This window comes from Rhodococcus sp. BUPNP1 (genome assembly GCF_002215235.1).
Classification (GTDB): Bacteria; Actinomycetota; Actinomycetes; order Mycobacteriales; family Mycobacteriaceae; genus Rhodococcus.
The window spans coordinates 1-57,671 of record NZ_NERM01000017.1 but is presented as its reverse complement, the minus strand read 5'-3'; the positions used below and the strand labels follow the sequence as shown (position 1 = coordinate 57,671).

At 69.1% G+C, this 57,671-nt stretch carries 51 protein-coding genes (1 of these 51 running past the window's edge); 24 read left to right on the top strand and 27 right to left on the bottom strand.

Features of this window, described 5'->3' with window-relative positions; all coding sequences use genetic code 11:
• Positions 1-742, top strand: partial view of an energy-coupling factor transporter transmembrane protein EcfT gene (locus tag B9C99_RS17620; RefSeq protein WP_088898745.1) — the 3' portion only. The gene continues 8 nt to the left of window position 1, outside the view; 742 of the gene's 750 nt are visible here — the last part of the coding sequence; its start codon lies off the left edge, out of view; the stop codon is at positions 740-742.
• 3 nt (positions 743-745) lie between these two features.
• Here B9C99_RS17620 and B9C99_RS17615 read toward each other — a convergent pair whose 3' ends face one another.
• On the bottom strand, positions 746-1,405 hold the full coding sequence (locus B9C99_RS17615) for a DedA family protein (RefSeq protein ID WP_088898744.1): 660 nt from the start codon (positions 1,403-1,405) through the stop codon (positions 746-748).
• A gap of 135 nt (positions 1,406-1,540) precedes the next feature.
• Between B9C99_RS17615 and B9C99_RS17610 the strand changes: the two genes are divergently transcribed.
• Positions 1,541-2,047, top strand: a complete 507-nt coding sequence (locus tag B9C99_RS17610) for an NADPH-dependent FMN reductase (protein WP_088898743.1) — start codon at positions 1,541-1,543, stop codon at positions 2,045-2,047.
• The gene (locus B9C99_RS17605) at positions 2,044-2,526 is read left to right on the top strand and encodes a flavin reductase family protein (protein WP_016692074.1); all 483 of its coding nucleotides are present in this window, start codon (positions 2,044-2,046) and stop codon (positions 2,524-2,526) included. Before B9C99_RS17610 ends, B9C99_RS17605 begins: the two co-directional genes overlap by 4 nt.
• A gap of 21 nt (positions 2,527-2,547) precedes the next feature.
• Here B9C99_RS17605 and B9C99_RS17600 read toward each other — a convergent pair whose 3' ends face one another.
• Positions 2,548-4,152 carry an MFS transporter gene (locus B9C99_RS17600; protein ID WP_088898742.1) on the bottom strand — a complete coding sequence of 535 codons (1,605 nt, stop codon included), beginning with the start codon at positions 4,150-4,152 and terminating at the stop codon, positions 2,548-2,550.
• A gap of 90 nt (positions 4,153-4,242) precedes the next feature.
• A complete protein-coding gene (locus B9C99_RS17595) occupies positions 4,243-4,440 on the bottom strand; it encodes a DUF4177 domain-containing protein (protein ID WP_006552868.1) in 198 nt (65 codons plus the stop codon).
• A 104-nt stretch (positions 4,441-4,544) separates the two neighbouring features.
• On the opposite strand from B9C99_RS17595, the gene B9C99_RS17590 reads away from it, so the two are divergent.
• Positions 4,545-5,507, top strand: a complete 963-nt coding sequence (locus B9C99_RS17590) for a nitroreductase family protein (protein ID WP_172414993.1) — start codon at positions 4,545-4,547, stop codon at positions 5,505-5,507.
• A gap of 77 nt (positions 5,508-5,584) precedes the next feature.
• On the opposite strand, the gene B9C99_RS17585 is transcribed toward B9C99_RS17590, so the two are convergent.
• Positions 5,585-6,013 carry a PPOX class F420-dependent oxidoreductase gene (locus B9C99_RS17585; RefSeq protein ID WP_088898740.1) on the bottom strand — a complete coding sequence of 143 codons (429 nt, stop codon included), beginning with the start codon at positions 6,011-6,013 and terminating at the stop codon, positions 5,585-5,587.
• Between the two features lie 67 nt (positions 6,014-6,080).
• On the opposite strand from B9C99_RS17585, the gene B9C99_RS17580 reads away from it, so the two are divergent.
• Positions 6,081-6,860: a maleylpyruvate isomerase family mycothiol-dependent enzyme gene (locus B9C99_RS17580; protein ID WP_088898739.1), complete on the top strand. Its 780-nt coding sequence runs from the start codon at positions 6,081-6,083 to the stop codon at positions 6,858-6,860.
• 66 nt (positions 6,861-6,926) lie between these two features.
• On the opposite strand, the gene B9C99_RS17575 is transcribed toward B9C99_RS17580, so the two are convergent.
• Complete coding sequence (locus B9C99_RS17575) at positions 6,927-7,202, bottom strand: hypothetical protein (protein WP_088898738.1); 276 nt, start codon at positions 7,200-7,202, stop codon at positions 6,927-6,929.
• Positions 7,203-7,357: 155 nt separating this feature from the next.
• Positions 7,358-8,230, bottom strand: a complete 873-nt coding sequence (locus B9C99_RS17570) for an AraC family transcriptional regulator (protein WP_088898737.1) — start codon at positions 8,228-8,230, stop codon at positions 7,358-7,360.
• Between the two features lie 36 nt (positions 8,231-8,266).
• Here B9C99_RS17570 and B9C99_RS17565 point away from each other — a divergent pair, with 36 nt between their 5' ends.
• Both B9C99_RS17565 and B9C99_RS17560 read left to right on the top strand, forming a co-directional pair.
• On the top strand, positions 8,267-8,827 hold the full coding sequence (locus B9C99_RS17565; RefSeq protein WP_088898736.1) for a maleylpyruvate isomerase family mycothiol-dependent enzyme: 561 nt from the start codon (positions 8,267-8,269) through the stop codon (positions 8,825-8,827).
• A gap of 20 nt (positions 8,828-8,847) precedes the next feature.
• Positions 8,848-9,756, top strand: coding sequence for a pseudouridine-5'-phosphate glycosidase (locus B9C99_RS17560; protein ID WP_088898735.1), 909 nt, complete (start codon positions 8,848-8,850; stop codon positions 9,754-9,756).
• Between the two features lie 4 nt (positions 9,757-9,760).
• On the opposite strand, the gene B9C99_RS17555 is transcribed toward B9C99_RS17560, so the two are convergent.
• The gene (locus B9C99_RS17555) at positions 9,761-10,426 is read right to left on the bottom strand and encodes an NUDIX domain-containing protein (protein WP_088898734.1); all 666 of its coding nucleotides are present in this window, start codon (positions 10,424-10,426) and stop codon (positions 9,761-9,763) included.
• A gap of 61 nt (positions 10,427-10,487) precedes the next feature.
• On the opposite strand from B9C99_RS17555, the gene B9C99_RS17550 reads away from it, so the two are divergent.
• Complete coding sequence (locus B9C99_RS17550; RefSeq protein ID WP_016692058.1) at positions 10,488-11,468, top strand: ADP-ribosylglycohydrolase family protein; 981 nt, start codon at positions 10,488-10,490, stop codon at positions 11,466-11,468.
• A gap of 116 nt (positions 11,469-11,584) precedes the next feature.
• Positions 11,585-12,715: an iron-containing alcohol dehydrogenase gene (locus B9C99_RS17545; RefSeq protein ID WP_088898777.1), complete on the top strand. Its 1,131-nt coding sequence runs from the start codon at positions 11,585-11,587 to the stop codon at positions 12,713-12,715.
• Positions 12,716-12,722: 7 nt separating this feature from the next.
• Here B9C99_RS17545 and B9C99_RS17540 read toward each other — a convergent pair whose 3' ends face one another.
• From B9C99_RS17540 to B9C99_RS17515, 6 genes are all read right to left on the bottom strand, one after another.
• A complete protein-coding gene (locus B9C99_RS17540) occupies positions 12,723-12,917 on the bottom strand; it encodes a hypothetical protein (protein ID WP_060654362.1) in 195 nt (64 codons plus the stop codon).
• Positions 12,918-13,046: 129 nt separating this feature from the next.
• On the bottom strand, positions 13,047-13,508 hold the full coding sequence (locus B9C99_RS17535) for an SRPBCC family protein (RefSeq protein WP_088898733.1): 462 nt from the start codon (positions 13,506-13,508) through the stop codon (positions 13,047-13,049).
• 23 nt (positions 13,509-13,531) lie between these two features.
• Entirely contained in the window at positions 13,532-14,305 is a 774-nt protein-coding gene (locus tag B9C99_RS17530; RefSeq protein ID WP_172414992.1) for a PIG-L deacetylase family protein, read from the bottom strand.
• 38 nt (positions 14,306-14,343) lie between these two features.
• Positions 14,344-16,386, bottom strand: a complete 2,043-nt coding sequence (locus tag B9C99_RS17525) for an elongation factor G-like protein EF-G2 (RefSeq protein WP_088898731.1) — start codon at positions 16,384-16,386, stop codon at positions 14,344-14,346.
• 150 nt (positions 16,387-16,536) lie between these two features.
• Positions 16,537-18,300: a sulfite reductase subunit alpha gene (locus tag B9C99_RS17520; RefSeq protein ID WP_088898730.1), complete on the bottom strand. Its 1,764-nt coding sequence runs from the start codon at positions 18,298-18,300 to the stop codon at positions 16,537-16,539.
• Positions 18,297-23,792 (bottom strand): glutamate synthase-related protein, encoded by a 5,496-nt coding sequence (locus B9C99_RS17515; protein WP_088898729.1) that lies wholly within the window; start codon positions 23,790-23,792, stop codon positions 18,297-18,299. Before B9C99_RS17515 ends, B9C99_RS17520 begins: the two co-directional genes overlap by 4 nt.
• Before the next feature lie 329 nt (positions 23,793-24,121).
• Between B9C99_RS17515 and B9C99_RS17510 the strand changes: the two genes are divergently transcribed.
• On the top strand, positions 24,122-25,546 hold the full coding sequence (locus tag B9C99_RS17510; protein ID WP_088898728.1) for an aldehyde dehydrogenase family protein: 1,425 nt from the start codon (positions 24,122-24,124) through the stop codon (positions 25,544-25,546).
• A gap of 78 nt (positions 25,547-25,624) precedes the next feature.
• Here the strand turns inward: B9C99_RS17510 and B9C99_RS17505 are convergent, their stop codons facing one another.
• Together B9C99_RS17505 and B9C99_RS17500 are read right to left on the bottom strand one after the other, a co-directional pair.
• Positions 25,625-26,422, bottom strand: coding sequence for an SDR family NAD(P)-dependent oxidoreductase (locus B9C99_RS17505; RefSeq protein ID WP_060654350.1), 798 nt, complete (start codon positions 26,420-26,422; stop codon positions 25,625-25,627).
• A 154-nt stretch (positions 26,423-26,576) separates the two neighbouring features.
• Complete coding sequence (locus B9C99_RS17500) at positions 26,577-26,873, bottom strand: chorismate mutase (protein ID WP_085469565.1); 297 nt, start codon at positions 26,871-26,873, stop codon at positions 26,577-26,579.
• Positions 26,874-27,192: 319 nt separating this feature from the next.
• On the opposite strand from B9C99_RS17500, the gene B9C99_RS17495 reads away from it, so the two are divergent.
• Together B9C99_RS17495 and B9C99_RS17490 are read left to right on the top strand one after the other, a co-directional pair.
• Complete coding sequence (locus B9C99_RS17495) at positions 27,193-28,140, top strand: hypothetical protein (protein WP_088898727.1); 948 nt, start codon at positions 27,193-27,195, stop codon at positions 28,138-28,140.
• A gap of 192 nt (positions 28,141-28,332) precedes the next feature.
• On the top strand, positions 28,333-29,517 hold the full coding sequence (locus tag B9C99_RS17490) for a thiolase family protein (protein ID WP_088898726.1): 1,185 nt from the start codon (positions 28,333-28,335) through the stop codon (positions 29,515-29,517).
• A 77-nt stretch (positions 29,518-29,594) separates the two neighbouring features.
• On the opposite strand, the gene B9C99_RS17485 is transcribed toward B9C99_RS17490, so the two are convergent.
• From B9C99_RS17485 to B9C99_RS17475, 3 genes are read right to left on the bottom strand one after another with little or no spacing between them, the layout of a single operon-like run.
• Entirely contained in the window at positions 29,595-33,821 is a 4,227-nt protein-coding gene (locus B9C99_RS17485) for a TIGR02680 family protein (RefSeq protein ID WP_143543568.1), read from the bottom strand.
• Positions 33,818-34,948: a TIGR02678 family protein gene (locus B9C99_RS17480; protein WP_088898724.1), complete on the bottom strand. Its 1,131-nt coding sequence runs from the start codon at positions 34,946-34,948 to the stop codon at positions 33,818-33,820. Before B9C99_RS17480 ends, B9C99_RS17485 begins: the two co-directional genes overlap by 4 nt.
• Positions 34,945-36,504 (bottom strand): DUF2397 domain-containing protein, encoded by a 1,560-nt coding sequence (locus tag B9C99_RS17475; RefSeq protein WP_088898723.1) that lies wholly within the window; start codon positions 36,502-36,504, stop codon positions 34,945-34,947. The genes B9C99_RS17480 and B9C99_RS17475 overlap by 4 nt, the downstream gene beginning before the upstream one ends.
• A gap of 175 nt (positions 36,505-36,679) precedes the next feature.
• On the opposite strand from B9C99_RS17475, the gene B9C99_RS17470 reads away from it, so the two are divergent.
• Positions 36,680-37,168, top strand: coding sequence for a MarR family winged helix-turn-helix transcriptional regulator (locus tag B9C99_RS17470; protein ID WP_016694262.1), 489 nt, complete (start codon positions 36,680-36,682; stop codon positions 37,166-37,168).
• Positions 37,161-38,951, top strand: coding sequence for a long-chain fatty acid--CoA ligase (locus tag B9C99_RS17465; protein ID WP_088898722.1), 1,791 nt, complete (start codon positions 37,161-37,163; stop codon positions 38,949-38,951). The genes B9C99_RS17470 and B9C99_RS17465 overlap by 8 nt, the downstream gene beginning before the upstream one ends.
• Positions 38,952-39,026: 75 nt before the next feature.
• On the opposite strand, the gene malQ is transcribed toward B9C99_RS17465, so the two are convergent.
• Entirely contained in the window at positions 39,027-41,150 is a 2,124-nt protein-coding gene (gene malQ / locus B9C99_RS17460; RefSeq protein ID WP_088898721.1) for a 4-alpha-glucanotransferase, read from the bottom strand.
• 61 nt (positions 41,151-41,211) lie between these two features.
• On the opposite strand from malQ, the gene B9C99_RS17455 reads away from it, so the two are divergent.
• On the top strand, positions 41,212-41,727 hold the full coding sequence (locus B9C99_RS17455; RefSeq protein WP_088898776.1) for an O-acetyl-ADP-ribose deacetylase: 516 nt from the start codon (positions 41,212-41,214) through the stop codon (positions 41,725-41,727).
• A gap of 20 nt (positions 41,728-41,747) precedes the next feature.
• Here the strand turns inward: B9C99_RS17455 and B9C99_RS17450 are convergent, their stop codons facing one another.
• Positions 41,748-43,181 (bottom strand): hypothetical protein, encoded by a 1,434-nt coding sequence (locus B9C99_RS17450; protein ID WP_016693750.1) that lies wholly within the window; start codon positions 43,179-43,181, stop codon positions 41,748-41,750.
• A 197-nt stretch (positions 43,182-43,378) separates the two neighbouring features.
• Here B9C99_RS17450 and B9C99_RS17445 point away from each other — a divergent pair, with 197 nt between their 5' ends.
• Complete coding sequence (locus B9C99_RS17445; RefSeq protein ID WP_229567795.1) at positions 43,379-43,537, top strand: hypothetical protein; 159 nt, start codon at positions 43,379-43,381, stop codon at positions 43,535-43,537.
• A 49-nt stretch (positions 43,538-43,586) separates the two neighbouring features.
• On the opposite strand, the gene B9C99_RS17440 is transcribed toward B9C99_RS17445, so the two are convergent.
• Positions 43,587-44,645 (bottom strand): alpha/beta hydrolase, encoded by a 1,059-nt coding sequence (locus tag B9C99_RS17440; RefSeq protein WP_253250114.1) that lies wholly within the window; start codon positions 44,643-44,645, stop codon positions 43,587-43,589.
• Between the two features lie 341 nt (positions 44,646-44,986).
• Here B9C99_RS17440 and B9C99_RS17435 point away from each other — a divergent pair, with 341 nt between their 5' ends.
• From B9C99_RS17435 to B9C99_RS17415, 5 genes are all read left to right on the top strand, one after another.
• Positions 44,987-45,301 carry a hypothetical protein gene (locus B9C99_RS17435; protein WP_016693753.1) on the top strand — a complete coding sequence of 105 codons (315 nt, stop codon included), beginning with the start codon at positions 44,987-44,989 and terminating at the stop codon, positions 45,299-45,301.
• Positions 45,302-45,395: 94 nt separating this feature from the next.
• Positions 45,396-46,931, top strand: a complete 1,536-nt coding sequence (locus B9C99_RS17430) for a carboxylesterase/lipase family protein (RefSeq protein WP_088898775.1) — start codon at positions 45,396-45,398, stop codon at positions 46,929-46,931.
• Between the two features lie 106 nt (positions 46,932-47,037).
• On the top strand, positions 47,038-47,694 hold the full coding sequence (locus B9C99_RS17425) for a TetR/AcrR family transcriptional regulator (protein ID WP_088898719.1): 657 nt from the start codon (positions 47,038-47,040) through the stop codon (positions 47,692-47,694).
• 10 nt (positions 47,695-47,704) lie between these two features.
• Positions 47,705-48,649: an ABC transporter ATP-binding protein gene (locus B9C99_RS17420; RefSeq protein WP_088898718.1), complete on the top strand. Its 945-nt coding sequence runs from the start codon at positions 47,705-47,707 to the stop codon at positions 48,647-48,649.
• On the top strand, positions 48,646-50,298 hold the full coding sequence (locus B9C99_RS17415; RefSeq protein WP_088898717.1) for an ABC transporter permease: 1,653 nt from the start codon (positions 48,646-48,648) through the stop codon (positions 50,296-50,298). The genes B9C99_RS17420 and B9C99_RS17415 overlap by 4 nt, the downstream gene beginning before the upstream one ends.
• A 4-nt stretch (positions 50,299-50,302) precedes the next feature.
• On the opposite strand, the gene B9C99_RS17410 is transcribed toward B9C99_RS17415, so the two are convergent.
• The 5 genes from B9C99_RS17410 to B9C99_RS17390 are packed head-to-tail and all read right to left on the bottom strand — an operon-like array spanning position 50,303 to position 53,310.
• A complete protein-coding gene (locus B9C99_RS17410; protein WP_016693758.1) occupies positions 50,303-50,593 on the bottom strand; it encodes a GNAT family N-acetyltransferase in 291 nt (96 codons plus the stop codon).
• Positions 50,590-51,240 (bottom strand): Type 1 glutamine amidotransferase-like domain-containing protein, encoded by a 651-nt coding sequence (locus B9C99_RS17405; RefSeq protein ID WP_088898716.1) that lies wholly within the window; start codon positions 51,238-51,240, stop codon positions 50,590-50,592. The genes B9C99_RS17410 and B9C99_RS17405 overlap by 4 nt, the downstream gene beginning before the upstream one ends.
• A gap of 4 nt (positions 51,241-51,244) precedes the next feature.
• Entirely contained in the window at positions 51,245-52,099 is an 855-nt protein-coding gene (locus B9C99_RS17400) for a maleylpyruvate isomerase family mycothiol-dependent enzyme (protein ID WP_088898715.1), read from the bottom strand.
• Positions 52,096-52,536, bottom strand: a complete 441-nt coding sequence (locus B9C99_RS17395; RefSeq protein ID WP_088898714.1) for an HIT family protein — start codon at positions 52,534-52,536, stop codon at positions 52,096-52,098. The genes B9C99_RS17400 and B9C99_RS17395 overlap by 4 nt, the downstream gene beginning before the upstream one ends.
• Before the next feature lie 9 nt (positions 52,537-52,545).
• Entirely contained in the window at positions 52,546-53,310 is a 765-nt protein-coding gene (locus B9C99_RS17390) for an NAD-dependent deacylase (protein ID WP_088898713.1), read from the bottom strand.
• Between the two features lie 631 nt (positions 53,311-53,941).
• Between B9C99_RS17390 and B9C99_RS17385 the strand changes: the two genes are divergently transcribed.
• The 3 genes from B9C99_RS17385 to B9C99_RS17375 are packed head-to-tail and all read left to right on the top strand — an operon-like array spanning position 53,942 to position 56,823.
• Positions 53,942-55,069, top strand: coding sequence for a Re/Si-specific NAD(P)(+) transhydrogenase subunit alpha (locus tag B9C99_RS17385; protein WP_006552915.1), 1,128 nt, complete (start codon positions 53,942-53,944; stop codon positions 55,067-55,069).
• The gene (locus B9C99_RS17380) at positions 55,070-55,399 is read left to right on the top strand and encodes an NAD(P) transhydrogenase subunit alpha (RefSeq protein ID WP_006552916.1); all 330 of its coding nucleotides are present in this window, start codon (positions 55,070-55,072) and stop codon (positions 55,397-55,399) included. It abuts the gene before it with no gap.
• Positions 55,399-56,823, top strand: a complete 1,425-nt coding sequence (locus B9C99_RS17375) for an NAD(P)(+) transhydrogenase (Re/Si-specific) subunit beta (protein WP_088898712.1) — start codon at positions 55,399-55,401, stop codon at positions 56,821-56,823. The genes B9C99_RS17380 and B9C99_RS17375 overlap by 1 nt, the downstream gene beginning before the upstream one ends.
• Positions 56,824-56,908: 85 nt before the next feature.
• On the opposite strand, the gene B9C99_RS17370 is transcribed toward B9C99_RS17375, so the two are convergent.
• A complete protein-coding gene (locus tag B9C99_RS17370) occupies positions 56,909-57,598 on the bottom strand; it encodes a dihydrolipoamide acetyltransferase family protein (RefSeq protein ID WP_301179095.1) in 690 nt (229 codons plus the stop codon).
• Positions 57,599-57,671 lie beyond the last annotated feature (73 nt).

Sequence of the window (57,671 nt, the reverse complement as noted above, 5' to 3'; positions counted from 1 at the left end):
CACACGTACGCGGCAGCGCCGCCCCATCATCCTGCTGCGGCCCGTGCCGCGGGAGACACCCCTGCACCGGGTGTGGGCCGGTACGAAGGTGCTGTCGGCAGCGGCGCTGTCGGTGGCGGTGAGTTTCGCGCCGAGCTGGACCGGGCTCGGCATCCTGCTCGCCGTGCTGGTCGTGGGCGTGCTCGTCGCGCGGATCCCCCGCGGGGTGGTCCCGACGATCCCGTGGTGGGTGTTCGCGGTCCTCGCCGTCGGCCTGGTCCTCAACGCTGCGGGTGGCGGACTCACCGCCTACGTCCGGACGATCGTGCTCGGCGTGGGTCTGCTGGTCCTCGCGTCGCTGGTCGGGTGGACGACGCGGCTGTCCGATCTCGTCGACGCCCTGCCCGTCCTGTTCGCCCCGCTGCGGTTGTTGCGGCTGCCCGTCGACGAATGGGTGACGGTGTGCGCGCTGGCGCTGCGGATGCTGCCGACCGTGCGTGCCGAGATGCGCGTGCTGTTCGCCGCCCGCAAGGTCCGCGGCCGGCCCGGCTTCCGCAATCCGGCGGGATGGTGGCAGGAGGTGATCGACGCCGTCGGCGCGGTGGTGTCGGTGTCGATGCGGCAGATCCGCGATCTCGGCGACGCACTGTCGGTGCGGGGTCCTCGATCGGCGACCCGCCCACCGCTGCGACTGCGGCTCGGGGACATCGTCACGGTGCTGGTCGTGGCGGGTGCATGCACTGCGATCACCGTGTGGGGCTGACCGTCAGTTGCGGTTGTCCGAAGCGGTGTTCTTCGCGCGCGAGCGGATGCGACGGACGAGCCCGTAGGCGATTACCGCGACGACGACGGCGATCACGACGTACTGCAGCACCGAGGCATACGGTTCCACGGCGCTCCAGTTCTCGCCGAGCTGGTAACCGGCCAGCACGAAGATCGAGTTCCAGATCAGACTGCCCGTGGTGGTGAAGACGAGGAACTGCCAGATCGGCATCTGCGTGACACCGGCAGGGATGGAGATGAGACTCCGGAAGACAGGCACCATCCGGCCGAAGAAGACGGCCTTGCGTCCGTGCCGCTCGAACCACGCGGTCGAACGATCGAGGTCCTCCACGTCGACGAGCGGCAACTTCCGCACGACCTTACGGATCCGGTCCTCACCCACCCAGCGGCCGATCGAATACAGGCCGAGAGCGCCGACCACCGAACCGAGGGTCGTCCAGAACAGCGCACCGAACAGGGTGAAACTGCCCAGGCTCGCGGCGAATCCGGCGAGCGGCAGGATGACCTCGCTGGGCAGCGGAGGGAAGAAGTTCTCGAGTGCGATGGCGATGCCGGCACCGACACCGCCGAGGCGGTCCATCAGGTCGAGCGCCCATCCCGCGAGACCGTCGGTGGGGGCTGACTGTGAATCCGCGACACTCATCCACCCGACCCTACCGAGGGGGCGTCGAGGTTTCCGCTCGTAAGGATCGAAACGGTTCCGGTACGTGTGACCGGGGAGAAGGATGGCGGGGTACTCCGCTCTCCACCGGAGGGCCGATCCGGAAGGTGAACTCCAGTGACGATCGTTGTCGTCGCGGGCAACCCGAAGCCCGCATCTCGAACCCTCGACGCCGGAGCCCGCCTCGCCACGGCGCTTACCGGACGAGAGCCCGATCACGTTGTGGACGTGATCACACTCGGAGCGGGACTGCTCGGCTGGGGCGACGAGAAGGTCGCCGCCGCGGTCGAGACCGTCGCGGCCGCCGTTCTCGTGGTATTCGCGAGCCCCACCTTCAAGGCCACCTACACGGGCGTCCTCAAGTTGTTCCTCGACCAGTTCGCCACCGGTGACGGGTTGCGCGACGTCGTCGCCGTGCCGCTCATGCTCGGTGCCGGGCCCGCTCACGCACTCGCGCCCGACCTGCTGCTCAAGCCCGTCCTGGTGGAACTGGGCGCCACGAGCCCGGCGCCCGGCCTGTATCTTCACGATTCGACCTACACAACCGATACCCGTATTGCGGACTACGCCGAACGCTGGTCGCCGGTGCTGTCCGCCGCACTCCGAAACGAGGCCGCCTCATGACCACTCTCGACGGACCGTCTCTGCGTCAGGCATTCGCGCACGTTCCCTCGGGCGTCGTCGCGATCTGCGCGGAGGTGGACGGGGAGCGGATCGGGATGGCGGCGAGCACCTTCGTTCCGGTGTCGCTCGACCCGCCGCTCGTCTCGTTCTGCGTGCAGAACACCTCGACCACGTGGCCGCGACTGTCGTCGCTCCCGCACCTGGGCATCAGCGTGCTCAGCGAGGAGCACGACGGTGCCGCGCGGGTGCTCGCCGCGAAGAACGGCGACCGCTTCGCCGGAATCGACATCGAGAGCCGCGAGGGCGGTGCCCTGTTCGTGTCCGGCACGAGCGTGCGCATGGACGTGACGGTGGAGCAGGAGGTCCCGGCGGGCGATCACGCCATCGTCGTGCTTCGCATCAACGAACTGCTCACCGACGCCGACGTCGAACCCATCGTGTTCCACCGCAGCTCGTTCCGCCGTCTGCTCGCGTCCTGACCCGCGCACCGCCGAAGTTTTCTAGGGCGGGGGTGTTCCGACCGCTCGTCGCGGCAGCCGTCCGGTCCCGAACAGCGCCGCGATCGCGAGGAGCAATGTCACGGCGAACGCGGCGCGCAGCGCTTCGAGTCGCGCGTCGGCGTTGACCGCGACGAGTGCTTCCGCGGTGGACGGGTCGACACCCGCCTCGTCGAGCCCGGCCTGCAACTGCGTCGTGGACAGGAACGGCACACCGGTGGCCAGCTCGGTGGTCGCCTGCTGCTGAACCGACGACGGGATGTCGGGGTTGTTCTCGATTCCTGCGACGACCGACGTGGTGAGGGTGGCGATCAGGATCGATCCGATCAGCGCGGTGCCCAGCGACGCCCCGAGATTCGTTGCGGTGTTCTGCAAACCGCCGACCTCGGCGCTCTCGGAATCCGGTACCGACGAGACCGTGACCGCGCCGAGCTGGGAAGCCAGCGCCCCCAGCCCGAGACCCATCAACAACATGGGGATCGACACCACGGCCGCATCGGCACCCGGGTCCATACCGGCGACGAGGATCAGGATTCCCAGGATCATCGAACCCAGGCCGATGCGCACGACGCGTCGGGGATCGGCGTGGGGTCGCACTTTCGGGATCACTGTTGCGGCCAGCACCAGCGCGATCGACAACGGCAGGATCCGCACACCGGTCTCGACCGCGCTGAGTTCGAGTACGACCGATAGGAAGAGAGGGACGGAGAAGAAGACTCCGGCCTGCACCGCGAACTGCGCGAAGAACATCGTCAGCCCGCCGACGAGTTGTCGGTTGGCGAACATCCTCGGATCGACGAGCGGATCGCGTCCCTTGTCCATGAGAGCGGTCTGCCACCGCACGAATGCGTAGAGCACAAGCGAGCCCGCCACGAGAAGCCAGATGACCGGGGACAGGCCGAGTACGGCGGGACCGCCGGGCGCGGCCCGGACCCAGCCCCACTCGCTCGAGCGCAGGACGCCGTAGACGACGGATCCCAAACCGACGACGGACAGAGCAGATCCCACGAGATCGAGGTGGACGCGGTGAGGGGGAACGTCCTCGATGCGACGCAGCACCAGCAGGATCAGCGCCACGAGGACGACCTCACCGAAGAAGACGTAGCGCCACGACGCGAATGTCGTGACCGCCCCGCCGAGCAACGGCCCCACGGCCACGGCCGACGCACCGGCCGCTGCCACCAGGCCGTACGCTGCGGCACGTCGTTCGGGAGGGAAGTTGGCCGCGACGAGCGAGACGATCGCCGGCATGATCGGGGCTGCGCCGATACCTTCGAGCAACGACCATCCCAGCAGCAGGACCGCAAGGTTGGGGGCGAGTCCCGTGACGAACGAGCCGATGCCGTAGATCACCAGTCCGATGCCGAACGCACGACGTCGACCAAGGATCGTGCCGACCTTTCCGCCGGTGATCATCAAGGATGCCATCACCAGGGTGTAGAGGGTGATCGCGGTCTGGATGCCGGTGATCGTGGTGCCGACGTCCTGCGCGACGGTCGCCATCGACACGTTCATCACCGAGCTGTCGAGCGTCATCAGGAACTGGCCCGACGCCAGCACTGCGAGTACCAGTGTCGAACCCGAGCGGACCTCCGGCTGCGACGACACCTGTCCGTCCTTCGGCTCAGGTCGCCGGCAACGGCCGACAGGAGCTACTGCCGCTACCGGTGGGTACCGGCATCCGCTGCGACATGACTTCTACTCTTCGCGTTCGAACGTCACGAGCATTCCCTCGACGCCACCGGGACCGATCCGTCCCTTGATGTCGGCGGAGGTGATCGCCTTCAGGCGCCACCCATCTCGGGCATGATCGTTGAGGATCTTCTCGAGCTTGCCGCCGGACATCTTCCCGCCGAGCATGCCCTCGCGGATCTCGATCACCTTGTACGAGTACACCCGTTCAGCTTACGGTCGTCCCGCGAGAATCTCGTCGAAATCCGATGGCTGTACGTGACACTGGAAGGTGACGCTTTCGAAACCCGGAGGCAGCAGTGGAGACGATGCCGGACCGTCGGACTCTCGAGTCAGCAGTTGCGCTCGCGGGTCGCGCGCCGTCGTTGCACAACAGTCAGCCGTGGCGGTGGATCCTGGACGCGGACGGACTCACGTTGTTCAGCGACAACGATCGCATCCTGCCGGCCACCGATCCGTCCGGTCGCCAGATGTTGCTGTCCTGCGGAGCGGTGCTGCACCATCTCCGGACGGCGTTGATCGCCCGATACTGGGCGACCGTGGTCGAACGGATGCCGGACGCGACGAATCGTCGTTGTCTCGCGACGCTGCGCTTCCGCCGAGTTGACGCGGTGACCGACACCGACCTCCGGATGGCAGAGGCGATCGGCCGCCGACGTACCGAGCGGTTACCGATGGGGGCTCCGCAGGAGTGGGCTCGGACCGAGAGCGCTCTGCAGATGTTCGTCGAACCCGCGGGTGTCCGCCTGAGTGCCATCGCCGAACACGAGCGACCGGCACTCGAGGAGTTGTCCCGTCGCATCGTCGGCGAACGCCGCTCCGAGCTTGCCTATCAGACGGAACTTTCTTGGTGGGCCGGACATGCGATGTACCCGGACGGAATACCTCCGGACGCACTCCCACCGGGACGGCGCACGGTGGCGACCGAGCGGGAGTTCCCTCCCGGCAACGCGACCGGCGAGTCGGCAGAGACGGAGGACCGAGCCGCGATACTTCTCCTGTCGACCACGACGGACACGCGGCTCGACTGGCTGCGGAGCGGTGAAGCCCTATCGGCCGTGCTCCTCGCGTGCACCGCCCGTGGACTGGCCACCTGCTCCGTCACGCACCTGACGGAATCCGAATCCTCACGTGCGTTCCTGCGGGAAACGGCCCGCATCGAGGGCGTGCCGCAAGTGATGATCCGGGTCGGTGTATGCACGGGACCGGGTCCGGATGCGGCGACGCCGCGCCGTCCGACTTCCGCGATTCTGTTCCGCAAGCAATCCTGATCCCGAACTTCGGTGTTCCCGACCGCGCTCAGCGACGTCGAAACCACCAGAATCGTTTGAGGACAACAAAGCCCGGATCAGCACGCGGCGCCGTAGAAGCGGGAGACCCGCACACGCAGCAGCAACCTGCGATCGGCGACCATCGCGGTCCGGAAGTCGTCCCAGTCCGGATGCTCGCCCTGCACCGCTCGATACAACTCGACGAGCTGTTCGACGGTGTCGTCGTGGGGATCGGCCGCCACCGGGGACAGTTCGGCCTCGCCCTCCGCGACGGCGTAGGACCACTTGTCGTCGGAGTCGACGAAGAGGCTCACACGCGGGTCGCGGCGCATGTTCCGGGTCTTCGCCCGATCGTCGGTGATGGAGACGGAGAACGTGCGGGTCGCGGGTTCGTACCGGTAGGTGATGTTCGACAGTTGGGGTCGTCCGTCGCGCTTGATCGTCGCGAGCGCGGCGACTCCGGTGGGCGGGAACAGGGCTTCGAGTGCACTCTCGTCGGCCGGCATGGCGACCAGACTACGGCCGACCGTGCAGAATCGGGGCGGGTACGGGAGCCGAGCACGAAGGGCAGGCATGCTGGATTACGCGCGTTACTGCGGAGAGATCGTCGAACAGACGGAACTGCTGGTGGACTCACTGGCCGGGCAGGACATGACCACACCGGTGCCGTCGTGCCCGGGATGGAACGTCGGTCAGCTCGCCCGGCACATCGGCTACGGCCACCGTTGGGCGAGCGAGGCGGTCCGCGGTGAAGGGGCGATGCCGCGCACCGACCGCGCGATGAGGGAGCTGTCGGACTACGTCGACGAGAATCCGGACGAACTGATTCCGTGGTTGCGGGAAGGAGCGCGCGAACTCGACACCGCGCTGCGGGAGGTCGGTCCGAACATGCGGGTGTGGACACCGATCCCGGGCGGCAAGAAGACCCCGGAGTTCTTCGCCAGACGCTTCGCCCACGAGACCGTGGTGCATCGCGCCGACGCCGCGCTCGCACTGGGAGCGGACTTCGAGCCGGCTCACGATCTCGCGGTGGACTGCGTGGACGAATGGCTCGACCTGGCGGTGGTCACCTGGCCCCGACTCGATGTCGAACGGCACCGCGCGTTGCACGGACCCGACCGGACGCTGCACTTCCACGCGACGGACACGTCGGCGGAGTGGGTCGTGGACCTGACCGGCGAGGACTTCGCATGGCGGCATGCCCACGAGAAGAGTGCCGTGGCGGTACGCGGACCGCTGACGGAATTGCTGTTGGTGCTCTATCGTCGGCGCGCTGTGGACGCAGCCGACGTGGAGGTCTTCGGCGACTCCGGGTTCCTGGCGTCCTGGCTCGACGTCAGTCCCTTCGGCTAGCCCGAAGACAGAACGCACAGCGGGTGGCCGCACCGCGACGTTGAGGCGCGGCCACCCGCCTGCGAGTCAGACCGACAGGCGCGAGGCCGAGTACGCGTGGCGGATCGCGTCGAGCGCGCTGGTGCAGGGAATGTGCGCTTCCTGCAGCGAATGGATCACCTCGGCGGTCGGTCCGGACTGCTCGAAGGCGCTGCCGGCGGCGACGGCCCAGGCGACTTCGCCGGGCTCGAACGTCCGGGTGGGCTTCCATCCTCGCTGAGGAGCAAGTTCGCGCAGAGTGCTCCAGTGCGCGACCTCGTCCGCATCCGGACGTCCGATGAAAAGTAGGCGGTCGTGTCCCACGATGAACCCCTTCGTTCTTTCTCGTGCTTCGACAGGTAGGTCGTCGTCACTGTGTGCTTCGTTACATTTACTTGATCGAGAAGCGTCGCAGGTTTAGGACGTTCCACTATGTGGTACATCCGCCCGAATCCGAGGGAACTGTCCGACGAGGGCGGTCATCCACCGCCGTAGCGAGCCGCGAACGCGCCCGGCGTCATGCCCACGACCCTCGCGAAATCCCGAACGAAATGCGGCTGGTCGGCGTAACCGAGGACCGCGGCGACCTCCGACAACGAGCCCGGTTTCTCGCGCAGGCGACCGGCGGCCTCCTGTAGTCGCCGCCGCTGGATCAGCCACTTCGGCGTCAGCCCGATCCGTCGCTGGACGAGGCGTTGCAGCGCGCGCTCACCGAGACCGAACTCCGCCCGCACCTGCTCGACCCGCAGGACGTCGGAGTTCTCCTCGACGAACGCCACCACCCGGTTGACGAGTCGCCCCTCCTCGTCGATCGGCAGATAGGCGCGCAGCAGGTCGTCGAACACCTCCGTCGCGGCGCGGTGCGACTCGCGGGAGTCCGGGCCGTGCGCCATCGCCTCGCGTACCCGCGTGATCAGACGCGCACCGGCATCTCCGAGGACGTCGGTGAGGTCGACGGCCCGGTCGGTGAATGCCGCGAGCGAGGTGCCGGTGATCAGGGCACCGGCCGCCGGACTGAGCATGGCCCCGACTGCCCAGCCCTCCCCGGTGAGGGTGACCGTGGACAGCCCGTGCTCGACGCCGTAGAAGCGCGCGTAGTCGTGCGCGACCACCAGTTGGCAGACCGGATAGCGCAGCACCCGCTGGGGTGCCTCCCGGCCGGCCGGCACCGACCAGACAGGGATCCAGTACCGCTGCATCAGATCCGTGAGGTCGGGCGCGGCGGGATAGCGGTGGATGGTGTGCGAGGCGTCGTGCGGATCCTTCAGGTGGGCGCGTTCGATGTCGTCACGACCGCCGACACGGTCGGTGTCGTCGCGACCGCCGAGGGGGTCGCTGCCGTCGGGTTTCATCAATACCTCGCCCTCGCCGGTCGTCAGTATCGAGTCATGAATACAACAGCACTGCGACACGCAGAGGCCGACAAGCCGCTCACCGACGTGATCTCGTCGCTTCGCGACACCGACTGGGACGCGCAGTCGCCGTGTGAGGGGTGGACGGCACGCGACGTCCTGGCCCACATCATCGACACGCAGCGGGACTTCTTCGCCGGACGGGGCGTCGAGGTGGGCGAGCGGCCCGATACCGACCGCCCGGCCCAGGCGTGGAGGACGCACACGGCACGAATCGCCGAGATCCTCGCCGATGACGCACTCGTCTCGACGACCTACGACGGATACTTCGGACCGACCACGGTGGGTGCGACCTTCGAGCAGTTCTACATCTGGGACATGCTCGTGCACCGCTGGGACATCGCGCGCAGCGCCGGGATCGATGCGACCTTCTCGGACGCCGAACTCGACCGGATGGAGGCCGGCGCCGACAGTTTCGGCGACGCGCTCTACATGGACGGTGTCTGCGCTCCGGCCGTGCCGGCTCCCGAGGACGCGGACCGTACGACCCGGCTCCTCGCGAAGATGGGGCGCCGCACGGCCGCGTCGATCGGTTAGGCCGCGTTATCGTCGGTCGTATGAGCGAAACGATCCGCGTCGCGGACTACGTGCGCGAGGCGATCGCGGCCGGGCGGCCGGTCGTGGCGCTCGAATCGACGATCTTCACGCACGGACTCACCCGGCCACGCAACATCGAGGTCGCGCTCGACGCCGAGCAACGTCTGCGCGATTCCGGGGTGCTGCCCGCGACCATCGGGGTCGTCGACGGGACACCCACGGTGGGTCTGTCGGAACAGCAGATCCGCATGCTCGGCGCGGAGGACGTCCCGGTCGTCAAGCTCGGTGTCCGCGACCTGCCGGTCGCAGCGGCCAAGCAGTTGCACGGCGGGACGACGGTGTCGGCGACGGCGCTGCTCGCGCATCGCGCCGGGATCGACGTGTTCGCCACGGGCGGGCTCGGCGGCGTGCACCGGGGAGCTGCGTCGACCTTCGACGAGAGCGCGGATCTCGTTGCGCTGGCGACACTTCCGATCGTGGTGGTGTGCGGCGGCGTCAAATCCGTCCTCGACATCCCGGCGACGCTCGAACGGCTCGAGACGCTCGGGGTGATCGTGGTCGGCTACCGGACCACCCGCTTTCCCGGCTTCTACGTGCGCGACAGCGGCTGCGATGTCGACGAGGTGGAGTCGGCGCAGCGGGCCGCGGAGGTGGCCCGGGCTCGGGACGGGCTCGGTCTGCGGTCGGCGGTGCTCGTCGGGAATCCGGTGGCGGCCGAGGCGCAGATCGATCCGGAACTGCACGACCGCGTGCTCGCCGAGGCCGAACGCGCGGCCGTGGAGGCCGGGACGCGCGGGAAGGCGATCACCCCGTTCCTGCTCGACCACATGCACCGGGCCACCGAGGGGCGCTCGCTCGAGACGAATGTCGCGGTCTATCGCGGGAACGTCGCGGTCGCCGCGGAGATCGCGCACGCGCTGGCGTTCTGAGGCGTCACTGCAGGAGGAAGGCGGCGGTGGACGACGGCAGGGGAGTGTCGCGCCGGCGGTAGATCTCGGCGGGCCGGCCCGTGCCCTCCCTGCGCAGTTCGCCGGTGGGTTCGAGGCCGTGCAGCAGATGCCTGCGGAATGTGTCCTTGGGATAGCTGCGGGCATAGACGGTTTCGTACAGCAGCCGCAGGTCGAGCACGGTGAACTGCTCGCCGAGGAAGTTGCCGGGGTCGACCTCGGCGGAGTATCGGCGTCGCAGGTCGGCGACGGCCAGGTCGACGATCTCGGCATGGTCGAAGGCGAGGTCGGAGGTCTCGGTGGTCGGCACGAGATGCGCTTCGGCGGGGATCTCGGCGACCGGCACCGCGGCGCTGTGGGCCATCGACAGCACCCACCCGCGGTCGTCGCGCTCGGGATCGTCGAGCATGGCCAGCTGGTAGAAGTCCACGCCCGTGAGTCCGGCCTTGTCGCGCAGGGCGCGTTCGGCGGCCTCGGCGAGTCGCTCGCCGGGGTGCAGGAAGGTGCCCGGGAGGGCGAAGGTGCCGTCGGGACGTTCGACGACCAGCACCTTCAGTACTTCGTCGACGGTGAGGACCGCGACGTCCACGGCTACCGAGGGGCGCGGGTAGTCGGTGAGCGACCTGCCGGTCGAGTCGGTCGGTGTGCCCATGGTGGACATTCAATCATTGATGCGCTAACTTTAGCGCAGACTTGATCGAATAGAGGGGTTCATGGAAACGACCGCAGCACAGAACGACCGGGCCGCCGGAGTCCTGCTCGCCACCGCAGCAGGCGACGCACTCGGGGCCGGATACGAATTCACCTATCCGACGGACGCCACGCCCATCGACATGATCGGCGGCGGTCTCGGGCCGTTCGCGCCCGGTGAGTGGACCGACGACACCTCCATGGCCCTCGCCATCGCCGAGGTCTCGGCGACCGGCGTCGACATCGGTGAGGGCGCCGGACTCGACGCGGTCGCGGCGCAGTTCCTCCGCTGGTACGCCACGAACCCCAAGGACATCGGCAACCAGACGCGTGCCGTCCTGCGCGAGGCGGGCCCCACCGCCGCCACCATGACGGCGCGCGCCCGCAGCCTCCCGGGGCGCACCGGCGGCAACGGATCGCTCATGCGCACCGCACCCGTCGGGCTCGCCTTCCTCGACGACGCCGAGCGGTGTCTGGCCGCGGCACATGCGATCAGCAGCCTCACCCACGCGGACGAGCAGGCATCCGAGGCGTGCCGGCTGTGGTCGTTCGCGATCCGTCACGCAGTCCTCCACGGCACCTTCGACGGGGTGCGGGTCGCCCTGGCCCACCTGTCGCAGCCCGCCGCACAGCGGTGGACGGCGCTGCTCGACGAGGCCGAGACCGCGCCGAGTCCGCGCGTGTTCGACAACAACGGCTGGGTCGTCCATGCCCTGCAGGCCGCGTGGTGGGCGATCACGCACGCCCGCACCGACGGCCCCGGACACCTGCCGGAGGCACTCGAACTCGCCGTGCGCGCCGGCAACGACACCGACACGGTCGCGGCCATCGCGGGCGGGCTGCTCGGCGCCCGGTGGGGTGCCTCCGCGGTGCCCGAGCGGTGGCGTCGCATGCTGCACGGATGGCCGGGCTACCGCGCGGACGACCTCGAGCGCCTCGGACGGCTCACCGCGCGGAAGGGCTCCGGCGAGCGCGAGACGGGACTGCGGGTCGTCGAGAGTTGAGACTCCCCGAGATCCGCCGGATGCCTCCGCTCGCGGCTGTGATGCGGTAGACACGAGGCGTCGGCCGGATACTCGAGGAGGGATCGCACGTGGCTTCCATCGCACTTCCACGCATCATGCGCGTCGGCGGGGGCGCCGTCGACGAGGTCGGGGAGGTCGTCGCCGGACTCGGACTCGCCCGGCCCCTGGTGGTGACCGACAAGTTCCTGGTCGGCACGGGTGCGGTGGACCGGATGGTCGCGCAGCTCGAGGCCGCCGGACTGCACCCCGCGGTCTTCGCCGAGACCGTGCCCGACCCCACCACAGCCTCGCTCGAAGCGGGTGTCGCGGCGGTCGCCGAGCACGACGCCGACTGCGTGATCGGGTTCGGTGGGGGAAGCCCGATGGACACGGCCAAGGCGCTCGGGCTGCTCGCCCGGCACGGCGGCCACATGCGCGACTACAAGGCGCCGCGCGACAACATCGGCCCGGCGCTACCGGTGATCGCTGTGCCCACCACGGCGGGAAGCGGCTCGGAGGCAACCCAGTTCACGGTCATCAGCGACAGTGAGACCGACGAGAAGATGCTGTGCCCGGGTCTGGCCTTCCTGCCGGTCGCCGCGATCGTCGACTACCGGCTCACCCTGACGATGCCCCCGCGCCTGACCGCGGACACCGGCGTGGATGCACTCACCCACGCCATCGAGGCCTATGTCAGCAGGAAGGCGAACCCGTTCTCCGACAGCCTCGCGCTGGTCGCGATCGGCACCATCGGACAGGTGCTGCGACGCGTCTACGCGGACGGGCAGGATGCCGAGGCGCGGGAGCGGATGATGCTGGCCGCCACGCAGGCGGGGATCGCGTTCTCCAACTCCAGCGTCGCGTTGGTGCACGGCATGAGCCGGCCGATCGGCGCGCACTTCCACGTCGCGCACGGACTGTCGAACGCGATGCTTTTCCCCGCGGTCACCGAGTTCTCGGTGGACGCGGCCGAGTCCCGCTATGCCGACTGTGCCCGCGCCCTCGGCGCGGCTTCGGCGGACGCCTCGGATGCGACCGCCGCCGCCGACCTGGTCGTCGCGCTGAAGGAACTGTGCCGCGACGTGGAGGTGCCGACACCGAAGTCGTACGGCATCGACAAGCAGACCTGGGACGAGAGGCTCCCGGTCATGGCCGAGCAGGCGCTGGCGTCGGGATCCCCGAACAACAACCCGAGGATCCCGACGGCCGAGGAGATCCGCGATCTCTACGGGCGGATCTACGCCTGAGGCCGGCTCATTCGGGAGCCTGATCGTCGGGCTCGACCTTCTCCGTCTTCACCCGGTCCGCGACGTTGCCGGGCGCACCCTCCTCCTCGCGTTCCTTCTCGACCTTCTGCTCGAGCTTGTCGACGAGATGTTTGATCTTCTGCCCGGTGAGGTCGTCGTTGTCCTCTGGGCGGCCCGAACCGTGCTTGGGGGCATTGTCCATCGACGTCCGTCCTTCGTTCGTAGGGTGCAGGGGAGCGGTACCCGAGCGCCGGAACGGTCAAACGGGCAACGGTTCTGCTCACACCGATCACCACCGGCAAGCTCGATGAGACCGTTCCCGCCGCCTAGCTCATCCCGCCCGCTCGGCTGCGGCGGCGATGTCGGCGAGGTCCTGTTCGAGGGCCTTGCGGGTCGCGCGTTTCGCGAGCGGCGCGAACAGGGTCATCGCAAGCTGCGCGAAGGCGCCGAGGGGTCCGCTCTCGCCGGAGAACTCCACGGACAGATCCGTGCCGCCCGCCGAGGGGATCAGATCGAAGACGGTCCGGTAGCGGGCGCCGCGGGATTCGGCGACGACGACGGTGCGCCGCTCCGGATCCGCCTCGGCGACCTGCATCTCCTCGGTCGCCGACTGCCCGAACATCACGCGGGTCTCCCGCCACCGTGTGCCCACCTCGTAGCCGGTGCCGTCCAGTCGTTCCACGGCCTTCACCGCACGCAGGGTGGTGGGCGCCTCGTCCAGCGCGGTGAGCACCCGCCACACCGCGGATGGTGGTGCGGCGATGTTGCGCGAGACCTCGATGCTTTGTTCCACTTCTCTCCTCGTGATCGTTCGGGTCAGAGCGGGAGCTCGGTCTCCTGCAGCCCGGGCGGAACACCGCGGCGCCGGAACCATTCGACACCGAAGGCGGCCCGCAGGTGTTCCTCGGGCATGTTCAGCATCGGCCCGAAGTCGCCGATCTGCGACTCGTAGCCGACCATCGCCGCGCGTTTGGCGCCCAGTGCCGTCGACACGTCCACGGCGGTGGTCAGTTCCGATTCCGGCAGGCCGAAGGTCCCGAGGTCCGGTGGGCGCACGTCGTCGGGGGTGTCCGGCAGCGCCGAGAGCAGCCGCATCAGGTGGTCCCGGTTGCTCGACGCCTCGTAGACGGCATCGTGTCCGGTGATCCGTTCGGCGTGGACACCGGCCCGGTGGACCTGGACGTGATCGGGATGGCCGTAGCCGCCGTGCGCGTCGTAGATCGTGACGACATCGGCGCGTTCCTGCTCGATCATGGCGGCCAGCCTGGCCCCCACCTCGCTCGGATCGGCATTGGCGAAGGCATTCGGATCGTGGTTGCCGACCGTGCCGGCCATCCCCGAATCGCCGTATCCGAAGGGCACCACTCGCGTCGCACCCAGCGCCCGGGCCGATTCCTCGAGCTCCTTCGTGCGGCGGGCGGCGAGGGATTCGCCGGGCGCGAGCAGCCCATCGGGATATTCGCCGCGGGCACCGTCGGTGGCGACGACGAGCACGACGCGATGCCCGGCGTCGGCGGCCCGGCGCATCACGCCACCGGTGAGGAACACCTCGTCGTCGGGGTGTGCGTGGAAGCACAGCAGAACGCTCATGGCGTTCATGCTGACACGCTGCCCGTCCGGTGCAGTGGTCAGTCCGACTCGCCGTATCGGGCCGCGAGGTTCTCGGGCATCGGTTCGTGCCGCAGATACTGGCGGGCGAAATCGGCGGTGCCCTGCGTGATGGCCCGCAGTTCGACCGGATAGCGGCCGAGTTCGAGTTCGGGAACCTCCGCGCGCAGCAGAGCCACACCGGGCTCGGGGGATTCGGTGCCGAGCACCCGTCCGCGCCGGGCCGACAGATCGCCGAGGACCGCACCGAGATACTCCTCGGGCACGATCACCCGCACGGCGGCGACCGGTTCGAGTACGCGAACGGTGCTGTGCGCGGCCGCATCCCGCAGGGCCAGCCCGGCGGCCGCCTGGAAGGCCGCGTCGGACGAATCCACCGAGTGGGCCTTGCCGTCGACCAGGGTGACCTGCACGTCGACGAGCGGATATCCCGTCGTCACGCCCTTCTCGGCCTGCGCGTACACGCCCTTCTCCACGGACGGGATGAACTGGCGCGGAACCGCACCGCCCACCACCTTCTCGGCGAAGACGACCCCGCTGCCCACCGGCAGTGGTTCGACCTCGACGTCGACGACCGCGTACTGGCCGTGCCCGCCGGATTGTTTGACGAGCCTGCCGTGGCCTTTCGCGGGGCCGGCGAAGGTCTCCTTCAGCGGCACCCGATGCTCGACCGTGTCGACCTGGACACCGTGCCGGGTGCGCAATCGTTCGAGGACCAGTTCGGCGTGCGCCTCACCCGTGCACCACAGCACGAGCTGGTGGGTCTCGGGATTCTGCTCGACGCGCAGCGCGGGATCCTCCGAGGCGAGGCGCGACAGGGCCTGGGACAGCTTGTCGTCGTCGGTGCGGGTGTGTGCCTCGATCGCGACGGGGAGCAGAGGAGTCGGGGTGGGCCACCGGTCGAGTGGGACCGGATGGTCGGGGTCGTACAGGACGTCGCCGGGTTGTGCCGTCGCGAGCTTCCCGACGGAGGCGATGTCTCCCGCCACGGCCTCGCCGACCGGGCGCTGTTGCTTGCCGAACGGGCTCGTCAGGGCAGGAATGCGTTCGCGGCTGTCGCGGTCGCCGTCGGCCAGCGCGACGATCGTGTCGGGTCGCAGCGTGCCGGAGTAGACGCGCACCAGGCTGATCCGCCCGACATAGGAGTCGCCGGCCACGCGCACGACCTGCGCGGCGAGCGGACCGTCCGGATCGCACGGCGGTGCCCCGCGACCGCGCTGCGTCGGTGCGGGGAATCCGGTGGTGATCAACTCGAGCAGTTCGACGGCGCCGATCCCTGTCTCGTCGGCGGGGACGGCCGGGTGCAGGGTGCACGCCAGGATCTCGCGGGTGAGTCCTTCCTGCAGGGAGGCCGTGTCGAGTTGCTCGCCGGCGATGAACCGTTCCATGAGCGTGTCGTCCTGGCCGGAGATGGCCTCCACGAGGCTCTCGCGCGCTTCGGTGGACACCGGGCACGGACCGGGTTCGCCGTAGCTGCGGCCCGTCAGCAGACCCATCGACCCGATCGGGCGGTCGCCGTCGTAGACGGGATAGAACATGGCCCGCAGGGTGTCCGGTCCCAATCCGAATGCGTCGTGGCAGTCGGTGAGCATGTCGTCGAAGCTGTGCCGGGCGACGTCGAGTTTGTTCACCACGATCGCGCGGGGGATCGCCTCGTCGTCGCATTCGCGCCAGAGCGCGCGGGTCGCGGCGCTGATGGGATCGGTGGCGGAGACGACGAAGATCGCCGCATCGGCAGCGTGCAGACCCGCGCGGACCTCGGCGTCGAAGTCGGGATGTCCCGGTGTGTCGATCAGGTTGATCTTGATGTCGTTCCATTCGAGGGGCACGACGGACAGCTGCACCGACCGGCGGTGGCGCTGCTCGATCTCCTCGTAGTCGGACACCGTGGTGCCCTCGGCCACGCGCCCGGCGCGCCCGACGGCGCCCGCTGCGACAGAGAGGGATTCGGTGAGGGTGGTTTTCCCGGAGCCGCTGCACCCCACCAGGGCAACGTTGCGGATCCGGTCGGGACTGTCGGCGGTCGGTGCCTGCCGGCTGCGTGCTGCGGAGCGATCGGGCATCGAGCTACTCCCTCGTGTGACCTGCAGCACAGTCTAAGGCATTCCGATGGTGCCTCCGGGGAGGTTCGCAACACGCGCTCGAGGCTCGCAACGCCACCGGTGACCGATGGTGTTGCGAGCCTCGACGTGATGATGCGTACCCCGGCCTGCTCAGTACACGTCGCGCACGTACCGCTTCTCGCGCTTGAGGGTGGTGACGTACTCGGCGGCCTGCTCGTCGCTCATGCCGCCGTGCTCGGCGATGATCTCGTGCAGTGCACGGTCGACGTCCTTCGCCATCCGCGACGCGTCGCCGCAGATGTAGAAGTGTCCGCCCTCCTCGAGCCACGCGAACAGCTCCGCGCCGTGTTCCTTCATGCGGGTCTGCACGTAGATCTTCTCGGCCTGATCGCGGGAGAACGCCAGGTCCAGGCGCGTGAGCACACCCGAGTCGGCGAACTCGGTCAGCTCGTCCTCGTAGATGTAGTCGCAGCCGCGCTTCTGGTCGCCGAAGAACAGCCAGTTCTTCCCCGTCGCTCCCCGCGCCTTCCGCTCCTGCAGGAAGCCGCGGAAGGGCGCGATGCCGGTGCCCGGACCGACCATGATCATCGGTGCGGTGTCGTCGGCGGGGACGCGGAAGGCCTTGTTCTTCGACACAAAGATGCCGACCCTGCTCTCACCGACACGATCGGCGAGGAAGGTCGAGCACACCCCGCGACGCTCGCGGCCGTCGGTGCCGTAGCGCACCGCCGCGACCGTCAGGTGCACCGAACCGTCGCACGCGTTCGGGCTCGACGAGATCGAGTACGCCCGGTGCTGCAGCGGGCGCAGCAGCGCCAGGAACTGCTCGGCCGACAGCTCGGGCGCGGGATCGAGCAGGAGCACGTCGAGAATGTCGCGGCCCCACAGCCATTCGTCGAGTGCGGCCTTGTCGCCGTGCCGCAGCACGTAGGTGAGTTCCTCGTTGCCCGTGTGCTTCTCGATCTCCTCGAGGAGATCGACGGACGGAGCGGTGATCTCGTAGTTGTAGGTGAGCAGATGCTCGAGCGTGTCGTCGTGACCCTCGGGGACGGTCGCGCCGTCGAGACCGAGCCGACCGAGGATCGCGTGCACGAGTTCGGTGTCGTTGACGGGCACCACGTTCAGCGCGTCGCCCGCTTCGTATTCGAGACCGGAATCGGCGAGCGCGAACTCGTAGTGCCGGATCTCCTTGGCCGAGTCCGCCCCGGACAACAACACGTTCGACGTCAACACCGCCGGATAGGGATTCTTGCGGGTCCACTGCGACTTCGCCCGGGCCGGTGCCGCCGGTGCCGCGGGGGCGGGAGCGCCGTCGCCCACGATGCCCTCGACGGCCGCGACGAGCGGCAGCGTCTCCGCGATCCACGTCGCGGCGAGCTCCTCGAACTCGACGTCGCAGTCCACCCGCGGCACGATGCGCTGCGCACCGAGCTGCTCGAGCCGCATGTCGATGAGCTTGCCCGCCTGGCAGAACCCGTCGTAACCGGTGTCGCCGAGGGCGAGCACCGCGAAGTTCATGCCGTCGAGACGCGGGGCGCTCTCGGCCGACAGTGCCTCCCAGAACAGCTCGGCGTTGTCGGGCATCTCGCCCTCGCCGTAGGTGGACGTGACGATCAGGACCTGACCCAGACCGGCGAACCGGTCGAGGTCCATGTCGTCGAGAGCACACACGACGGGCGCGAAGCCCTGGGCACGCGCCGCGACCGCGGCGTCCTCGGCGACGGCTTCGGCATTGCCGGTCTGCGAGCCGTAGAGCACGTGCAGAGCGGGTGCCGAGCCGGCGGTCCCGGCATCGTCGGCGGGACCACCGGAGAACAGGCGGGTCTGCATCCCGGCGACGAAGCCGGAGAGCCACGACCGCTGATCGGCGGTGAACGGAGCGTCGAGGGGAATGAACGGGCCGGTGGTGGTCACGCGGAGACTCCCATCGTGGAGGTGAGGACGTTCGGGACGGCGTTGCGTGCGAACAGTTCCTCGTAACCGGGCAGGCGACCTGCGGCGTCGAGATTCTTGCGGCTCTGCAAGAGGATCCAGCCGTAGGTACCGGGCGCATCGACCGAGCGGACGTTGCGCAGGGCCAGGGCCTGCTTGTAGTCGTTGAGGCGCTTGTCGGCGACCAGCGCCGCGAGCTGCTCGTCGGTGTGGTCGGCGATCGCCGCGAGGGCGTAGCGCTCGAGCTTCGCGACGAGGAAGAAGTCCTCGGTGAGCAGCAGATTGCGTGCGGCCTTCTGCACCGCCGGATCCGACACGTCGGTGGCGCCGGGGACCTTCTGCAGCGCCATCTCCTGCGCGGCGGCGAGCACCGTGTAGTTGTTGAGCAGCGCGTACATGGCCTCGGTGTCGGTCGCGTCCGGGGTGACACCACCGGCGACGGGAACACCCGAGCGGTAGTTCTCCTTGAACTTGCGCACCTGGTGCGCGACCAGCGCGGTGGCGACCTCGGCGGCGAGGTCCTTGCGCGACGCTGCGGCGAGGATCTCGCCGAGGTCCTGGTACTGCAGCAGCGCGCGCGGCATGCCGTACGCGAAGCGGTGCTGCTCGACCTGCCAGTTGTCGATCAGGAAGCGGGCCTTCACCGAACCGGTCGCCTCGACGTGCAGGTGCAGCAGCTGCAGTACCGCGGCGTTGTGGATCGCGGCCTGCGGGTCGTCGCCGGTGATCGACCCGAGGACGATCGAGTCGGCGCTGGCCTTGCGGGGGAGCAGGCCCTCGGGGTCGTACTGGTAGACGAACCCGCCCGACATGCCGTTGCCGAAGCCCTTGCCGAACTCGCCGATGTTGAGCACCGCACCGTTGGTCATGTACTCGCAGGCGAACTCGCCGACACCCTCGACGACGGCGGTGGCACCGGAGTTGCGCACCGCGAAGCGGTCGCCGGCCTCGCCCTCGACGAACAGGCGACCGCCGGTCGCACCGAAGAGTGCGAAGTTGCCGATGAGCACGTTGCCACCGCGATCGTCGCTGCCGCCGCCGGGGGAGCGCAGCACGATCTGCCCACCGCACTGGCCCTTGCCGACGCCGTCGTTGGCGGTACCGGTGTGCACGATGTGCATGCCGTCGTTGCAGAACGCCCCGAAGGACAGGCCCGCCGAACCGGAGGTGGTGATGGTGACGGTGCCGTCGCGCAACCAGCGGCGTCCACGCTCGTCGTCGAGCACGGCCGGCAGGGCGCCGAGATCCTCGTGGTTGAGCATGCGCTCGATGTCGATCGCCAGCTGCGCGCCGACGCTCTTGTTGTTGTTCGTCAGCTGCACGCCGTCGCCGAGCGAGACGGTGAGCTCCTTCGCATCGACGAGGGCCTCGCGCAGCCGGGCCACCCACGCGTCGTCGAGCGAGTAGTCCTTCTCCATGTAGACCGGGTTGTCGATGTGCACCTCGGGCAGCACCGCGAGAATCGCCCGCAGATCCAGCCGGCCCACGCTCGACGGGTGGTCGAGCAGGTGCAGCAGGTCGGCGCGGCCACGCGCGTCGCGCAGCGACCGCAGACCCAGGCGGGCGAGCAGCTCCCGGGTCTCGTGCGCGACGTTGAGCAGGTACTGGGCCATCGCCCGCGGATCACCTTTGAACACTTCGGGATTCGTGGTCAGACCTGCCGGGCACTTGACATTGCAGTTCTTCGCCATGACGCAGCCGAGCATCATCAGCGCGGTGGTGCCGAACTCGAAGCTGTCGGCGCCGAGCAGCGCGGAGACGATGACGTCCGACGCGGTCTGGTGCGCACCCGAGCAGCGCAGCACGACCTTGTCGCGCAGACCGTTGGCCGTGAGGGCCTGGTGGACCTCGGCGACACCGATCTCCGCGGACCGGCCCGCGTACTTCAGCGAGGTCACCGAGGCGGCGCCCGTGCCGCCGGTGTTGCCGGCGACGTTGATGACGTCGGCGCCCGCCTTCGCGACACCCACGGCGATCGTGCCGATGCCCTCCGAGGAGACGAGCTTGACGATCACCCGCACCCGCGCCGCCTTGGCGTCGTGGATGAGCTGGGCGAGGTCCTCGATCGAGTAGGTGTCGTGGTGCGGCGGCGGCGAGACCAGCTCGACGCCCGGCGTGGCGCCACGTGCCGCGGCGATCTCCACGGTGACCTTCTTGGCGGGAAGCTGGCCGCCCTCGCCGGGCTTGGCGCCCTGCGCGATCTTGATCTCGATCTCCTCGAGCATCGGATCGGCGAGGTAACCGGCCCACACACCGAAGCGGCCGGACGCGAACTGCTTGATACGCGAGCCGCGGATGGTGCCGTAGCGGGAGATGTGCTCGCCGCCCTCACCGCAGTTCGACATGCCGCCCACCATGTTGGTGCCGTGGGCGACGGCCTCGTGGGCGTTGGAGTTGAGCGCGCCGTGGCTCATCGCACCCGACGCGAGCGCCGGGGTGATCTCGTGGGCCGGCTGCACCCGGTCGAGCCGCACGCTCAGCGGGGCCTGACGGACCTGCTCGAGATAGCGCGCGGCATCACCGATCGCGTGCACGGTCAGGGTGTCGCCGTAGCAGCGGTGCGAGACGATGGCGTCCCCGAAGCGGGCGACGAGCGAGGCCGCGAGCGCATCGGGACGACGGTGGTCGTCGGCGAGCGGACCGGTCAGACGCAGCACGAACTCGCTCTCACCGACCCGAGCTGCGGAGATCCCGCGCACGAGCATCGAGTTGTTGCCGAACCGCGCGAAGCGGCCCATCTCCTTGGTGAAGTCCTCGGCGGTGACGGCGTAGGTGACGTCGGCCGGCAGGGCGAGCACGTCGCGCAACGCCGCGGGACGCTGCGCGCGCTCGTCGGCCATCGTGCGGGCGAACGCGCGGTAGCCCGGGGTGATCTCGAAGGCATCGATCTCGGCGGGTGTCAGGGCGCGGAAGCCGCCGTAGCGGTACGACGCGTCGTCGAGACCGTGCGCGTCGGAGAGGCGGTGCAGCGGCAGCAGACGCAGCGCGTCGGTCAGATCCGGCTCGGCCTCCTTCTCGACGGGCAGCGTGAACGGCTCCTCGGTCATGTCCACGAAGCCGCGCACGGCGGTCGTGCCGAACGAGTGACCGGCGCCCTCGGCGCGCTCCTTGAACAGACCCAGCAGTGGGACGTCCTTCTCGGTCTCGACTGTGAGGGCGCGACGGTGCCAGTCGGCGACGGCCTGCGCGAGGGTGGTGAAACCGACACCGCCGACCGGGGACTTGACGTTCGGGAACCAGCGCGCGAGCACCTCGTCGCTCGTGTCGAGATAGCTCGGCTCGAAGAACTCACCGCCGATGTACGACTCGACGGTGCACAGGCCGACGCGTCCCATCGTCTTCATGAGCGACTTCTCGGCGGCCTTGCGGAACTTCAGGAAGGCCGCGTCGGCGTCGTCGCCGAACTTCTCCTCGGCGCGCATCTGCACCGTGAGCGGATACACCGCAGCGGCACCGAAGCCGAGGGTCGCGGCGATGTGATGCGACGAGAACAACTGTCCGGACTCGACGATGACGGACACGCGCAGACGCAGTCCCTCGTCGATCAGGCGCTGGTTGACCGCGGCGACGGTGAGCACCATCGGCAGTCCGGCGCGGTCGGTGGAGACGTGCCGGTCGGTGAGCACGGCGATGCCACCGGATTCGCGAGCGAAATCGGCAATGGCCTCGGCCGTACCGTCGATCGCGGCGGCGAGCGCGGCCGCGTTCGCCTTCGCGTCGTCGAAGACGGGGGAGTACAGCATCTCGAATCGCCGCACCGGGGTGTCGGACTGCTCGCGGATACGCAGCATGTCGAGGTGCGTGAGGATCGGGGTGGGCACCACGATCTGGGTCGCGGACGAGGCGGGAGCACCGCTACCGGGACGGGCACCGAGCGCGACGCGCAGGGTCATGCCGTCCGCCTCGCGGATCGAGTCCAGCGACGGGTTGGTGACCTGGGCGAAGCGCTGCGAGAAGTACTTGGCCACACCGCCTTCCTGATCCGACAGCGCGTTGATGGCGTTGCCGTAACCCATCGCGGAGATGCGTTCCTGACCCGAGGCGAGCATCGGGTCGAGCATGAACCGGAAGGACTCCTGGTTGATGCTGTAGGACACGTAGCGCTGGTAGCGGCCGAGATCGCCGTTGTAGCGCAGCGGGGAACCGGCCTTCTCGGCGGGAACCTCGGGCAGGGCGTCGAGATCGCGGCGGGCCTCGTCGACGAGCGACGCGTAATCCTGCCGGGCAGCAAGAAGTTCGAGTGCCTCGACGGTTCCGTAGGAGCGGCGCGTGCGGTGATCGAAGTACAGCATGCCGCCGGCCTCGATGCGGCCGCGACGCAGCACGGTCTCGGGCGCGAAATCGAACTGACCGGCCTCGGAGGTGACGGCGAGGTACTCCTCGGTCTCCACGGTGCGCAGCGGGCGCAGGCCGAGGCGGTCGAGGCGCGCGCCGACGACGGTGCCGTTGCCGAAGATCAGCGCGGCGGGACCGTCGTTCTTCTCCTCGTACAGCGAGAAGAACTCGAGCATCGCGCGGACCGGCGGCGACAGCTCGGTGTCGTTCTCCCAGGCCGGCGGCATCATCTGCACGACGGCGGTGACGAGGTCGAGGTCGTTGTGGGCGATGCGCGAGGCCAGGGTCTGGTCGAAGCGGCAGCTGTCGGACTGTCCCGGCGGGCGGATGATGTCGCGGCCCATCGCGCGGGCGAGGGCGCCCTCGAACAGCCGGTTCTTGCGATCGGTGTTCAGTTCGCCGTTGTGCGCCATGAGGCGGAACGGCTGAGCCATCGTCGGATGCGGATCGGTGTTCGTCGAGAACCGGGTGTGGAAGAACAGGGTGTGCACCGCGTGCCGCGGATCGGTGAGATCGCGGAAGTACGGGATGACCTCCTGAGAGTTCAAGCGGTTCTTGAGAACCTGCGTGCGTGCACTGAGCGAGAGGGGGTACAGCCCGCCCAGTTCGGGCTCGGTGTAGGCGCGGGCCTCGACCTCGAGGAGCACGTCGTGCAACAGCCGGTCGAACTCGTCGACGGTCTCGCACGCGTCGGGCCGGGTGAAGATCCACTGACGGATCGGCAGCTGGTATTTCGTTGCGGCAGGACGCAACACGCTGTCGTCGACGGGAACGTCGCGCACCGCGAGCACGGTGACCCCGGCTCCGGCGAGCGCCGACGAGACGAGTTCCTCGGCATCGGCATGCGCCGCGGAATCGGTGGGGAGGAAGAAGTTACCGACACCGAAGTGCCCTTCCTGCAAGGGCTTTCCGGTGATCTCGGAGAAGAAGGCGACCGACAGGTCCACGTTGATGCCGGCTCCGTCGCCGACACCCTCGGCGGACATGCCACCGCGGTGCGGCACGACGCACAGGGCTTCGTGGCCGCGGATGAGCACGTCGTGGGTCTGCACGCCGTCCTTGCGGGTGATGAAACCGACACCACAACTGCTCTTGTCCAGCGTGCTGTCGTACAGGCCGGTGTCACTGGCGTGCGTCACGGACGTCCTCCTCGGTGCATCGAATTCGGCGTCGACCGGCAGTGACGATGCGAAGGAGAGGGAACGCGTGGGAAGGCGCAGCTCCTGAGGTGCATAGACGTGTGCCGGAGACGATGTGTGTGAATGCAGACGTCTTTGTCCGAATGCGCCGTGCGTTGCGACGGTGGAGCGCGCGAGCAGCAATGGCCAGTGTAGCGCACGTGTTAACTCCGATGACGGCGGGATGCATCACAACCCGCCGGGAGTAAACGCTGTATTGCGGGAGGGGTCTTCGCTACGCTCGCGCCCAACGGCGTCGACAGGCCGGCCTACGAGCAGGGGAGAGCGATATGACCGACATTCTCGACCGCACGCAGATCTACATCGACGGACAGTGGGTGGACTCCGACGGCAACGGCCGCATCGAGGTCGTGAACCCGACGACCGAAGAGGTCGTCGCCGTGGTCGCCGAAGGTGTCGCCTCCGATGTCGATCGGGCGGTCGCCGCAGCCAAGGCCGCCTTCCCGGCCTGGTCCGCGCTCAGTGGTGCGTCGCGCGCCGCCTACCTGGAGAAGGTCTCCCCGCTGGCGAACGAGCGCGCCGACGAGCTCACGCGGGTCGTCTCGCAGGACATGGGGATGCCCGCTCACTTCGCGCGTGCCATCCAGGTCGGGATGCCGCTGAAGAACATCGCGAGCTATGCGTCGCTGGCCGGAACGTACGACTTCGACGACCAGGAGATCGGCAACGCCCTCGTCGTACGCGAACCCATCGGGGTCGTCGGGGCGATCACCCCGTGGAACTACCCGCTGCACCAGGTGGTGCTGAAGGTCTTCGCCGCGCTCGCCGCCGGGTGCACCGTGGTGCTCAAGCCCACCGAGGTCGCCCCGCTGGTGACCTACGCGCTCGTCGACATCGTCGACGAGGCCGGCCTGCCGCCGGGCGTGTTCAACCTCGTCAGCGGTTACGGGCCGGTCGTCGGTGAGGCCATCGCCGCGCACCCCGACGTCGACATGGTGTCGTTCACGGGCTCGACGCGTGCCGGCAAGCGTGTCTCGGTCGTCGCTGCGGAAACGGTGAAGAAGGTCGCGCTCGAACTCGGTGGCAAGTCGGCCAACATCATCCTCGACGACGCCGACCTCACCGCCGCCGTCACCGAGGGTGTCGGCAAGTGCTTCCTCAACTCCGGCCAGACCTGCACCGCGCTGACCCGCATGCTCGTCCCCGCCGACCGTCTGGCGGAGGCCACCGCCATCGCCGAGCAGGTCGCGCGGGCCTACACCGTCGGGCTGCCCGACGATCCGTCGTCGAAGCTCGGTCCGCTCGTCAGCGGAACGCAGCAGAAACGTGTGAAGGCGTACATCGACAAGGGTGTCGAGGAGGGTGCCGAACTGGTGCTCGACGGGCGCGAAACCGAGTTCACCACCGGTTACTTCGTGGGCCCGACCGTGTTCACGAACGTCGCGCCGGAGATGACGATCGCCCGCGAGGAGATCTTCGGGCCGGTGCTGTCGATCATCGGATACCAGGACGAGGACGACGCGGTGCGCATCGCCAACGACAGCGAGTACGGCCTGTCCGGCGGGGTGTGGTCGGCCGATCCGGCGCGAGCGGAGGCCGTGGCCCGCCGTATGCGCACCGGCCAGGTCTACATCAACGGTGGTGCCTTCAACACCGACGCACCTTTCGGTGGTTACAAGCAGTCGGGTATCGGACGCGAGGCCGGTGTCTTCGGCCTCGAGGAGTTCCTGGAGATCAAGACGATTCTGCGCTGACGGAGGACGTATGCGGCACCGGTCGGGGTTTCCCGGCCGGTGCCGCATCGTTTCGGGGGTGGCGTTTCGGGAGCTTGCTCAGTAGTAGACCGCGCCGGGCACGCCACCGCCCACGGCGATCGCGTCGCCGGTGATGCCGATGCTGCGCGGGCTCGCGAGGAACGCGACGACGTCGGCGACCTCGCTCGCGTCGATGAGGCGGTTCACGGAGTTCTTCGCGATCTGCTGTTCGAGTTCGGCTACCGGCGTGCCGGTCTCGGCCGACTCCTCGGCCAGTCGTGCCGCCAGCCGCTCGGTGCGGGTCCGACCGGGGTGCACCACGGTGACGTTGATGCCGTGCGGGCCGAGTTCGTCGGCGAGGTTCTTCGTCACGGCCGCGACGCTGACGTTCCGGACCGTCTGGGCGATGGAGTTCGCGCTGCGGGCGCCGAGACCGCTGATGTTGATGATCCGGCCCCAGCCCTGCTCGATCAGGTAGGGGGCGACGGCCCGTGCGGTGCGCAGGCAGCCGAGGACCTTGATCTCGACCTCGTTGCGCACGACGTCGTCGGTGGTCGCGGCGAAGTCCGTCGGCTTGTTGGCGCTCCAGGGCGTGGCGGCGGAGTTGACGAGGATGTCGACCCCGCCGAGTTCGGCGACCGCTCGGGCGACCAGCGCGTCGACCGAGGCCTGGTCGCCGGTGTCGGTGGGCACGGGAACGATTCGTCGCCCGGTCTCCTCCGAGAGGGTCTTCGCCGCGATGTCGAGATCGGCCGCGGTGCGCGCCGCGATCACCACGTCGGCACCTTCGGTGGCCAGTGCCCGCGCGATGGCGTAGCCGATGCCGCGGCTACCGCCGGTGACGATGGCCCTCTTCGCGGTGAGTCCGAGATCCATGCTGCTCCTGTCTGCTCTTCGGGATGTCCCGACGGTATGCCGACAGGGGAGCGGGCGGCCACGTTTGCGACCGGGGTGATGCGAATCGGTGGACGGCCCCGGGTACGGCGACGGCCCCCGCACCGTGTGGTGCGGGGGCCGTCGGTTGTAGGTCTCAGGCCTTGCGGGTGCGGCCGAGGCGCAGCAGCGTCATCGCGAGCGTGCTGCCGTCGGTGCCGAGTTCGGCGAAGCGTCCCAGGACGGCCATTTCCTCGGCCTGTGCTTCGCGGCTCGCGTCGGTGCCCTTCGCGGATGCTCCGGCGCGCTGAACGAGCTCCGAACGCCGCTTGATCACCGCGAGCAGCTGAGCGTCGAGCTCCTTGATCTGCTCGAACAGCTCCCCGAGCTCTGCCTCGGCCGACGAAGCTTCGCCGACGGACGCGATGCCAGGCGAATCAAGCTGGACAGTCATGCAGACTCCTCCGGTCTCGTCTGAATCGTCACAGATTGTGTCGTGCTCACGCCTATAGGTGTTACCGACACGTAGGGAAAAATTCTCGCGAGACTCTCCCATGCGCGTCCTGTCCCTTCAGAAACGGCCGTGACCTGGTTCAACACTCTGATGACCGAGGGGTATGTTAATTGTCACACCGACCGGTGCCAACTCGTGTGCCCGTCGGTGACATCGCGCCCGAAGGGTCCGCATCGGGTCCGCCGCTCGAGGTAGCGTTCCGGCCGACCGGCAGGGTCGAGGACGTCGGGGCTCCTCGGTACGCCGGGAGGGGAGACCGATGCGACGACCAGTTGTCCCGTGGGGTGGGCGCGGCACGGAGGCTGCGACTTCCGACACCGATGCGACGTCCGACACCGAACCGACGTCCGACACCGAACCGCCGAGCGAATGGCAGCACGGCACGCGCAATCTGCACGTGTACGCAGCGGCCGGCGCGGCGGTGCTCGTGGCGATCTTCGCCGCGGCACGCGGAGCAGGCGCGTGGGGCACCGATTCGGTGGGCGCCGACCGCTTCTATTCGATCCTGGCGGTGCTGATGCTGCTGACTGCGGCCTTCGGCGCCACCTTCTGGTGGCCTGCCGGATCCGGGGGTCGGCGGCGGTCGCCGTCACTTCCGAGCCGCACACCGCGGGTCCGGTACGTCGAGACGGCCGGTCGCGGCGGTACCGAGATCGGGGGCCGCCGTCCCGTCTTCGGTCTGCTGCTCGCGATGGTGCTGTGTGGGACGTTCCTCTCGCTCGGCGCCGCCGTGGAGATCGTGGTCGGGAACGAGGGGCTACCCCTCGTGGCGCTGGTGCTGGCGCTCGTCGCCGGGGTGTGCCTGGCCTTCCTCGTGGAGGTGGCACTCGGGCGCATCCGGGCCGGTTCGCTCGTTCTCGGACCGGACGGGATCAGGTTGCGCGGCTGGTTCGTGGAGTCCTACCTGCCGTGGGTCTCGGTGCGGGGTCTCCGTGCGGTCGACCGGGGGTTCCCGGAGATCTGGATCGAGGGGCACGGGTCGGCGGCGTGGGCGCGTCGACGCACGAGTCGGGTGTTCCTCTTGGAGCGCCTGCCGCCCGAACCCCGGATCGAGGTGGACTCACGGCATCTGGCTGTCGATCCCGTGCAGTTGTACCGCTTCCTCGAGTTCTATGTGGAGCATCCTCGCCACCGCCGTGAACTGGGCACACCGGCGGCTGCGGAACGTCTCGCGGAGGGTCCTCCGTTCACGGTCGACGACGAGTGAAAATGGCGTAGTCGGTATTGTAGAATGGCATTTCCATTCCCGTTCCTGAAACGTGTGTTCGGGCCATCGCGATCGCGGCACTCGGTGCCGTAGCATCGAGTCAGACGCTTCGGGAGGACGCCTTCCCGAAGATCCGTGCGCTCGGCGGTGCCGGCGCGTGGACCCCAGGTGTTCGACCAGATTGGACGAGAAATGACCGCTCCGGAACGCATCGTCATCGTCGACGGCGCACGCACCCCCGTCGGCAGCTTCGGCGGCGCACTCAAGGACGTACCCGCGCACGAACTCGGCGCCACCGCCGTACGCGAGGCGCTGCAGCGCTCGGGTGTCGCAGGTGAGGACATCGACGAGGTCGTCATGGGCTGCATCGGTCAGGTCGGTGCCGACGCCTACAACGCCCGTCGTGTCACCCTCGCCGCCGGACTTCCCGTCTCCACCCCGGCCCTGACCGTCAACCGCCTGTGCGGCTCGGGTCTGCAGGCCGTGTGGTCCGCGGCCCAGGAGATCCGGTGGGGTGCCGCGGAGATCACCGTCGCAGGTGGCGACGAGAGCATGTCGCGCATGCCGTTCTACGACTTCGGTGCCCGCAACGGCTACAAGCTCGGCAACCGCGAACTCGTCGACGGCACCGTCGGCATGCTCACCGACCCGTTCAGCGGACAGCACATGGGTGTCACGGCCGAGAACGTCGCCCGCGAGTACGGCGTCAGCCGCGAGCAGCAGGACGAGTTCGCCCTCGAATCGCAGCGCCGCGCCGCCACCGACGCCGCGAAGGCCGCCTTCGCCGAGGAGATCACCCCGGTCGAGATCGGTGGCCGCAAGCCTGTCACCGTCACCGAGGACGAGCACCCCAAGCCCGACACCACCCTCGAGGTGCTCGGCAAGCTGCGTTCGGCGTTCATCAAGGACGGCACCGTCACCGCCGGTAACGCCTCCGGCATCAACGACGGCGCTGCTGCGCTCGTCCTGGCCCGCGAGTCGGTCGCCCGCGAACGCGGCCTCGGTGCCTCCGTCGTACTCGAGTCGGTGGTCACCGCGGCGATGGAGCCCGAGCTGATGGGCTACGCCCCGACCCTCGCGCTGGCGAAGCTGTTCGAGCAGAACGGCCTGACGCCGGCCGACATCGACACCGTCGAGCTCAACGAGGCCTTCGCCTCGCAGGCCCTCGCGGTGGCGCGCGACGCCAAGCTCGACCCGGAGAAGACCAACCCCTACGGCGGTGCGATCGCCCTGGGCCACCCGGTCGGCGCGACCGGCGCGATCCTGACGCTGCGCGTCGCCAAGGACCTGATCCGCCGCGATCTCGAACTCGGCGTCGTCACCATGTGCATCGGTGGCGGACAGGCACTCGCCGCGCTGCTGCGCCGCGTGTCCTGATCCGGGCAGGTTTCGAAGGCCTGACAGTGGCGGGAGCGATACGTATCGCTCCCGCCACTGTCATGTCTGCAGCTCGGTCATGTCTGCAGCTCGGTGAGCGGGCGGAGTTGCCGGACGCGGCCGTCCCAGTGCACGCGGGTCGTCACGGCCGCGCCGTCGGCGAGTCGCCGGACCTCGTAGACGTCGAGCTCGGGCACCTCGGGCACACAGCCCCACAGTGCGTGCCCGGTCATGACGAAGTCGATGTCCTGCCGCACGAGCAGGCCCATGAGTTCACCGATCGTCGGGTCGTCGATCTTGGCGAATGCGTCGTCGAGCAGTACGAGCCGCAGTGCGGTGCCGGTGTCGGGCAGGCCGGAGAGATAACCGTCCGCCGCCGCAAACAGTGCCACGTACGACACGAACCGGGTCTCACCCTGGGATATCTTGGCGCGCGCGGAGATCCGCCTCTCCCGGCCCGGTTCGGGGCCGAGGATGGTCACCTCGACCTCGTGCCAGCGCCGGTAGTCCAGTGCCTGCGACAGGTGCTGCGCGTAGCCGGCGGACGGATCGGCGGCGTGAGCGGATTCCACCCGGCGCCGCAGCATCCCGACCAGGTCGGACGCATCCTCGGGTGACCGTTCGGTGGCGGTGAGCAGCTGCGTCATCCGCGCCGCGTCGGTGTCCTCGCCACCGGGGCGCCACTCGATCCTCACGCCGATCCCGTGCGTCGTGCGACTGTCGGCGAGACTGTCGTTCATCGCGGCGATCACCTGTCGTGCCCGCTCGATCCGCCGGCGCAGTTCGTCGGCCACACCGCCGAGCACGAATCCCGTGAATACGTCGTGCTCGCGTTGCGACAGTGCCCGCCGGCCGTCCTCGACCTGCCGGGTCAGGGTGGCCGAGACACCCGTGGGCGTGGTGTCGTCGCCCGCCCCGGTGATCCGGACGCGATGGGCGCCGTGCGTCACCGTGTGCTCGATGTCGAACCGGGCCGTGAGGTCGCGGTCGAACTGCTGCAGCGCGACGAGCATCGCGTTGTCGTCGACTCCCGTGCGCGGCGGCAACGCGGCCAGCAGGGTGCGGGCCACCGAGAGCACATGATCCGGATCCTCGAGGTGAACGGGAGGCAGAACCGTCCGGGCAGAGGTGGAGTCCGACTCCGGATCCTCCTCGAGTGCGGCGCGCAGTTCGGGCAGCTGCAGGTGAGCGGCGAGCAGTTCGGCAGCCGCGGCGAGTTCGCGACGGTCGCGGTCGAGCCGTTCGCGTGCGGCAGCACATCGCTGCAGCACCTCGGCGACGGCACGGCCCAGGTGGTCGCGATGGGCGACCGTGCGCCGGAACTGTTCGTCGGCGCGTGCCCGTTCGGTCTCCGAGTCGCGCAGTTCCTGCGCCAGGTCGGCGGAGTCGACGTCGACGGCCGCCGTTTGCGCCGCGACCACGGCGGCCTTCGCGTGCCATTCGTAGCGGCACGATTCGGCGATCTCCTCCGCGTCGACCCGTTCGACAGTGGCCTGCGCATACCGCTCGGTGGCATCCGTGAACCTGGCGTGGGCGGCGAGGACGTCACCGAGATCGCGTGCCAGCTCGGTGCACAGCGTGTCGGCGGACGCACATCCGGCGACCAGCGCCTCCAGTTCTGGAACGTCGCAGGGCACGCCGAAGTGCTCGCACGCCGTGCGGTGGGCGTCGAGCTCGGCGGTCCAGCGAGCACGCAGCGTCGTCGCCCGCTCGCGCAGTTCCACCGCGGTGTTCGCCGCGGACCGCACATGCGCGTACGCGTGCCGACGTCGTTCGAGCGCGGCGCGCAGGGCGTGCGAGGTCGGCGCGGTCGACAGGTGCGCGTCGATCTCCGCCCGCCGGTGCGCCGCGTCGGGATAGTCGACGCGCAGCTGTTCCACCGCCAGGTCGATCCGGGTGAGTTCGGCGCGGATCTCGTCGAGACGCACCCGCCGTGCCGCGGTCGCGGCCTCCCTGGCAGGCCCGCCGATGCAGTGCGGGGTCTCGGCGGTGTGGCGCCCACGCAGAACGCCGTTGTGCCAGCGGCCGTCCCGCGAGACCGAAGCCACCGCGGTGGCGTCCTCGAATCCGATCGTGTTGAGGACCGCCTCGATCGCCGGGCGCGGCACGTCGGCCTCGGGGTCCGGGCGCAGGACCGTCGACAGGGACTGCGCCGGTGGTTCGCCGCGCGGCGAGACGAGGACCTGGCCGCCCAGCGCACGCAAGCGACCCTCGCCGTCGACCGTGGCGGTGAGGAAACCCGCGGAGAGCAACGCAGCCTCGATCCCGGCACGGTCGTCGTCCCCGAGCGTGTCGACGAACTCGACCGCCCGCCACAGGGGGACACCGTCGGTGCGCACGTGCCAGGGTGCCTGTTCGGGTCCCTCACCGATCGCGTCGAGTGCCGCCTGTTCCCGGACGAGATCCTCGCGCATGGTCCGCGCCTCACGTTCCCGGCGCTCGCGCTCGGCCGGGGCGCCGGCGAGGTCGCTCAGAGCGGACCGAGCGGCAGCGGCGGGCAGCGAATCAAGCTCGGCGAGCGTCGAATCGAGATCGACGCCCTCGGAGTCCGTCTCGGTGGGGCCGGCGGGGGAGGAGTCGATCAGTGCGTCGAGTCGCGTGGACAGTCCGCGCATCAGGACGACCCGATCCCGCTCGAGTTCCGGCAGCAGAGCCGTCGTGCGGTCGGCGGTGATCCACTCGCGCCACCGGTGCTGCAGACCCGCAGCGGCCGCACCGACACCGGCATCCGTCTCGGCGGCATCGACGGCACGCTGCTCGGCATCGCGGGCCGCGCGGTCGGCCGCCGCCTCGGCTTCCCGGACAGCGTGCGCGGCAGCGTCGAGACGACGCGCCTCGAGCAGTCTCCGGCCCGCCTGATCTCGACGGCGACTGGTCGCCTCGGCGGCACGCAGGACCGCATCACGGACCTCGTCGACGTGCCCGGCGTCGAGGAGGACCGTCGCGACGACCGGCCGCACCACCTGCTCGGTGGTGTCGTCGATGCCGGTGCGCACGGATTCGAGCACAGCGGGTGGACGGTCGACGGAGAAGTGCAGCGTGGTCGGCACGGTGTCGTGCGGAAGACCCACCGACAGCAGGTCGCGGCCTGCCGTCGCAAGCCGTCGCGCGGCACGCGTGACCGAACAGGACAGTTCGTCGAGGGCGCGGGCCGCATGGTCGGCGTCGCGCCGTTCGTGCAGGCGGCTGCGATCGGCGGCAGCGGCCGCGTGCTCGGCGGCGCGGCGGAGCGCATCGACGGAGAGCCGGCGCTGCGCGAGATCGTCCGCGGACCGGAACATCTGGTGGGTCTCGAGTCCGCGGATCGCGCGGTCGAGTTCGGCGACCTGGTCGCGGCGCTCCTTCAGGCGGGTGTCCGCCGCGGCGGCCTGCGTGTCGAGGTCGGCCGCCTCGGCTTCCGCGGAGGTGAGTGCGCGTCGCGTCTCGACGACCCGCTGCGCGAGGTCGCGGGCGGTCTCGGCGTCGGCGCGCAGCAGATCCGCCGCGTACTTCCGGTACACCTCGTGGAAACGCAGAACATGTGCGTGCGCCGCTTCGAGACGGACCTGCTCCTGGCGGGTGTCACCGAGCAGGTCGAGACGGCCTCCCGCTTCGGCGAGCATGTTCTCGGTCAGCGGTGGAAGCGCGTCCGACAGGATCTGTGGGAGGCGGCCCTCGTCGATGCGGTGGCCGACATCGGGTGAGCGCAGGGTGTGCAGCAGTTGCAGCAGGCCGTCGTAGCGTTCGCGTCCGGCCTCCCCGTGCAGCCCGAACACCAGCCTCCGCACGGCCTCGCGATGCCGCTCCGGATCACGGTTGAGGTTGTCGGTACCGACGAGCTCGGCGAGTCGCTCCCGCGAGAGCGGGATACGGGCGTCGTCGACGAGGTGCAGGTCGGTGCCGACACGGAGGGGTGTCGTGAAGAAGTGCACGTCGCTGCGACGGGCGTCGGCGCGGTGCCGGATCTGTGCTCCGACGGTGAGATGTCCGCTGGGGCGCGCCAGTTCGAGCCACAGATATCCGACACGGTCGGTGGTGTCCGACGCCCCGGTGCGCATGAGTTCGTCCAGATCGACCTTCGCGGCGCCCGTCGCGTCCATGCGCCTGCGGTCGGCGTCGAGCAGGAAGGGCAGCAACATCTCGAGGGCGCGGGACTTCCCCGATCCGTTGGTGCCGCGCAGAATCATCCGCCCACCGGACAGGACGAACTCGACGTCCAGGTAGTGCCAGACGTTCACGATGCCGGCGCGGTGGAGACGCCAGCGATCCGGGAAACGGGGTGGAGGAATCTCGTCGAGGGCGGAGGGATCGGACGAGTGGGTCATCGACACGTGCTTTCGGCGGGGACGGGGCGGTAGCGGGCGGCGGGTGCGGTCAGTTCGAATCCGTTCTCGTGCGGGCGCGCCAGCCCGAGCCGGACGAGCAGTGCGACCACGTCCCGGCGCAGGAGTGCGAGATCGCGGACGTAGATGCTCTTCCAGGTGCGGGAACGTGCGGCGGCGAGGTCGGCGAGAACCGAGTCGAGCGTGTGGACGTCGACGTGCAGCGTGGTCGCCGCCGAGGCACCGAACTGCTCGGTGAGTTCGGTCAGGAGCAGCAGGCAGGCGTGCTTCAGGGTGCCGGACCCCGGGAACGCCTCGTCGGTGAGCATGCCGGCCGGGTCGTACGCGAGCGCACCCTCGGTACGCACCTCGAGCACGAGACCGAAGTCGTCCTCCAGCATCCGGGCGAGCTCGTGCCGGTCGCGGGCGAGGATTGCCGCCGCCTCGTCGTCCAGTTCGTCACGCGCGACGAACGGATCCTCGACGAGCCTGCGGTACAGGCGGCGGGCGGCGGGTTCGTGCTCGTGACGTGCGAGTGCCGCTGCAGGACCGGGCATCTCGTGCAGGGGAGTGTCGAGCAGATGGGGGAGCAGGTCGCGGTGGACGTCGAGATGCGGCTCGTCGCCGCTCGCCTCGTCCCCGCGAGCGGACTCGGTGATCACGCCCCATTCCTCGAGGACGCGCAGGGCCGCGGCGAAGTTCCGCTCCTCGGACACCGGGTCGCCGAACACGATCCCGTTCTCGCGCGCGTCGGCGCGTACCTGCTCGAGAAGGTCGTCGACGGACACCCTCTCGCCGGTCCCGGGTTCGATCAGTGCCGCGCACACCAGCGCGAGACACGCATAGGTGATCGCGCCGAACTCGGAACCGTCGGCGTGGCGGAGAGCACGGTGCGGTGACGTGGGACCGAGCGGTGCCTTGATCAGGCGGGCGAAGGTCGGTTCGACGACGAGCCGGTATCCGAGGCGGTCGGCGAACATCGACTTCAGAGCCGGGGCGTGACACCGAACGAGGTCGAAGGTCTCCCGATCGGTCGCGGCGGTGACGATCGGCTGTTGCAGCAGCGCCCGTGCGGCGTCCCGCCGACCGGAGACGTCGCCGGACACCGCGCTCGCGTACGAGGTGCTCACGGCGCCACCGCACTGTGGTCGAGCGATGTCGTGACCGACATGTGCAGCGAGAAGCCGTGCACGGTGAGATCGCCGTCGGGGGAGTGCACCACGGTGTCGGCGCCGGGCTCCGCCGTCAGCGACAACCCGAGATCGCGATCGTCCACATGCATCGGACCGTCGGTGGTGCGGTGGCCCGCGAGCGCAGCGGCGAGGACGTCGAGCAGGATGTCGCGCGCCTCCGTCGACAGGTCCGCTCCGTGCAGGTCGCCCGCCGCACCCAGTTCGGCGACGGCGTCGGAACGGCGGCGCGACTCGCGCCGGGCGAGTTCGTCGGCCCGGACCCGGCCGGGCAGCGAATCGGGGAGTCGGCCGACGGCCCCGCGGGACGTGTGGTCGCCGCGTTCGCGCAACGACACGGGCACGACGACGGGATCGGCCCGCCACCACGACGTGCCCGCACCCACTCGCGGGTCGGTCTCGTCGGGGCCGAGCAGCAGGTGCCGGCTCGGGAAGGCACCGAAGGTCGCGGCGAACAACCGGTGGGCCTGTTCGTCGGACGATTCGGTGAACCACCGGGCCAGGCGCAGGAGATCTGCGCGGTGCGAGAAGCCCGACGTGCTCGTCGTGATCCGCCGAGTGCGCACGAGCAGCCGGTTCAGCGCCGCCGCCGCTGCCTCGCGCATGCGGCGCGGGCCGGCGTCCTCGGCGTACCACTGCGCCAGTTCGTCCCAGTCGATGCGACGGCGACCGGGCGACCGGCCGGGCACTGTGTTCGTAGGCACGGTGTTCGGCAGGCCGGACTCGCGCAACGCGGCGATCAGGGAGTCCAGACGCGACCTGATCCGGTCGAGCCTGCCGGCGATGAGAGGGGCGAGACGCTCGACGTCCGAACCGATGACGTCGACGTAGTCGAGGAGCAGGTTCTTGGTCTCGGCGTAGTCGTCGACCACCCCGGCGTGTTCGCGCTCGGATGAGTGTCCGAGACGGCCGGAGTGCTCGAGACGCCTCAGGATCTCGGCGAGGTGCGCGTAGAAATCGGCGACGCTGTCGGTGAACGACCGGTGGTGCGAGAACAGGGCGGTGACGTGGGCGGCCAGTTCGTCCCGGTCGAGCACGCTCCCGTCGTCCACCAGCAGCTCCTCGATTCGGGCGAGCCCGTCCGCGACACACCGGAGCGACTCGCGTGCCACGCCGCGCACGTCGTCGGAGGTGGAGAGGAGCCTGCCGGTCTCGCGGTGCACCCGCAGCCCGGCGGGTGTCGGCCGGTACCGGGCGAGGCTCTCGGTCGAGGCGGTCTCGGGGGCGCTCCGCCGGTGGGAACCGCCGCCGGTGCCACCGCCGTCGGTTCCGCCGCTCGTGAGCGCGAGATTGCCCCACCGGACCAGGCTGCGGCACCGGGCGGCGACGACCGTGATGTCGAGCGCCACGCCGCGCCGCGCACACGAGACCGCGATATCGTCGGTGGACAGATCGGCGAGCAGGAGGTCGGTGAAGCAGTCCATCACCGCGAGGTACTCGTCCGCTTCGTCGGCGACGAGATGACGGAACAGGTCGCGACCGATGTGTTCGCCCATCCGACCTCTTCTCCCGAGTGCTGACGCCGTACGGACAGACAGGCTAGCCCGGTGAACGCCGAGCGGGGCGGACGAGTTCACCGGGTGCGCGCACGGGCTGTGGAGAGGCAGGCCGGAAATCGGCAGGACACCGCGCGGATTCGTGCCGTGCCTCACTCGCGTTTATAGTTGCCCTGTGCAACACAATCGGCAGGCCCGGCGGCCGTCTGCGGACGGCGTTGCCCGCGTATACGAGGAGTTCGTGCTTCTCGTGCGCTTCCTGACGTCCGGAGCACGAACGCAGGACAGCGGACTCTCACTGGTCCAGCATTCGCTTCTCGGCTTCATCTCCCGAAATCCGGGCTGCCGCGCCACCGACATATCCGAGGTCTTCGGTGTCCACCGCTCGACCGTGTCGCGCCAACTGCGTCACGCCGTCGATGCGGGCTGGGTCGAGGCGGGGACGGGTCCGGCACGTGCCGGACATCCGCTCCGGCTCACCGACCACGGAGCGACAGTTCTCGAAGGTGCGGTCGTGCGTCGTCTCGACGACGTCCGCGCCGGCCTCGAGGGCTGGGACGAGAACGAACTCGAACGCTTCGTGGATCTCCTGCGCCGCTTCCGCGCAGGAATCGATTCCGACGACCGGACTCCCGACCAGAACGATGGAGATTGCAGTGCGTGAGTACTCGACCCCGGCCCCGTTCACCATTGGTGACGACGAATCGGTCGTCCACACGGTGTTCACCCATGCGGAGAAGACTCCGCACCGCGTGATGTACTCCCGGCCGCAGGGTGACGACTGGGTCGCGGTCACTGCGCAGCAGTTCGCCGACCAAGTGAAGGCCGTCGCAAAGGGCCTGATCGCCAACGGTGTGCAGCCCGGCAATCGTGTCGCGCTGCTCTCGGCCACCCGCTACGAGTGGTCGCTGTTCGACTACGCGATCTGGACGGCCGGCGCGGTGTCGGTACCGATCTACGACTCCTCGTCCACCGAGCAGATTCGCTGGATCCTCCAGGACTCCGGGGCCGTCCTCGCTGTCGTCGAAACCGCGCGGCACGAGAAGCTCTTCGTCGACATGCCCGACACCCTCCGTCGCATCCTGCAGATCGAGGACGGCGCGGTGAACACGCTTGCGGCCGATGGTGCCGAGGTCGACGACGCCGAGATCACCACGCGTCTGGCCGGAATCCGTTCCGGCGGCCTGGCTTCCCTCGTCTACACCTCGGGAACCACCGGGCGACCCAAGGGCTGCATGCTCACCCACCGCAACTTCCTCGCCGAGGTCCGGTCCATCCTCACCTCGGACATCGGTATCGTCGCCAAGCCCGGCAACCGCGGCCTGACCTTCCTGCCCCTCGCGCACGTGCTGGCGCGCGCGGTGTCGCTCGCGCTCTTCGAAGCAGGCACGGCGCAGGCTCACTGGGCGGACTTCTCGACCGTCTCCGCGCAGTTCGCCCGGTACTCGCCGAACATCATCCTCGGTGTGCCGCGCGTCTTCGAGAAGGTGCGCGACGCGGCAGCGGGCAAGGCGGCGGCCGGCGGACCGGTCAAAGCGGCGATCTTCGATTTCGCCGAGCGCACCGCCATCGCCTACAGCGAATCGCTCGACCACGGCGGCCCCACCTTCACGTTGAAGGCCAAGCGCGCCCTCGCCGACAAGCTGGTCTACTCCAAGCTGCGCGAGGCCATGGGCAACGAGTGCTGGTACGCGATCTCCGGCGGCGGTGCCCTGAGCCCCCGCCTCGGTCACTTCTTCCGCGGCGTCGGCGTACCGATCTACGAGGGCTACGGCCTCACCGAGACCACGGCCGCACACAGCGTGAACACGCCCGGCGCGCAGAAGATCGGCACCGTCGGGCGTCCCATGGGCGGGAACTCGGCGCGCATCGCGGACGACGGCGAGATCGAGCTGCGCGGCATGGTCGTCTTCGACGGCTACTGGCGCAACGACGAGGCCACCGAGGGAGCCTTCCACGACGGCTGGTTCCGCACCGGCGACCTCGGCTCGCTCGACGAGGACGGCTACCTGTCCATCACCGGGCGCAAGAAGGACCTCATCATCACCGCCGGCGGCAAGAACGTCTCGCCCGGGCCGATCGAGGACCGCATGCGGTCGCACACCCTCGTCTCCCAGGCCGTCGTCGTCGGCGACGGACGCAGCTTCGTCACAGCCCTGGTGACCGTCGATTCGGACGTCTTCGAGAACTGGAAGACCGAGAACGGAAAGCCCGCCGGCGCGACGATCGCGGACCTGCGCCACGATCCCGCGCTACGCGACGCGGTGCAGACCATCGTCGACGACGCCAACACCCTTGTCTCGCACACCGAGGCGATCAAGAAGTTCGTCATCCTCGACCGCGATCTCACCGAGGAGTCCGGTGAGCTCACACCGACGCTGAAGATCAAGCGCAACGTCGTCACCGAGCGTTTCGCCCACGAGATCGACGCCCTGTACGCGAAGTAACCTCCTAGAGGCGCGTACTCGAGCCGCGGCCGCCGATCCGACATCCGGATCGGCGGTCGCAGCGTTCGTGTGGTGTCACTCCACCGGTGAGGTGTCTCCGGAGACCGCACGGGCCAGTCTCGCGAATCCGTCGTGGTCGACGAGATCCTCGACGAGCACGACCTTGCCGCGGGCATCGGCGAGCGGAACCCGCCAGTTCGGATACTCGTCGACGGTGCCCGGCTGGTTCTGGCTGCGACGCTCACCGGTCGCATCTGCCAACGAAACGCCGAGCAGCGCAGACGGACTCGCCGCGATCAGCCGGTGCAGCGCCTCGACCTGGCGATCGACGTCGGTCTCGCCCTCGTCGAGCAGACCCCGTTCGACCGCGAGCGCCAGAACCGAGTCGCGTTCGGCCGCCGCATCGGCGAGTTCGGCGTCGAGGTCGCCCTCGAGCAGACCGAGCTCCGACCGCAGCCGGATGTGGTCGCCCGCCAGATATCCCGCCGTGGGCGCGAGGTCGTGCGTGGTCACCGAGGTCAGGCACAGGGAACGGTAGGTCTCCGGCCCACGCGGAGCGTCCTCGTCGCGTTCGAACCACAGGATCGACGTCCCGGCGATGCCGCGCTCGGCAAGATACTCCTGCACCCACTCCTCGAAGACCCCGAGGTCCTCACCCACGACCACGGCGCCGGCGCGATGCGCCTCGAGCGTGAGGATGCCGACGAGTGCCTCGTGGTCGCTGCGGACGTACGCGCCGTCGGCCGGCGACATTCCCTCCGGCACCCACCAGGTGCGGAACAGTCCCAGGATGTGATCGGCCCGGACACCACCCGCGTGCCGCAATGCCGAGCGCACCACATCGCGGAAGGGGATGTATCCCAGCTCCGCGAGGCGATCCGGTCGCCACGGCGGTTGATTCCAGTTCTGGCCGTTGCGGTTGAAGTCGTCGGCGGGGGCGCCCACTGTGACGCCCGACGCCAGCGCGTCGCCCAGCGTCCAGGCGTCGGCGCCGTGCGGACCGACACCCACCGCGAGGTCGTGCACGATACCGATATCGGAACCTGCTGCGAGCGAAGCGGTTTGGGCGTTCGCGAGCTGCTCGTCGCACAACCACTGCAGCCACCGGTGGAAGTCGATGCGCGAGGCGAGCCGCTCGCGCAACCGGGTGACCTTCGGGTGGTCGGGGCTCGGAGCGCGCGACGCCCACCGGTCGGCGCGGTCGCCGAACTTCTCGTACAGCGCGCACCACAGCGCGAAGTCGTCGAGCGCCTGCCCGCCCTCGGCGCAGAACGCCTCGTACCGTGCGCGGCGGGCCGGGCCGAGCGGCACCCGGTACACGCGCTCGAGGACGTCGAGTTTCGCGCGGAAAGTCGCGTCCCGGTCGAGACGCCGCGCCTTCCGGTTCGCCTTGGCCGCGCGCTGCGCGAGCTCGTCGAGTTCCTTGCGGTGTTTCGCCGGGAGATAGGCGGTCTCCGGGATGTCCTCGATCCGCAGATACAGCGGGTCGACGAAACGCCGCGACGACGGCAGATAGGGCGACGGTTCGTGCGGGGGCACCGGCTCGGCCGCGTGCACGGGGTTGATCAGGACGAAGTTGCCGCCGTAACCGGCTGTGATCGCCGCCAGATCGGCCAGGTCGGCGAAATCGCCGATGCCCCAGGACCGGCGGCTGCGAACCGAATAGATCTGGGCGGCAAGGCCCCAACGCTTCTTCTCGAGCAGTCGGTCGGCGGTCGACAACCGGCGCGGGGTCACGACCAGGACCGCGGTGGTCTCGATGTCGTTGCTGCGGGCGTGCACGACATGCCAGCCGAGGGACAGCCGCGGAACGGCGAAGGTCGCGCGGCCCACGAGCCGGCCGTCGACGGTACGCGGGTCCACCCACACGTCGAGCTGCTCGACATCGACCTCCGCCCCGTCCTCGGCGACGACCCACACCGACACCGGGTCGCCGTGCGGTACGTGCACCGGGAACGTCCGGTCGTCGCCCTCGACGACCACGAGCGCGGGCGGGAGCATGCAGCGCCACGGGCGGTCGTCGAAGTCGGCGAGCGATGCCACGACCTCGTCGTCCGTCCCGGCCGGGACGTCGAGCGCGGCGAGTACGCGCCGCAATGTCTCGTCGGAGACATCGTGGTCGCGTCCACCCCACCCTGTGTAGGTGGTGGTGATGCCGTGCTTTCCGGCCAGTTCGCGCAGCTTCGCCGAGGACGTCACGGTCCTGAATCATGCCAGCAAAACGACTCGGGGGCAGCGCGCGGAACATATGGTCGACAGGGTGACCGCTCTCGACATCGCGCACGGCGACATCACCACCATCGCGGTGGATGCGATCGTCAACGCCGCGAACTCCTCCCTGCTCGGAGGCGGCGGAGTGGACGGTGCGATCCACCGGGCGGGCGGCCCGGAGATCCTCGCGGCCTGCCGCGAACTCCGCGCGACCTCGCTACCCGACGGGCTCGAACCGGGCCGTGCGGTGGCGACTCCTGCGGGTCGCCTCCCGGCGCGGTGGGTGATCCATACCGTGGGCCCGGTGTGGTCGGCGCACGAGGACCGATCCGGGATCCTGCGTTCGGCGTACCGCAACAGTCTGCTCGTCGCGCAGGACCTCGGCGCCCGGACGGTGTCGTTCCCGCTCGTCTCGGCAGGTATCTACGGCTGGCCGCTCGACGACGCCGCCCTGCAGGCCGTCACCACGATCCGGGAGGCACAGACGGACGTGGAGACCGTCGTGCTCGTCGGCTTCGGCGACGTCGCCGTCGACGCGCTCCGTCGCGCCGTCTCCCAGACGTGAGCAGCCCGGTCGGGACCGGTTCAGGAGTAGTCGCCGAAACCGTCGAAGAGGGTCGGTTCGTCGGGGTTGTCGAACAGGGCGGGCTGCTCGGGCGCCGCCTCGCGGCCGGCGCTCGACTTCGACGCGCGTGATCCGGCCGAGTCGGTGCCCTCGCCCTGTTCGAGGAACTGCAGGGCCTCCGCGAGCGAGCGGCTCGTCGCCTCCCATTCGAGTGCCCGCGCCCGTGCCTCGCGTGCGCCGTCGGTGTTGAGCGCCGCCTCGCGGGTCTGCGACTCGCCGTCCCACCACACCTGCAGTTCGGTGCTGATGGTGAGGAACCGCCGCAACTGCTCGGGATTGCGATCGCCGATCGCCGCGACCGTGCTCGCGGCGACATCGGTCGCGCCGTCGAGATGGAAGTCGCGCACCGCGAGCAGGGCCACCGGCAGATCGTCCTCGGCGTCGGGCAACTGCGAGATGTCGCCCCAGGGCGGATCGGCCGCACCACCCGGCGCCCCGTCGAATCCCTGATCGCGCAGCAGCGAGCCACCGATGTGGGTGGCGAACGAGCCGTCGACGGTGTCGAGGAACTGCGTGATGGTCTCGAGCGACCCGAGCAGGTGCGCCGGAGCGAACGGTGAGGCCGGAACGTGGTCGACGATCGCGAGACGGTCGTCGACCAGGACGAACTTCAGGTGCGGCCACCGGCGGTTGAGGTCGACGCAGATCTCGGCGGCCCGCGTGCGTCCGGTGATGGAATGGACGATCGGCGCGAACAGGTCGACGGTGCCGCCACCGGGGCCGACACCGACGAACACCAGCACCCCGGCAATCCGCAGGACGAGATCGCCGTCCTCGTCCCAGGCGGGCAGATCGTCGATCCGCTCGTGCAGGGTGGATTCGATCAGCTCGCGCACGTGGTCGTCGCCGGTGGGGACGACCGCGAGCGGCATCTCCGGGGTCTGCGTGCGACCGGCCTGAGGCGTCTCGGGCACGAGGAACGAGGTGAGTTCGGCAACCGAGCGCTCCGTTCCGAACGTCTCGGCACGCAGGAAGAGTGGATGGGGAACGCCCCACACCGAGCGCAGGGCGCGCACGGCGATCACGGCGAGCTGATCGGCCCAGCTGCCCGGACGATCGATCCAGAACGCCGGGGATCCGCCGTCCTCCGGATCGTCCGGTCCGCGGGAGGGAGCCTGCAGCCCGAGATCGAGGAGCATCTGCTCGTCGACCGGGGTGAGGTGCCGGTCGGGGGCGAGGTGGGCGTTGGACGGGACCTCGCAGCGGACCAGCCGGTCTCCCCATGCGTAGAACTGCACGCACGGCCCGGCCGGGCCGCCGGCCTCGTCGGTGAAGGGTTCGAGGACCAGGCCGTCGCCGTCGCTCATGGCCGCGACATGGTCGGCCAGGCGCGTGCGGAACTCGCGCCAGGCCGCATCGACGTCCTGGTCGAACCGGGTCTGCGCGTCGGCCATGATCGGACCCCCTTCTCTGTGCGGTCGAGCCGAGAGAAAGACTAGTCGCCGGCACCGACAGGCCTTCCTCCGCTCGGTCGCACGAGCGACGGCTCTCCGGAGCGCACGGTTCTCGACCGCCGACGGCCCGCCGGAGTGTTCCGATCCCGGCGAGCGAAACCGTGTCGATCCGTCCGGAGGTGTTCGATCATCGACGCATGATCGACGCCATCATCCGTCTCGTCCGGACGCTGCCGGCCCGCATCCCCGCAGTACGGTCGGCGGATCCGTTCGTGGGGATCGCCGCCGTATCGGCCGGGACGGCCGAATGCACCGTAGATGCCGTGGCGGACTACGCGATCCGCGTGTCGATATGACCCTGCTGGGTGGGGCAGGGTCGAGGGCGGCGACGTCGGGAGAGCAGGTTCACCGCAGTTCACGCACGAAGCGGCCGATCTCGGCGATCGCGCGGCCGCTCTCCGGGACGACCCCCGCCGCGGCCTGGAAGACGTGCACCTGTTTCTCCCACACCTGGAGTTCGGCGGAGACCCCGGCGAGTTGCAGTCGCCGGGCCATCAGCTCGGCGTCGACGTAGGTCATCTCCTCGGATCCGGTCTGGATGAGTGCGGGAGGCATCTCCGACAGATCGAGATCGACGGGGGAGGCGACCGGTTCGGCACCTTCGCCACCGAGACGTTCGGCGCGTTCGACGAGGGTGGACAGCACAGCGACGGCGCGTCGCGGGAAGACTGCACACCGGTGCGAGTTGGGATGGTCGAGTTTGCCCCGCGGGTCGAGATCGGTCAGGGGTGACAGCGCGACGGTGCCGGCCGGGCGGCCGATGCCGAGTCGTACGGCTTCGTGGGCGACGGCGAAGGTGAGGAAGCCGCCCGCGGAGTCCCCGGCGATCACGACACGCTCGACCGGATAGCCGTGTGCCACGAGCCAACGCAATCCGTCGAGTCCGTCCTCGACCGCGCGCCGGATCGGATGGCGCGGCAGCATGCGGTAACCGACCGCCAGGACCGGCGCGCCGGTGGCGGCGGAGATGCGGGAGACCAGATGGCGGTGCGTGGTGAGGCCGCAGCACAGGAACGCGCCACCGTGCAGGTACAGGACGGCGGTACCGCGGATGCCGCCCCGGGCGGCGGTGCCGTCCATACCGGCCCGGGCGGCGGTGCCGTCCGTACAGCCCTGGGCCGGGGGTGCGGCACCCGGCGCCCACAGCAGTTCCGCCGGGCACGTCGGGAGATCGACCCGCCGGCGGTGCGTACCGGGCACCGGCACGAGCGGGAACGCGAGGTGATCGATCATCGACGCCGGCCAGGGGAGGGTCGGGGCGTACGACCACGCCTCGATGAACGGCCGCACGGTACGACGCACGGAGAAGGACAGGGCACGGGACTGAGTGCTCACCCCCGCGAACTCGCGCGTCGTGGCGCTGTGCGCGGGCAGAGGGAGCAACTCGGTGCGAGCGATACTCACGACCGGCACCTCCTCGGTCTGCCCGGAGTCGTGGTCGGACCCGGTCGGGGTGGCTGCACGGACTTCGGATTTACGAGGATACGCCCGTTCATCCAGGTCGCGAGGGTTCGCGGAGCAATCGTTGTGGTCCTGGTCTCAGGGTGATGATTCCGGGTGAAGGCGGGTTCTCGGCGATGTACCTTCTGTCAGGTACCGGCAGTGCAAAAAGTTTTCCGGACCTTCTACACATTCCGTACTTTTCGGGCCACACTGACTGTATGTTTCGACTGCGGCGCGCGGCCCGGCGTCGCTCCTGGGGGACGAACGAAGGCGAGATGTTGCGTAAATTCGACGTTGCAAGCATGAGTGCCGACGAGATCACCGCGGAGGACCTGCCCCGGATGGTGGCGGACGCCGCGGCATGCGAGCCCGACCGGATCGCCGTGGCGCACGGCGTGGACACCACCACCTACGCCCGCCTGCACGACGAGGTCGTCAAGCTCGATGCGGCCATGGGGATCCTGCTCGGACAGGCCTCGCTCGTGCCCATCGCACTCGCAACCGTCTTCCCGGCACTGGCCGACTCGGCGCGCGACGACCTGCGTGACGTGCTCGACGCACTCGTCATCGACCTCGTCGACTGCGTGGCCCCCGAACCTCTCTCCGCAGCCGGCTGACGAACCGCCCGGCATCCACCATCATCGGATGGGTAGGTCGACGAACGAAGTGATCGGTGCTCGCACGGCAGTACCGGTTCGGGTGGGAGGTCACGTGGAGGACGACACGCTCACCGTTGCCTGCAAGTACGGAGAGGTCCGCGGATATCGCGACGGCGACGTCTACGCCTGGAAGGGCATCCCGTACGCGGCCCCGACCGGTTCTCGGCGGTTCCGGTCGCCATTACCGCCGGAACCGTGGGACGGCGTCCTCGACGGCGCGCGGTTCGGGCCGATCGCTCCGCAGAGTCGACAGAGCCCGATCGGGATCGACCCCGAGATGACGTTGAGCGAGGACTGTCTCTCGCTCAACATCTGGGCGCCGCCGCCCGACGGCCGCCGCCCCGTCATGGTCTGGATCCACGGTGGCGCCTACATACTCGGATACTCCGGTCAGAAGATCTACGACGGCCGAATCCTGTGCGAGAGCGGCGATGTCGTGGTGGTCACGATCAACTACCGGCTCGGCGCGCTCGGTTTCCTCGACCTGTCGTCGTTCTCCACATCCGAGGTCACCTTCGAATCCAATGTCGGTCTCCGGGACCAGATCGCCGCCCTCGAATGGGTGCGCGACTGCATCGCCGACTTCGGTGGCGATCCGGACTGCGTGACGCTCTTCGGTGAATCGTCGGGTGCGGGGTCGATCACCACGCTCATGACGGTTCCGAAGGCCGAGGGTCTCTTCCATCGCGCGATCGCCCAGTCGCCGCCCGCCACCTCGGTGTACGGCAGCGAACGTGCCGCGACGGTCGCGCAGCGCTTCCTCGAGATCCTCGACCTACCGCCGTCCCGGGCCGCCGAACTGCTCACGATGTCGACCGACAGGCTGGTCGAGGCGTCGGAAGTGCTCGTCGCCGAGACCCCGACGAAGGTGCCGGGAACGCTCGCCATGGCCCCGGTCGTAGACCGCGACCTGGTGCCGAAGTATCCGGTCGCGGCCTTCCAGAAGGGGCTGTCGCACCGGATCCCGCTGATCATCGGCTCGAACAAGGACGAGCCGTCGATCTTCCGCTTCATGAAGTCGCCGTTGATGCCCGTGAACGACACGGCCGTGCAGGCGATGTTCGCGGCGCTGGCCGACGACCGGACGGATCTGCCTCCCGAGCGTCTCGCCGAGATCGTCGCGGCGTATCCCGACCTGCCCAAGGCCGCCGGGGCGATGGCACTCTCGCGCGATGCCGGTTTCCGCATGCCGGTGCTGTGGGTCGCCGAAGCACACAGCGCGCATTCGCCGACCTGGGTGTACCGCTTCGACCACGCCACCCCGATGCTCAAGGCCGCGCGGATCGGTGCCGGGCACGCAACCGAATTGCCGTACGTCTTCGGTCATTTCGGCACCCTCGGCCGGGATCCGACCTTCTGGCTCGGTGGTCGCAAGGCCGCCGGTGAGGTCTCCGGGCGTGTGCAGCGGCGCTGGCTCGCGTTCGCGCACCACGGTGTGCCGGCGGCACTGGACGGCTCGAAGCACTGGCCGCAGTACGAGGTGGAGGAACGCTCGACCCTGCTCATCGACTCCACCGACAGAGTCGAGTCGGATCCGGACGGCGAGATGCGCCGGGTCTGGGGCAGCCAGGTCATGGCCTTCACCTGAGCGCACCCGCAAGCACCTGGGGCACATCGACAAGCACCGACGACACGCGTTCGGATGGCACAAACAGTGCGTTGATCGGGTTGAACACGTGTGCAACGCTTGAAACGTGCGTTCAACCGCCGCCGGTGACGACCTCACCACCCGTGCCCGGATCCGCGACGCTGCCATCCGGTGCATCGCCGCGTACGGCGTCGGCGTGCCATTGCGCACCATCGCCGCCGAGTGCGGCGTCAGCGCCTCGCTGATCGTGCACCATTTCGGATCCCGCGCCGGATTGAAGGAACACTGCGACCGGTACGTGCTCGACGGGATCCGGCAGGCGAAGAGTGCCGTCCTCGACCCCCGGCTCGGGTCGGATGCTCTGCACGATCAGATGGAACACATCGAGACCTACGCGACCACGGTCGCATATCTCTTCCGCACCCTCCGAGCCGGCGGTGCCGCCGCCGCCGACTTCCTCGACCGACTCGTCGCCGACACCGAGGCCTATCTCGAGGAGGCGGTGGCCGCCGGAACCGTGCAGCCGAGCCGGTTCCCGTCCGAACGAGCACGCGCCCTCATCTCGTTCAGCGTCGGCGCCGTGCTCATGGACCTTCCCGGTCCCGACGAGTACCTCGATCTCGAGACGTTTCCTGCCAGGCTGCGTTCCTACACCGAACGCCTCATGCTGCCGATGCTCGAGCTCTACACCGAGCCGTTGCTGACGGACTCGACCCTTCTCGACGCCTATCTGGCAGTGCGCGAGGCACCCCCCGACTCCTGACGGAGGAAAGATGGACACCCAGATCATCGAAATCCGCGACGTCGTCAAGACATTCGGAACCACGAGAGCCCTCGACGGGTTCTCGATGACCGTCGAACGCGGTACCGTCGCCGGATTCCTCGGACCGAACGGCGCCGGCAAATCCACGGCGATCCGGGTGCTGCTCGGAATGCTGCGTGCCGATTCCGGCACCGCCCGTGTCCTCGGACTCGACCCGTGGACCGACGCCGTCGCGATCCACCGCCGGCTCGCGTACGTGCCCGGCGACACGAACCTGTGGCCCACCCTCACCGGGGGCGAGATCATCGACGTCCTCACCCGCATCCGCGGGGGAGAGGTCCGCACGCGCCGACGCGCCGAACTCCTCGAGCGGTTCGAACTCGACCCGACGAAGAAGGCCCGCACCTATTCGAAGGGCAACCGGCAGAAGGTCGCACTCGTCGCCGCACTCGCATCGGACGCCGAGCTCTACCTGCTCGACGAACCCACCTCGGGTCTCGACCCGCTCATGGAGGCGGTGTTCACGGACGAGGTGCGAGGGCTCCGTGACCGCGGCGCGACCGTGCTGCTGTCCAGCCACATCCTCGCCGAGGTCGAGAAGCTCTGCGACACGGTGACGATCATCCGTGCAGGACGCGATGTCGAGACCGGCACCCTCGCGCAACTGCGGCACCTGACACGCTCGTCCGTGCGGGCCACCACGAGCGCCCCTGCCGAGCATCTGGCCGGTCTCTCCGGGGTCCACGACCTCTACGCCGACGACGGCCGGCTCGCGTTCGACGTCGACAACACCGCCCTCGCACCGGTCCTGCAGGAACTCGCCGGACTCGGCGTCGAGAACCTCACCATCACGCCCCCGTCGCTCGAAGAGTTGTTCATGCGGCACTACGGCGACACCTTCGACACCGGTGACGGGAACGGTGCCGGTGCCGTGGAGGAGGTGTCCTCACGATGACCACGACGACACCGACAGCAGTACCGACCCCCAGCGGTACCTCCGCGACGTCCGCGGCACCGTTCACCGGGCTCGGCACCCTGCTGCGGCTCTACCTGCGGTTGGACCGCGTGCGCATCACTGTCTGGACCCTCGCGCTCGCCTTCACGGTGTGGTCGACCGTCCTCAGCCTGGCCGCGGTCTATCCCGACGAGGCCTCCCGGCAGGCCCGCGCGGCCCTGCTGGAGAATCCGGCAGCCGTGCTCATGACGGGACCGGCCTACGGGATCGACAACTACACGCTCGGGGCGATGACCGCGAACGAACTGAGCCTGACCGTCTTCGTCGCCACCGCGATCATGAGCATCCTGCTCGTCGTGCGGCACACCCGGGCGCAGGAGGAATCCGGCCGGCTCGAACTCCTGCGGGCCCTCCCCGTCGGGGCCTACGCTCCGCCGGCGGCCGCCCTGATGCTGGTCTCGGTCGCGAACCTCGTCGTAGGCACGGGCATCACCGTCGCGCTCATCGCCGGCGGGCTCGATGTCGTCGGCTCGGTCGCCTTCGGTGTGGCCTCCGCCGTCACCGGGGTGCTCTTCGGTGCGGTCGCCGCGGTGACCGCCCAGTTCGGCGAGCATTCCCGCTCGGCCACGGGCACGGCGCTCGCCGTGCTCGCCGCGGCCTTCTTCGTCCGCGGGGCGGGCGACATCATCGAGGCCACCGGGTCGTGGCTGTCGTGGCTCTCGCCGATCGCCTGGGCCCAGCAGACCCGGCTCTACGTCGACGAGCGGTGGTGGCCGTTGCTGTTGTCCGTCGCCACGACGGTCGTGCTGCTCACCGTCGCCGTTGCACTGTCGCGGCGCCGCGACCTCGGAGCCGGTCTACGGGCACCGAAACCCGGACCCGCCGAAGCAGATTCCGCGTTGCTCGGTCCGGTCGGCCTGATCCGTCGCCTGCTGCGTGGAGCGTTCGTGGGCTGGTTGACGGGACTGGTGCTGTTCGGTGTCGCGATGGGCGCCCTGGCGAGCTCCGTCGAGGACCTCATCGACGAGATGCCGCAGGTGCTGGACATGGTCGGCGTGGACCCCGACGCCCTCACCGCCTCCTTCGCCGGGATGATGTTGATGTTCCTCGCCCTCGGCGCCACCGCCTTCGGTGTGTCCGCCGTGATGCGGATGCGCAGCGAGGAGGACGGCGGACGGTCCGGTCTGGTGATCGTCACCGGAACCGGGCGCAGCGCATGGCTGTTCGCGGCGCTCGCCGTGATCGTCGTCCAGCTGGTCGTGGCGCTGCTCGTCTCCGGTGCTGCGACCGGACTGGGGGTCGCACTCGCGGTGGGCGACTGGGGATGGGTGCCGCGGATGATTGCGGCGTCCCTGGTCTACGTCCCGGCGGCGATCCTCGTGGTCGCCGTGGCGTTCGCGCTGCTGGGCTGCGTGCCGCGCGCGACCGGGCTGGTGTGGGTGCTGGTGGTGTGGACGGTGTTCGTCGCGTGGCTCGGCGAGATGCTCGACCTCCCCGACGAACTCGTCGCACTGTCGCCGTTCTCGCATGTCCCGCTGGTGCCCGCAGAGGGGGTGACGGCGATGCCGCTGATCGTCCAGGCGGTCGCAGCGGTACTGCTCGTCGCAGCGGCGGTCGTCGGATTCCACCGCCGCGACGTGCAGGTGTGACGGATCAGTTGCGGTATTCGGGATGTTCGGAGACGAACTTCTCGACGTACGAGCAGGACGTACCGATCTTCAGTCCCTGCTTCTTGGTCTCGTCGAGGGCGTGCTTCACCACGATCCCGGCGAGACCCTTACCGCGGAACTGCGGGTCGGTGACGGTGTGGTCGAAGTCCCGCAGGTCGCCGTGCTGCGTGTAGTCGGCGTAGGCCGCGAGGGCGTCGCCGAGATAGAGCGCGAAGCGGGCCTTGTCGGCGTCGTGCTCGATCCGGGGTTCGGTGCCGTCGATGTTCTGCGTCATGATTTCACCGTACTCGGAGCGTGCCCCGGAGGAGTGTCGACGACGATCGCGTCGTCGTCGGTCAACGCGACGTGTTCGACGCCGTGTTCGCGCAGATATCGCAGGGTCCGCTGTATCCCGTCGTCGCCCAGCAGCGAGTCGCCGGCGTGCGGCACGATCGCGTGCCCGACCCAGCCGAGTCCGTCCCACACCACCGGGACACCGCAGGTCGCGGCGACCTCGTCGGGGTCGTCGGAGAACTCGATGCCGCGCAGCGACGGTGTCGCGACGCAGGCCCCGGCGCTGTATCCCCCGTACACGAGGCGGTTGCTGTGCACCAGCTCGGTGAGCACGGCGTCGCCTCCGCTGCGCGCCAATTGCGCTCGCAGGACGAAGGTGTTGCCGCCGCGTACCCACACGGAGGTGAAGCCCGACAGACGCTGCCGCAGCGAGTCGGGATCGTCGAGGTGATCGCGCAGATCCACCTCCTCCGGCTCGAAGCCGAGCGACCGCAGCGGGCCCATCTCGCTCGTGACCGCCGCCGCGCGGGCCGAGGCCGGCCACGCGTCGGCAGCGTTCGCGATCACCGCGATCCGGCCCGGCACCCCCAGACGGACGAAGGCGTCCGGGTCGGTGCCGAACCGGTAGGAGGACAGGAACAGCCGCACGACGTCAGATCGTGAACGCGAGGTTGTCGACGATGCGGCGTCCGACCTCGGTGTCGTCGCCGAGGGAGATCTCGTCGATCCGGTCCTCGGCGCGCACGCGTCCACCGGCGAGCCGGACGAACAATCCGGAGTCCATCGCGATCGTCGACGTAGCCGGTTCGGACAGGGCCGCGACCTCGGTGGCCCGTCCGTGCACCTCGACGTGGACGGTGCGCGCGAGGGGACCGGAGAGCTCGATCGTGATGCGTGCTCCCTCGGGGGCCTTGCCGCGCTTGCCCACGATGAACGGAACCGCGCCGAAGACCTCCGCCGATCCGAGTTCGGCACGTGGGCCGCCCTCGCTGCCCGTCCTGCCGAGCGCGTCGCAGATGTCGAGTTCGTGGAGCCAGCAGTCGAACACGCGGATCCGCATGAAGCGCCCGTAGGGCGCCGGCCCGACGGGAGTGTTCGACTGCTTCCCGAAGTCCTCCTGGGTCATCGCGCCGAGTTGCTCCGTGCGCAGGGCGACGATCTCCCGGTAGCGCTCGAGCACGTCCGCGCCGGGGACGGGACGCAGCGACTCCACCCACAGCTCGTTGAAGGCCGCGATGTCGTTGCGCACGTGGTCGAACGAGCGCACGTCGCGTTCTACGCGCGGAGTCTCGATGCCCGCGAGCATCGACTCGGTGCCGATGAGATGCGCAGTGATGTCCTTGATGGTCCATCCCGGCAGGCAGGTGGCGGTGGTCCACTCGTCCTCGGTCAGTCCCGAGAGCAGGTCGTCGAGCACGGCGAACTGCTCGAGCAGCAGCGGCCGGATCGTGTCGATCGGGAACTCGGCAGCGGAGGTGTCGGAGGTGGTGTCGGGCTGCGATGTCACTGGTGCTCCTCGGCGGTGAGACGTTCGAGACCGGCGCGGATGAGTGCCGCAGTGGTCTCGGGGTCGTGGGGTCGACGGCGGACCAGACCGATACCCATCCGGACACGATCGCCGTCCCAGCGGGGAAGGACGTGCAGATGCGTGTGGAAGACGGTCTGGAACGCTGCCCGTCCGTCGTTCAGGACGAGATTGGTTCCGTCGGTGGCGAGTTCGGAACGGGCCATCGCCCGGGCGATCCGTTGTCCGGCGCGGAAGACGGCCGCACCCGACGCCGGATCGAGGTCCTCGAGGCGTGCGGCGTGCATGCGCGGGATCACGAGGGTGTGTCCGCGCGCGATCGGCCGGATGTCGAGGAAGGCCACGACCTCGTCGTCCTCGTACACCCGTGTCGCCGGACCGCTGCCGTCGGCTATGGCGCAGAACACACAGGAACTCACCGGGTCACCTTAACGCGGTGTGTCGGTCCCGATCCTCAGCGCGTCGACGAGGGCGGGAAGACCCACGGCGGCTGTGGTGCGCCAGGCGTGGTCCACCTGATCGCTCAGATCGGTCTCGCGCGGATCGATCTGCACCACCGGCACGCCGTGACTGCGCGCGAGCGACGGCAGGCCGGCCGCCGGGTAGACGACACCCGAGGTGCCGACGACCAGCAGCAGATCCGCCTCGCGCAGGGATTCGGTCGCGGTCTCCCACGGTTCCTGCGGCAACATCTCGCCGAACCACACGACGCCCGGCCGCCCGTCGCCTCCGCATGCGGGGCACGACGGCGGAGCGAGACGGGCGACGGGATCCTCCGGCGGGTCGGGGAGGTCGACGGCACGCTTGCACCGGCTGCACCGCGGGGCGAACAGACTCCCGTGCAGATGGGTGACCTCGGTGCTTCCGGCCCGCTCGTGGAGGTCGTCGACGTTCTGCGTCACGATCTGCACGTGGGCCGCCCGTGCCCAGTCGGCGAGGGCCCGGTGTCCGGCATTGGGTTGCACCCGCCGGACGAGCGCGACCCGCCACTGGTACCAGGCCCAGACCGTCGCGGGATCGTCCGCCCACGCCTCCGGTGTGGCGAGCGCGGTGGCGTCGAAGTTCTCCCACAGTCCGGTCTGCGCGTCGCGGAAGGTGGGGACACCGCTCTCGGCGGACATCCCGGCGCCGGTGAGGACGGCGACGCGCCGGGCCGAGCGGGCGAGGTCGAGGACGGGTTCCGGCACGTTCATGAGGCCAGGTTAGGTGCTCGGGTCAGGAGGGACCCGGGGTCGGGTGCTCCCTGCCGCATCGCGGGCACGGCTCCTCCTCGGACGTGATCATCGCCCCGCAGTCGGGGCAGAGGAGATGGAGCCAGCAGACCGGGTCGCCGCCGAGGTCCTCGGTGCTGTCGTTCGCGGGGTCCTTCCGAGGTTCGTGTGTCACGGACGCCCCTCTACGCCGACTGCCGGACGAGCGCAAAGGTCGGGTCCGGCGACCGGTCATCTGAATCGATTCCGACGTGTTCTGAATCGGTACACACCGTCGTTCGGTACACGCGGAACGAATCCGTTTGCACACCGCCTTCTTTCGCATCGGAGGCCGTTCCCCGGGCCGTTTCCGGGACCGATTCCGATCGTCCTACACGGTCTTGCTCACCGGAGGAAGATGGCATTTGTGAGGTGAGCTGCCTCACAAACTTGCGCCATCTTGCTGTTCGGACTCGATTCAGATGATCCGACCAGGTTGCGAGGTCACGGGAGGGCACGGTAGGTCTGCTTAAGCCTTTCAGTGCATGACAGGCCGTCACATGGCCTTCGATAACGCATCTTTCGCCGCCGATCGCGGCACGACGCGCACTTTCATCGACGCAGGAGTCAAGAATTGAGTACCGAAGGATCGAACACGGGGAGCGGAGCGCACCGCCGTCCGACCGTCGGCGTGGTTCGTGAGACGAACGACGGGGAACGGCGGGTCGCGCTCGTACCGAAGATCGTGCCCTCCTTGATCGGCAAGGGGCTCGACGTCGTCGTCGAGTCCGGTGCCGGCCAGGGCGCGCTCATTCCGGATGCGGCCTACAAGGAGGCCGGCGCAACCGTCGGCGACGCCTGGTCCGCCGACATCGTCGTCAAGGTCGCTCCGCCGAGCGACGCCGAGATCGCCCACCTGAAGTCCGGCCAGCGACTGATCGGCTTCCTCGCCCCGCGCAACGCCGACAACCAGATCGGTGCCCTGACGCAGGCCGGAGTCGAGGCGTACGCCGTCGAGGCCATTCCGCGTATCTCCCGCGCGCAGGTCATGGATGCCCTGTCGTCGCAGGCGAACGTCGCCGGATACAAGGCCGTGCTGGTCGCGGCGAGCGAATCCACCCGCTTCTTCCCGATGCTCACCACCGCCGCCGGCACCGTGAAGCCGGCGACCGTGCTGGTGCTCGGTGTGGGCGTCGCGGGTCTGCAGGCGCTGGCCACGGCGAAGCGTCTCGGTGGCCGCACCACCGGTTACGACGTGCGTCCCGAGGTCGCCGACCAGGTCCGGTCGGTCGGTGCCCAGTGGCTCGACCTCGGCATCGACGCCGCGGGTGAGGGCGGCTACGCACGCGAGCTCACCGAGGCCGAGCGGGCCCAGCAGCAGCAGGCGCTCGAAGACGCCATCAAGGGCTTCGACGTCGTCATCACCACCGCGCTCGTGCCGGGCCGCCCGGCGCCGCGCCTGGTGACCGCCGCCGCCGTCGAGGGGATGAAGCCGGGTTCGGTGATCGTCGACCTCGCCGGCGAGACCGGTGGCAACTGCGAACTCACCGAGCCCGGGCAGACCGTCGTCAAGCACGACGTCACCATCTGCTCGCCGCTCAACCTGCCCGCGACGATGCCGGAGCATGCCTCCGAGCTCTACTCGAAGAACGTGTACGCGCTGATCGAGCTCCTGCTCGACGAGTCCGGTGCCCTGGCCCCGGACTTCTCGGACGAGATCCTCGAAGCCGCCTGCGTGACGCGTTCGAAGGAGAACTCCTAGATGTACAACGAACTACTCGCGAACATCGCGATTCTGGTCCTGGCCGGATTCGTCGGTTTCGCCGTCATCTCCAAGGTGCCGAACACGCTGCACACGCCGCTGATGTCGGGCACCAACGCGATCCACGGCATCGTCGTGCTCGGCGCTCTCGTCGTGCTCGGTCATCTCCCCGGTGATGCCCACTGGGGCATCAAGATCATCCTGTTCGTCGCTCTGGTCTTCGGCACCCTGAACGTCGTCGGTGGCTTCGTCGTCACCGACCGCATGCTCGGGATGTTCAAGCAGCGCAAGGACTCCCCGGCTGCACAGAAGAAGGGGGCTGACGCCTGATGGGCTACCTCGTCTCGGTCCTGTACATCATCGCGTTCGCGATGTTCATCTACGGTCTGTCGGGTCTGACGGGCCCGAAGACCGCAGTCCGCGGCAACTACATCGCCGCCGTCGGTATGGTCATCGCGGTCGTCGCGGTGCTCATCGACATCCGTGAGACGGAGAACTGGGGTCTGATCATCGGCGGCCTGGCCGTCGGCATCATCCTCGGCGTCCCGCCGGCACTGAAGACCAAGATGACGGCCATGCCGCAGCTGGTCGCACTGTTCAACGGCGTCGGTGGTGGCACCGTCGCACTCATCGCGTGGGCAGAATATCTCGAGTCCATCAGCTTCACGACGCTGGACGACGACCCGACCGTGGTCATGATCGTCGGTTCGCTGTTCGCCGCGATCATCGGCTCGATCTCGTTCTGGGGTTCGCTCGTCGCCTTCGCGAAGCTGCAGGAACTGCTGAACAAGAACCTCGAGAAGAAGCTCGTCGCGTCGGCGAAGCTGTTCCAGCTGGCCAACATCGTGCTCGTCCTCGCGTCGATCGCCATCGCCGTCTACATCGGCATCAGCGCCGACGGTGAGCCGCTGGCCTCGTGGTGGATCCTGGCGCTGCTCGTCGCCGCCGGCCTGATGGGTCTGTTCGTCGTGCTGCCGATCGGTGGCGCCGACATGCCCGTCGTCATCTCGTTGCTCAACGCCCTGACGGGTCTGTCGGCCGCGGCCGCCGGTCTTGCGCTGAACAACCAGGCCATGATCGTCGCGGGCATGATCGTCGGTGCTTCGGGCACCATCCTGACCAACCTCATGGCCAAGGCCATGAACCGGTCGATCCCCGCGATCGTCTTCGGCGCCTTCGGTGGCGGCGAGGCGGCCGGCGGTGTGGCGTCGGCGTCGGGTGGCACGGTCAAGGCCACCTCGGCCTCGGACGCCGCCATCCAGATGGCGTACGCCAACCAGGTCATCGTCGTCCCCGGTTACGGTCTGGCCGTCGCCCAGGCGCAGCACGCCGTCAAGGAGATGGCCGCGCTGCTCGAGGACCGCGGTGTCGAGGTCAAGTACGCGATCCACCCGGTCGCCGGTCGTATGCCCGGCCACATGAACGTCCTGCTTGCCGAGGCCGACGTCGAGTACGACGCGATGAAGGAGATGGACGACATCAACGGCGAGTTCAACCGCACCGATGTCACCATCGTCATCGGCGCGAACGACGTCACCAACCCGGCTGCCCGCCTGGACTCGTCGAGCCCGATCTACGGCATGCCGATCCTCAACGTCGACCAGTCGAAGTCGGTCATCGTGCTCAAGCGCTCGATGAGCTCCGGTTACGCCGGTATCGACAACCCGCTGTTCACCGCCGACAACACGTCGATGCTGTTCGGTGACGCGAAGAAGATGGTCTCGGAGGTCACCGAGGAACTGAAGGCCCTGTAGGCCTTCCGGACCTGTCGCTGCTCCGTCACGGCGCCCACGCGGATCACCGCGTGGGCGCCGTCGGCGTCGGGGCGGCCGCGCTCACCTATTTGTCGGCGAGGAGCATGGGCACGGGATCGCCCAGGAACGCACCGATCGTCGCGAGTGCCCGTCCTGCCTGCTCCCCATCGACGAGCCGATGGTCGAACGACAGCGACAGCGTGACCACCTTCCGGATCGCGAGAGCACCGTCCACGACCCACGGGCGGTCGGAGATCGCGCCGACGGCGAGGATCGCCGACTCGCCGGGATTGAGGATCGGTGTTCCCCCGTCCACGCCGAACACTCCGACGTTCGTCACCGAGACCGTCGAACCCGTCAGCTCGGACGGCGTGGAGCGGCCCGTCCGCGCACGGTCGGCGACCTCGGCGATCGACCGGGCCAGGTGCGGCAACGACAGGCGCTGGGCCTCCCGGACCACGGGAACCTTCAGGCCGTCCGAGGTCGCGGTGGCGATCCCGAGATGCACGTCGTGGTGGAGCACGATCTCACCCGTGTCGTCGTCCCAGTGCGCGTTGAGCGACGGTTCGTCGGCGATCGCGTGCACCAGCGCGCGGGAGACGATGCTCAGCGCCGTCGGACGGACACCCTCGAAGGCCGGCGACGCGCGCAGGGTCGACACCAGATCGACGGTGGCGGTCGCGTCGCACGTGAGGAAGACACTGGCGTGCGGGGCGGTGAAGGCGCTGTGGGAGACGGCCTCGGCGGTCCGCTTGCGCACCCCTCCGACGGGTATACGCGTGATCCGCTCGGGGGACGGCTCAGGGGCTGTCTCTTATACACATCTGACGCTGCCGACGAAGGCGTAG

Excerpts from the sequence above, each read along its gene's own strand:
- B9C99_RS17445 (WP_229567795.1), top strand. The coding sequence starts at position 43,379 with ATGATCGACGCCATCATCCGTCTCGTCCGGACGCTGCCGGCCCGCATC.
- B9C99_RS17555 (WP_088898734.1), bottom strand. The coding sequence starts at position 10,426 with ATGGGCACACCGACCGACTCGACCGGCAGGTCGCTCACCGACTACCCG.
- B9C99_RS17390 (WP_088898713.1), bottom strand. The coding sequence starts at position 53,310 with ATGAACGTGCCGGAACCCGTCCTCGACCTCGCCCGCTCGGCCCGGCGC.
- B9C99_RS17495 (WP_088898727.1), top strand. The coding sequence starts at position 27,193 with ATGCGACGACCAGTTGTCCCGTGGGGTGGGCGCGGCACGGAGGCTGCG.
- B9C99_RS17485 (WP_143543568.1), bottom strand. The coding sequence starts at position 33,821 with ATGACCCACTCGTCCGATCCCTCCGCCCTCGACGAGATTCCTCCACCC.
- B9C99_RS17510 (WP_088898728.1), top strand. The coding sequence starts at position 24,122 with ATGACCGACATTCTCGACCGCACGCAGATCTACATCGACGGACAGTGG.
- B9C99_RS17585 (WP_088898740.1), bottom strand. The coding sequence starts at position 6,013 with ATGCCGGCCGACGAGAGTGCACTCGAAGCCCTGTTCCCGCCCACCGGA.
- B9C99_RS17570 (WP_088898737.1), bottom strand. The coding sequence starts at position 8,230 with ATGAAACCCGACGGCAGCGACCCCCTCGGCGGTCGCGACGACACCGAC.
- B9C99_RS17410 (WP_016693758.1), bottom strand. The coding sequence starts at position 50,593 with ATGACGCAGAACATCGACGGCACCGAACCCCGGATCGAGCACGACGCC.
- B9C99_RS17490 (WP_088898726.1), top strand. The coding sequence starts at position 28,333 with ATGACCGCTCCGGAACGCATCGTCATCGTCGACGGCGCACGCACCCCC.
- B9C99_RS17415 (WP_088898717.1), top strand. The coding sequence starts at position 48,646 with ATGACCACGACGACACCGACAGCAGTACCGACCCCCAGCGGTACCTCC.
- B9C99_RS17540 (WP_060654362.1), bottom strand. The coding sequence starts at position 12,917 with ATGGACAATGCCCCCAAGCACGGTTCGGGCCGCCCAGAGGACAACGAC.
- B9C99_RS17565 (WP_088898736.1), top strand. The coding sequence starts at position 8,267 with ATGAATACAACAGCACTGCGACACGCAGAGGCCGACAAGCCGCTCACC.
- B9C99_RS17550 (WP_016692058.1), top strand. The coding sequence starts at position 10,488 with ATGGAAACGACCGCAGCACAGAACGACCGGGCCGCCGGAGTCCTGCTC.
- B9C99_RS17500 (WP_085469565.1), bottom strand. The coding sequence starts at position 26,873 with ATGACTGTCCAGCTTGATTCGCCTGGCATCGCGTCCGTCGGCGAAGCT.
- B9C99_RS17615 (WP_088898744.1), bottom strand. The coding sequence starts at position 1,405 with ATGAGTGTCGCGGATTCACAGTCAGCCCCCACCGACGGTCTCGCGGGA.
- B9C99_RS17590 (WP_172414993.1), top strand. The coding sequence starts at position 4,545 with ATGCCGGACCGTCGGACTCTCGAGTCAGCAGTTGCGCTCGCGGGTCGC.
- B9C99_RS17525 (WP_088898731.1), bottom strand. The coding sequence starts at position 16,386 with ATGCCCGATCGCTCCGCAGCACGCAGCCGGCAGGCACCGACCGCCGAC.
- B9C99_RS17435 (WP_016693753.1), top strand. The coding sequence starts at position 44,987 with ATGAGTGCCGACGAGATCACCGCGGAGGACCTGCCCCGGATGGTGGCG.
- B9C99_RS17380 (WP_006552916.1), top strand. The coding sequence starts at position 55,070 with ATGTACAACGAACTACTCGCGAACATCGCGATTCTGGTCCTGGCCGGA.
- B9C99_RS17605 (WP_016692074.1), top strand. The coding sequence starts at position 2,044 with ATGACCACTCTCGACGGACCGTCTCTGCGTCAGGCATTCGCGCACGTT.
- B9C99_RS17420 (WP_088898718.1), top strand. The coding sequence starts at position 47,705 with ATGGACACCCAGATCATCGAAATCCGCGACGTCGTCAAGACATTCGGA.
- B9C99_RS17450 (WP_016693750.1), bottom strand. The coding sequence starts at position 43,181 with ATGGCCGACGCGCAGACCCGGTTCGACCAGGACGTCGATGCGGCCTGG.
- B9C99_RS17545 (WP_088898777.1), top strand. The coding sequence starts at position 11,585 with ATGCGCGTCGGCGGGGGCGCCGTCGACGAGGTCGGGGAGGTCGTCGCC.
- B9C99_RS17505 (WP_060654350.1), bottom strand. The coding sequence starts at position 26,422 with ATGGATCTCGGACTCACCGCGAAGAGGGCCATCGTCACCGGCGGTAGC.
- B9C99_RS17560 (WP_088898735.1), top strand. The coding sequence starts at position 8,848 with ATGAGCGAAACGATCCGCGTCGCGGACTACGTGCGCGAGGCGATCGCG.
- B9C99_RS17475 (WP_088898723.1), bottom strand. The coding sequence starts at position 36,504 with ATGGGCGAACACATCGGTCGCGACCTGTTCCGTCATCTCGTCGCCGAC.
- B9C99_RS17375 (WP_088898712.1), top strand. The coding sequence starts at position 55,399 with ATGGGCTACCTCGTCTCGGTCCTGTACATCATCGCGTTCGCGATGTTC.
- B9C99_RS17580 (WP_088898739.1), top strand. The coding sequence starts at position 6,081 with ATGCTGGATTACGCGCGTTACTGCGGAGAGATCGTCGAACAGACGGAA.
- B9C99_RS17530 (WP_172414992.1), bottom strand. The coding sequence starts at position 14,305 with ATGAGCGTTCTGCTGTGCTTCCACGCACACCCCGACGACGAGGTGTTC.